This window comes from Pedobacter duraquae (genome assembly GCF_004362245.1).
GTDB classification, from domain to species: domain Bacteria; phylum Bacteroidota; class Bacteroidia; order Sphingobacteriales; family Sphingobacteriaceae; genus Pedobacter; species Pedobacter duraquae.
This window is the reverse complement of the sequence record NZ_SNWM01000002.1, coordinates 1-57,671: the sequence shown is the minus strand read 5'-3', so window position 1 is coordinate 57,671 and position 57,671 is coordinate 1. Positions and strand designations below refer to the sequence as shown.

44 protein-coding genes, 1 tRNA gene and 1 pseudogene (1 of these 46 running past the window's edge) are annotated in these 57,671 nt (G+C 41.1%); 24 read left to right on the top strand and 22 right to left on the bottom strand.

Annotation, left to right across the window (positions count from 1 at the left end):
• Together CLV32_RS06375 and CLV32_RS06370 are read right to left on the bottom strand one after the other, a co-directional pair.
• Positions 1 to 200: the 5' end (the start) of a SusC/RagA family TonB-linked outer membrane protein gene (locus tag CLV32_RS06375; RefSeq protein WP_133553650.1), read on the bottom strand. The gene continues 2,224 nt to the left of window position 1, outside the view; only the first 200 of its 2,424 coding nucleotides appear in the window; it begins with the start codon at positions 198 to 200; the stop codon falls past the left edge of the window.
• An 18-nt stretch (positions 201 to 218) separates the two neighbouring features.
• Positions 219 to 1,784, bottom strand: coding sequence for a vitamin K epoxide reductase family protein (locus CLV32_RS06370; protein WP_133553648.1), 1,566 nt, complete (start codon positions 1,782 to 1,784; stop codon positions 219 to 221).
• 1,044 nt (positions 1,785 to 2,828) lie between these two features.
• On the opposite strand from CLV32_RS06370, the gene CLV32_RS06365 reads away from it, so the two are divergent.
• The 3 genes from CLV32_RS06365 (at position 2,829) to CLV32_RS06355 (ending at position 7,937) form a co-directional block, all read left to right on the top strand.
• Positions 2,829 to 5,015, top strand: a complete 2,187-nt coding sequence (locus CLV32_RS06365; protein WP_133553646.1) for a peptidase domain-containing ABC transporter — start codon at positions 2,829 to 2,831, stop codon at positions 5,013 to 5,015.
• 25 nt (positions 5,016 to 5,040) lie between these two features.
• The gene (locus CLV32_RS06360; protein ID WP_133553644.1) at positions 5,041 to 6,351 is read left to right on the top strand and encodes a putative HlyD family type I secretion protein; all 1,311 of its coding nucleotides are present in this window, start codon (positions 5,041 to 5,043) and stop codon (positions 6,349 to 6,351) included.
• Positions 6,352 to 7,187: 836 nt separating this feature from the next.
• Complete coding sequence (locus CLV32_RS06355; RefSeq protein WP_133553642.1) at positions 7,188 to 7,937, top strand: LytR/AlgR family response regulator transcription factor; 750 nt, start codon at positions 7,188 to 7,190, stop codon at positions 7,935 to 7,937.
• A 19-nt stretch (positions 7,938 to 7,956) separates the two neighbouring features.
• On the opposite strand, the gene CLV32_RS23065 is transcribed toward CLV32_RS06355, so the two are convergent.
• The gene (locus CLV32_RS23065; RefSeq protein WP_166641899.1) at positions 7,957 to 8,094 is read right to left on the bottom strand and encodes a hypothetical protein; all 138 of its coding nucleotides are present in this window, start codon (positions 8,092 to 8,094) and stop codon (positions 7,957 to 7,959) included.
• Positions 8,095 to 8,188: 94 nt separating this feature from the next.
• Between CLV32_RS23065 and CLV32_RS06350 the strand changes: the two genes are divergently transcribed.
• Positions 8,189 to 9,268: a sensor histidine kinase gene (locus CLV32_RS06350; RefSeq protein WP_133553640.1), complete on the top strand. Its 1,080-nt coding sequence runs from the start codon at positions 8,189 to 8,191 to the stop codon at positions 9,266 to 9,268.
• A gap of 489 nt (positions 9,269 to 9,757) precedes the next feature.
• Here the strand turns inward: CLV32_RS06350 and CLV32_RS06345 are convergent, their stop codons facing one another.
• Positions 9,758 to 10,921 carry a TlpA disulfide reductase family protein gene (locus CLV32_RS06345; RefSeq protein WP_133553638.1) on the bottom strand — a complete coding sequence of 388 codons (1,164 nt, stop codon included), beginning with the start codon at positions 10,919 to 10,921 and terminating at the stop codon, positions 9,758 to 9,760.
• Between the two features lie 411 nt (positions 10,922 to 11,332).
• A complete protein-coding gene (locus CLV32_RS06340) occupies positions 11,333 to 12,931 on the bottom strand; it encodes a cysteine peptidase family C39 domain-containing protein (RefSeq protein WP_133553636.1) in 1,599 nt (532 codons plus the stop codon).
• A gap of 132 nt (positions 12,932 to 13,063) precedes the next feature.
• Between CLV32_RS06340 and CLV32_RS06335 the strand changes: the two genes are divergently transcribed.
• Complete coding sequence (locus CLV32_RS06335) at positions 13,064 to 13,807, top strand: LytR/AlgR family response regulator transcription factor (RefSeq protein ID WP_133553634.1); 744 nt, start codon at positions 13,064 to 13,066, stop codon at positions 13,805 to 13,807.
• A 59-nt stretch (positions 13,808 to 13,866) separates the two neighbouring features.
• Here the strand turns inward: CLV32_RS06335 and CLV32_RS23455 are convergent.
• The 7 genes and pseudogenes from CLV32_RS23455 to CLV32_RS06295 form a co-directional block, all read right to left on the bottom strand.
• A pseudogene (locus CLV32_RS23455) lies at positions 13,867 to 16,596 on the bottom strand (lantibiotic dehydratase); the annotation flags it as partial.
• Between the two features lie 286 nt (positions 16,597 to 16,882).
• Complete coding sequence (locus CLV32_RS06320; protein ID WP_133553628.1) at positions 16,883 to 17,824, bottom strand: site-specific integrase; 942 nt, start codon at positions 17,822 to 17,824, stop codon at positions 16,883 to 16,885.
• Between the two features lie 247 nt (positions 17,825 to 18,071).
• Positions 18,072 to 18,158: transfer RNA gene (locus tag CLV32_RS06315), tRNA-Ser, on the bottom strand.
• A 68-nt stretch (positions 18,159 to 18,226) separates the two neighbouring features.
• Complete coding sequence (locus CLV32_RS06310) at positions 18,227 to 20,230, bottom strand: HD family phosphohydrolase (RefSeq protein ID WP_133555506.1); 2,004 nt, start codon at positions 20,228 to 20,230, stop codon at positions 18,227 to 18,229.
• 205 nt (positions 20,231 to 20,435) lie between these two features.
• Positions 20,436 to 22,880: an outer membrane beta-barrel protein gene (locus tag CLV32_RS06305; RefSeq protein WP_133553626.1), complete on the bottom strand. Its 2,445-nt coding sequence runs from the start codon at positions 22,878 to 22,880 to the stop codon at positions 20,436 to 20,438.
• A 32-nt stretch (positions 22,881 to 22,912) separates the two neighbouring features.
• Complete coding sequence (locus tag CLV32_RS06300; RefSeq protein ID WP_133553624.1) at positions 22,913 to 24,592, bottom strand: M56 family metallopeptidase; 1,680 nt, start codon at positions 24,590 to 24,592, stop codon at positions 22,913 to 22,915.
• Between the two features lie 20 nt (positions 24,593 to 24,612).
• On the bottom strand, positions 24,613 to 24,984 hold the full coding sequence (locus CLV32_RS06295; RefSeq protein ID WP_133553622.1) for a BlaI/MecI/CopY family transcriptional regulator: 372 nt from the start codon (positions 24,982 to 24,984) through the stop codon (positions 24,613 to 24,615).
• Between the two features lie 153 nt (positions 24,985 to 25,137).
• Here CLV32_RS06295 and proB point away from each other — a divergent pair, with 153 nt between their 5' ends.
• From proB to CLV32_RS06255, 8 genes are all read left to right on the top strand, one after another.
• Positions 25,138 to 26,217, top strand: a complete 1,080-nt coding sequence (gene proB, locus CLV32_RS06290) for a glutamate 5-kinase (RefSeq protein ID WP_133553620.1) — start codon at positions 25,138 to 25,140, stop codon at positions 26,215 to 26,217.
• Position 26,218: 1 nt separating this feature from the next.
• Positions 26,219 to 27,463 (top strand): glutamate-5-semialdehyde dehydrogenase, encoded by a 1,245-nt coding sequence (locus CLV32_RS06285; protein WP_133553618.1) that lies wholly within the window; start codon positions 26,219 to 26,221, stop codon positions 27,461 to 27,463.
• A gap of 86 nt (positions 27,464 to 27,549) precedes the next feature.
• Entirely contained in the window at positions 27,550 to 29,631 is a 2,082-nt protein-coding gene (locus CLV32_RS06280; RefSeq protein WP_133553616.1) for a HEPN domain-containing protein, read from the top strand.
• A gap of 1 nt (position 29,632) precedes the next feature.
• A complete protein-coding gene (gene cobA, locus CLV32_RS06275) occupies positions 29,633 to 30,418 on the top strand; it encodes a uroporphyrinogen-III C-methyltransferase (RefSeq protein ID WP_133553614.1) in 786 nt (261 codons plus the stop codon).
• Positions 30,419 to 30,430: 12 nt separating this feature from the next.
• The gene (locus CLV32_RS06270) at positions 30,431 to 31,894 is read left to right on the top strand and encodes a TSUP family transporter (RefSeq protein WP_133553612.1); all 1,464 of its coding nucleotides are present in this window, start codon (positions 30,431 to 30,433) and stop codon (positions 31,892 to 31,894) included.
• 2 nt (positions 31,895 to 31,896) lie between these two features.
• Positions 31,897 to 32,607 carry a phosphoadenylyl-sulfate reductase gene (locus tag CLV32_RS06265; RefSeq protein ID WP_133553610.1) on the top strand — a complete coding sequence of 237 codons (711 nt, stop codon included), beginning with the start codon at positions 31,897 to 31,899 and terminating at the stop codon, positions 32,605 to 32,607.
• A 2-nt stretch (positions 32,608 to 32,609) separates the two neighbouring features.
• Positions 32,610 to 33,515, top strand: coding sequence for a sulfate adenylyltransferase subunit CysD (gene cysD, locus CLV32_RS06260; protein ID WP_133553608.1), 906 nt, complete (start codon positions 32,610 to 32,612; stop codon positions 33,513 to 33,515).
• Positions 33,515 to 34,765: a sulfate adenylyltransferase subunit 1 gene (locus CLV32_RS06255; RefSeq protein WP_133553607.1), complete on the top strand. Its 1,251-nt coding sequence runs from the start codon at positions 33,515 to 33,517 to the stop codon at positions 34,763 to 34,765. Before cysD ends, CLV32_RS06255 begins: the two co-directional genes overlap by 1 nt.
• Before the next feature lie 57 nt (positions 34,766 to 34,822).
• Here the strand turns inward: CLV32_RS06255 and CLV32_RS06250 are convergent, their stop codons facing one another.
• Positions 34,823 to 37,768, bottom strand: coding sequence for a TonB-dependent receptor (locus tag CLV32_RS06250; RefSeq protein ID WP_133553605.1), 2,946 nt, complete (start codon positions 37,766 to 37,768; stop codon positions 34,823 to 34,825).
• A 389-nt stretch (positions 37,769 to 38,157) separates the two neighbouring features.
• Here CLV32_RS06250 and CLV32_RS06245 point away from each other — a divergent pair, with 389 nt between their 5' ends.
• Positions 38,158 to 38,385, top strand: a complete 228-nt coding sequence (locus CLV32_RS06245; protein ID WP_133553603.1) for a hypothetical protein — start codon at positions 38,158 to 38,160, stop codon at positions 38,383 to 38,385.
• On the opposite strand, the gene CLV32_RS06240 is transcribed toward CLV32_RS06245, so the two are convergent.
• The gene (locus tag CLV32_RS06240) at positions 38,382 to 40,934 is read right to left on the bottom strand and encodes an ABC transporter permease (RefSeq protein ID WP_133553601.1); all 2,553 of its coding nucleotides are present in this window, start codon (positions 40,932 to 40,934) and stop codon (positions 38,382 to 38,384) included. The two genes, CLV32_RS06245 and CLV32_RS06240, sit on opposite strands and share 4 nt — an antisense overlap.
• Positions 40,924 to 41,619, bottom strand: a complete 696-nt coding sequence (locus CLV32_RS06235) for an ABC transporter ATP-binding protein (protein WP_133553599.1) — start codon at positions 41,617 to 41,619, stop codon at positions 40,924 to 40,926. The genes CLV32_RS06240 and CLV32_RS06235 overlap by 11 nt, the downstream gene beginning before the upstream one ends.
• Positions 41,620 to 41,724: 105 nt before the next feature.
• On the opposite strand from CLV32_RS06235, the gene CLV32_RS06230 reads away from it, so the two are divergent.
• From CLV32_RS06230 to uxuA, 4 genes are all read left to right on the top strand, one after another.
• Positions 41,725 to 42,378, top strand: coding sequence for an arylesterase (locus tag CLV32_RS06230; protein WP_208110964.1), 654 nt, complete (start codon positions 41,725 to 41,727; stop codon positions 42,376 to 42,378).
• Between the two features lie 164 nt (positions 42,379 to 42,542).
• The gene (locus tag CLV32_RS06225) at positions 42,543 to 44,480 is read left to right on the top strand and encodes a KUP/HAK/KT family potassium transporter (RefSeq protein WP_133553595.1); all 1,938 of its coding nucleotides are present in this window, start codon (positions 42,543 to 42,545) and stop codon (positions 44,478 to 44,480) included.
• 7 nt (positions 44,481 to 44,487) lie between these two features.
• Entirely contained in the window at positions 44,488 to 45,510 is a 1,023-nt protein-coding gene (locus CLV32_RS06220; RefSeq protein WP_133553593.1) for a S66 peptidase family protein, read from the top strand.
• 98 nt (positions 45,511 to 45,608) lie between these two features.
• Positions 45,609 to 46,784, top strand: coding sequence for a mannonate dehydratase (gene uxuA, locus CLV32_RS06215; RefSeq protein WP_133553591.1), 1,176 nt, complete (start codon positions 45,609 to 45,611; stop codon positions 46,782 to 46,784).
• A 50-nt stretch (positions 46,785 to 46,834) separates the two neighbouring features.
• Here the strand turns inward: uxuA and CLV32_RS06210 are convergent, their stop codons facing one another.
• Positions 46,835 to 47,017: a hypothetical protein gene (locus CLV32_RS06210; protein WP_133553589.1), complete on the bottom strand. Its 183-nt coding sequence runs from the start codon at positions 47,015 to 47,017 to the stop codon at positions 46,835 to 46,837.
• 174 nt (positions 47,018 to 47,191) lie between these two features.
• On the opposite strand from CLV32_RS06210, the gene CLV32_RS06205 reads away from it, so the two are divergent.
• Positions 47,192 to 47,371 carry a histone H1 gene (locus tag CLV32_RS06205; RefSeq protein WP_133553587.1) on the top strand — a complete coding sequence of 60 codons (180 nt, stop codon included), beginning with the start codon at positions 47,192 to 47,194 and terminating at the stop codon, positions 47,369 to 47,371.
• A 61-nt stretch (positions 47,372 to 47,432) separates the two neighbouring features.
• Here the strand turns inward: CLV32_RS06205 and CLV32_RS06200 are convergent, their stop codons facing one another.
• Positions 47,433 to 48,155, bottom strand: a complete 723-nt coding sequence (locus CLV32_RS06200) for a class I SAM-dependent methyltransferase (RefSeq protein ID WP_133553585.1) — start codon at positions 48,153 to 48,155, stop codon at positions 47,433 to 47,435.
• Positions 48,156 to 48,601: 446 nt separating this feature from the next.
• On the opposite strand from CLV32_RS06200, the gene CLV32_RS06195 reads away from it, so the two are divergent.
• Positions 48,602 to 49,333: a LuxR C-terminal-related transcriptional regulator gene (locus tag CLV32_RS06195; RefSeq protein ID WP_166641898.1), complete on the top strand. Its 732-nt coding sequence runs from the start codon at positions 48,602 to 48,604 to the stop codon at positions 49,331 to 49,333.
• A gap of 13 nt (positions 49,334 to 49,346) precedes the next feature.
• Here the strand turns inward: CLV32_RS06195 and CLV32_RS06190 are convergent, their stop codons facing one another.
• Positions 49,347 to 50,393 carry a P-loop NTPase family protein gene (locus tag CLV32_RS06190; RefSeq protein ID WP_133553583.1) on the bottom strand — a complete coding sequence of 349 codons (1,047 nt, stop codon included), beginning with the start codon at positions 50,391 to 50,393 and terminating at the stop codon, positions 49,347 to 49,349.
• A complete protein-coding gene (locus tag CLV32_RS06185) occupies positions 50,393 to 50,917 on the bottom strand; it encodes a TlpA family protein disulfide reductase (protein ID WP_133553581.1) in 525 nt (174 codons plus the stop codon). The genes CLV32_RS06190 and CLV32_RS06185 overlap by 1 nt, the downstream gene beginning before the upstream one ends.
• Before the next feature lie 88 nt (positions 50,918 to 51,005).
• Here CLV32_RS06185 and CLV32_RS06180 point away from each other — a divergent pair, with 88 nt between their 5' ends.
• From CLV32_RS06180 to CLV32_RS06165, 4 genes are all read left to right on the top strand, one after another.
• Positions 51,006 to 51,917 (top strand): bestrophin family protein, encoded by a 912-nt coding sequence (locus CLV32_RS06180; protein WP_133553579.1) that lies wholly within the window; start codon positions 51,006 to 51,008, stop codon positions 51,915 to 51,917.
• A 101-nt stretch (positions 51,918 to 52,018) separates the two neighbouring features.
• Positions 52,019 to 52,711, top strand: coding sequence for a ribose-5-phosphate isomerase RpiA (rpiA, locus tag CLV32_RS06175; protein ID WP_243732246.1), 693 nt, complete (start codon positions 52,019 to 52,021; stop codon positions 52,709 to 52,711).
• Positions 52,712 to 52,714: 3 nt separating this feature from the next.
• Entirely contained in the window at positions 52,715 to 53,734 is a 1,020-nt protein-coding gene (locus tag CLV32_RS06170; RefSeq protein ID WP_133553577.1) for a nucleoside hydrolase, read from the top strand.
• Positions 53,735 to 53,778: 44 nt separating this feature from the next.
• Positions 53,779 to 54,324, top strand: a complete 546-nt coding sequence (locus CLV32_RS06165) for a DUF2911 domain-containing protein (RefSeq protein ID WP_133553575.1) — start codon at positions 53,779 to 53,781, stop codon at positions 54,322 to 54,324.
• Between the two features lie 72 nt (positions 54,325 to 54,396).
• On the opposite strand, the gene CLV32_RS06160 is transcribed toward CLV32_RS06165, so the two are convergent.
• The 3 genes from CLV32_RS06160 to CLV32_RS06150 form a co-directional block, all read right to left on the bottom strand.
• Positions 54,397 to 55,665 (bottom strand): Hsp70 family protein, encoded by a 1,269-nt coding sequence (locus CLV32_RS06160; protein WP_133553573.1) that lies wholly within the window; start codon positions 55,663 to 55,665, stop codon positions 54,397 to 54,399.
• Between the two features lie 156 nt (positions 55,666 to 55,821).
• The gene (locus CLV32_RS06155) at positions 55,822 to 56,247 is read right to left on the bottom strand and encodes an SRPBCC family protein (RefSeq protein ID WP_133553571.1); all 426 of its coding nucleotides are present in this window, start codon (positions 56,245 to 56,247) and stop codon (positions 55,822 to 55,824) included.
• Positions 56,248 to 56,410: 163 nt separating this feature from the next.
• Positions 56,411 to 56,779 (bottom strand): YccF domain-containing protein, encoded by a 369-nt coding sequence (locus CLV32_RS06150; protein ID WP_133553569.1) that lies wholly within the window; start codon positions 56,777 to 56,779, stop codon positions 56,411 to 56,413.
• Positions 56,780 to 57,671 lie beyond the last annotated feature (892 nt).

Here is a 57,671-nt window from a genome sequence, read left to right as displayed (position 1 = left end):
TAAACTACATATCCTTTAAACCAAATTGTATCGCCGGTTGCGTAATACACATTGTCTGATTGCACATAGACTTTTTCTGGTGAAACTTGTTTATTGTAGAGTTCAATATCCTGTAAGATTGTATTTCCGGATGATGTTTGTGCTCCTAATTTTACGGAGAGCATGATCAAGGAAAATAGTATAAGAGCTTTTATCTTCATAACAAAGTTGGATTTTTATTACAGGAAATAGGTCAATTCTTCAACGTGGTAGGTGGTAGGCAATGGGCTGCCATTGATATAGAAGGCCGGAGTATGGGTAACATTGGCGATCTCAGACCAGTAATATTGAAGATTAACGTGCTCGTAATCTGATGTAGTTATTTCTGCGGGATAATTTTTACTCCACCGATTGTATCCCTTTTCGACATGTTTATACCAATTTCCCAAAGCATCAAGGATTTCTTCGTCAGAATACGAACGACACATTGACATTAAATGCGCAGCCAATTGAATCTTTAAATCATCTTTCTTACCAGCACCAAAAATAAATTGAATTTTAAAACTTTCTGACGATCGATAAACATCAATCAACTTTGTATAAGCATTAGCACATGGGGGGCAGGTCAAATTAGCAACCATAGTTACAGTGTGTTCAAGTTTGGGATCACCGATTATAAAAGATTTTTTATCGCTTAGAAGACCATATTTTGCTTGCTTGCTTATGAGATGCCAAAAGTAGTCGTCGTCATATTTCGACTGAATCATTTGCATTTTTATCGCTGGGAGTTCTGTTGATGCTATAAGAATGGGCTTGAAAACAATCCAGAAGGAGATTGGCAGAGAAAAGATCGCCATTGCGTATACCAAGCTAGATATATTTGGAGCAAATGGCTGAAATAGGTCGGTTGTGCACATTGCTACAAACTCTAACCAGAATATTAGTTGGATAGCGCAGCAGAACACACACCATTTCCTAGCAATCAGCGCTTGAAAATATATAGAATAGAACGTGTATGGCAGGCAAAATAGCGTGAGCCAAAAAAGTATTCGATTTATGTTCTCACCTTTTGGAAAAATCAAAAGGAGACATGAGCCCGCGAAATAAAAAAAACCGACTTCTGACCAACTTAAAAAATCAAAAACTCTTGATGCTTTTGATGTTAAAATTGTATCACAATCAATAACATCGTTTTGAGCACAAACTTTCTTTATCCATGGATTCTTGGAATCTATTTGATGGAGAAGTAAGATACAAGAGATGATTAATCCCATGCTTTTCAAAACAATCAATGCTAGATATGAGAAATGAACATCTCTATCACCACCAATCTGGAAAATTAAAAAACATATTATTGAGGATATAAAAAATGGTAATTTAAGTGTCTGAATTCTCTGTAATAGAACTTTTTTAGCAAATGCGGCTTCGCCAGAATATTCATCTGATTGCGCTAAAAGAATATTTCCCGAAAACATTTCGTCAAACTCCTGAATTGTAAATGAATGATGTACATATTGATCATTGCTTACCGCAATATGTTCAGAAGATACCGATTGTACTAAAACAAATTCTCCATTTCTGCTATAGAGTTGGGCAATGAATGGACAAGGGATTTCAGATAAGTCGGCTGTGTTGACCTTATAAGCTCCGTTTGGCATCTTCCATTTATCCAAGACATAACTGATCGTTGAGATACTTGGGAAATTAGGATGTCCATGTACTTCTGCCAGAATTGTGCTGGTCGTTACCTTAACCTTCAGAACATTTACAAGGTGTTGTAAAACATATGAAATATTACTTTTCATTTAAAACGGATTGAGAAATTATTTACGACTTGATAAATTGAGATGGGCATGTCGATCGATACAGGTTTTCTAGACCTTATTATGATAAATTATCATGCGCTCGACTGTACAAAAAAAAATGTGCGTAAAGAGGCCTTTGACGGTCCAAGAGAAGGGAGGAGGCGTTATCTTGTTCATACAGATTTGGTTAGAAGTAGCGAAATGCTTAGACTAATATAACGATATTTCTATAAATTAAAAATATTTCTTAACCGAACCGAAGTTTTTATTAAAATAATCAACTATATATAGCAATAGACCTGCTTTTAACCGTGTGTGATTTATTTGCACATTTTTAGCAACTTACAAAGTTTATTTTGTTTATATAGAAATACACTCTTGACTCCCTTACAACAAGATGCAGTTGAACTTGTTCTGGGCTCGATAACACGGAATGCCAGAAGATTAAATACCGCTGTGGATTCCGGAATATTCCGTAGTGATAATGTAACAGCATAATTTCTTCGAGCCGATTGCGAAAGCAAGCGAGTGCTAATTATATCAAGAACAGTTGAAAACAAAATGTAATCGCTACTCGATTTGTATAACTGAAAATTCCTTCACCGTCAGCTAAGAGTTAGATTCAAAATTAAACATGATAATATTGTCATCATATCTATTGCTTTGTTTCGAATGAAAAATATAAAAGCGAGCTAAAACATGTTTAAGAAAAATCTGCTTTAGTTATTTTTAAATGGAAGCGTGGTATCGCTAAATTGAATAAGGTGTTCTAGAAAAAGGTTCTCAAAATGCAAGTGCCGGATTTTATTAGATTGTTTGTTGAATTTAAGAGTTGATCACATTTCGGTGGATGAAAAAGCCTGATCTTAGCTATATCAAATAATAAATTTCTGACGCGAACATTAGGAAATGCAGCCCAGGAAGTTCTAATTAATCGTCGAGAACTATATCTTAGAGGTTAAATATGGTGATATGAAAAAACATTTTTATTACTGTTATTTTTATAATACATTAGAGATACAAGAAAATTAAATCTGCTCTTATTTGAAAACCTTTCCTTTTTATAAACAACCCGATCAGATGGACTGCGGTCCAACTTGTTTGAGAATAATTGCCAAATATTATGGTAGAACATTCAGTTTGCAACGACTGCGTGAACAATCAGGAATTTCAAGGGAAGGTGTTTCGCTCCTTGGTATCAGTGAGGCAGCAGAGAAAATTGGTTTTCGTACAACAGGCGTTCGCCTGACTCTGGAAACACTTTCAGATGTCGAACTCCCAGTAATTCTGCACTGGAATCAAAACCATTTCGTAGTGCTTTATAAAGTAAAGAATGGGAGTTATTATATCTCTGATCCAGCAAAGGGACTAATGTCTTATAAAGAGACGGAATTTCTTAAAGGATGGACAAATTCCAACAAAGGCGATGAATCTAATGGGATCTTATTAGGATTGGAACCCACGCCAAGCTTTTATTCCCAGGAAAACGACAAGGAAGCCGGAATAAAACTAACCTATCTTGCCGGCTATCTTTTCAAATATAGACAGCTTATACTTCAACTCTTTATTGGACTTGGTGTTGGTAGTTTATTGCAGCTTATTCTTCCGTTTCTCACACAAAGTCTTGTAGATACAGGTATTAATACAAGAAACCTGAGTTTTGTCTACATTATATTGATAGCACAAACAATGTTATTCCTGGGAAGATTAAGTGTGGAATTTATTAGATCATGGATTCTGTTGCACATCAGCACGCGACTTAATATATCTATACTGACGGATTTCATCATTAAATTGATGAAACTGCCGATGAGCTTCTTTGATACAAAAATGACTGGCGACATCATGCAGCGAATGAGTGATCAGGGAAGGATTCAAAGCTTCTTAACGGGCTCCACCCTAAGTGTTGTGTTTTCTATGTTCAACCTGATAACTTTTTCAGTAGTCCTGGCATGGTACAGTACTTCCATATTTTTGATTTTTCTAGGGAGTAGTTTGCTTTATACGTTGTGGATCATTGTATTTTTGAGACAACGGCGTGTTTTGGACTTTAAGCGTTTTGATATTTCAGCTAAAAATCAAAGCGCAATAATGCAGTTGATCGGTGGAATGCAGGAAATCAAGCTCAATAACTGTGAGCAACAAAAACGATGGGAGTGGGAGGGGATACAGGCGAATTTGTTTAAATATAGTGTGCGCAGTTTATCTTTAGGTCAGTTTCAACAAGCAGGGGCCTTTTTTATCAACGAAGGGAAAAATATCTTAATCACTTTTATAGTTGCCAAGTCGGTCATCGATGGCCAACTCACACTAGGAGGGATGATGGCTATTCAGTACATTATTGGGCAACTGAATAGCCCGATAGAGCAGATGCTTGCATTTCTTCAGCAACTCCAGGACGCTAAAATAAGTTTGGAGCGACTAAATGAGATACATGAGATGGAAGATGAGGAACCAAGTTCGCGAACTTTTTCGCATACGCTGCCGTTGAATACTTCGATCACTTTGTCAAACGTGACTTTCGGTTACCCAGGTGCCGGTAATGAGCCTATTTTAAAAGGGATTGATATAGTTATTGAGAATGGCAAAACCACAGCAATAGTTGGAATGAGTGGTAGCGGTAAGACGACAATATTAAAAATGCTTTTGAGATTCTATAAGCCCCAGAAGGGAGAAATAAGGATAGGTGCATCCACAATCGATGAAATTGGTTACAAGTACTGGCGTAGTCAGTGTGGGACAGTGATGCAGGATGGTTACATTTTCTCGGACACAATTGCGAAAAATATTGCTGTTGGCCAGGAAAATCCTGACATTCCCAAATTACTAAACGCTGTCCGTATGGCCAATATTATGGAATTTGTTCAAGGCCTGCCCTTAGGATTAAATACGAAAATTGGCCAGGAAGGTAATGGAATTAGCCAGGGTCAGCGGCAGAGGATCCTGATCGCCCGTGCTGTTTATAAAGATCCTGAATATATTTTCTTCGACGAGGCAACAAACGCGCTTGATGCCAACAATGAAACAATAATCATGGAAAACTTAGAAGACTTTTTTATCGGTAAAACAGTTGTGATCGTTGCTCATAGGCTCAGTACAGTTAAAAATGCTGATCAAATTATTGTCTTGAATAGAGGTGTTATATCAGAGCAGGGTACACACAAAGAGTTGACGAATCGTGGTGGTGAATATTATCAACTGGTAAAAAACCAGCTGGAACTAGGGAATTAGAACAATTACGTAAAAAATATTTGTGATGGAAGATTTAGAAAGTAGAAAAGTTCTAGAACACAGACCTAATAATTTTAATGAGACCATAAGTGAAGAAGTTCAGGAAATTATTACGGCTGTCCCATCCTGGATTGTACGTTGGGGTATAACCTTAGTATTTACAATCCTGGGGGCAATAGTCTTGTTATCGTCACTCATAAACTATCCCGACGTGGTATCCACGCCGCTTAAAGTTAACAGCCTGAACTCTCCAAAGACAGTTTTGGCTTATCAGTCAGGTAAGCTTACAACATTATTGGTTTCTGACGGTGACTCTGTAAAGCAGCACCAGATTTTAGCATATATGGAATCTACGGCTTTGCCGGCCGATGTGTTTCTTTTGGCTAAGGTTTTGCGCCGGCTCCAGGAGTCCCTAAACCAAAAGTCCCTGGAAATCGTAGACCTGCCAAGTAATTTGCAACTTGGTGAACTTCAGTCTGCTTATCAAACTTTTCACAATGAGTTCCAACTATATCAGGCTACCAGACAAAATGGCTATTATATAGCTAAGCAAGCTTATTTGAGGAAAGAGTTAACGACGATAAAAGTACTCAAGTCGAAAATACTTAATCAAAGGGCTTTACAAGAGCAGGAGTTCGTAAATCAACAAACCTCATATGAAGCCTACAAAAGCCTTTATTCCAAGAATGTGATATCCAAAGGTGAATTTCTTGAGCAAGAGAACAAATACCTTGCGGCTAAACATCCACTTCAGCAGACGGAAACCTCTGTAATTAGCAATGGAACTGAATATCTTGCCAAAGAAAAAGAGTTACTTGATTTAGAACACATTATAGTTGAGCAGCAAACAAAGTTTGTTCAGGTATTAAATCAATGTGTTAATGAAATTGATAAATGGACTTTACAGTTCGTTTTGAAAGCTCCATTGGCTGGGAAAGTAACTTTTGCGGGGATTATTCAACAGAATCAAAATGTCGGCATAAATCAAGAGATTTTTATCGTTAATCCAGGCAATACTAATTTTTATGGCGAAGTTCAAATTCCTCAATATAACATGGGAAAGATTCGCGAAGGTCAAAAAACTTTAATCAAACTTCGAAGTTTTCCATACGAACAATATGGTTTAGTAAGAGGCACTTTGACTCATGTTTCTGATGTTGCATTTAGAGATAGTATTTTTATTGCTAAGGTCCGCTTTGATTCCTTCGAAAACAAAGATCCGTTAAAAAAAATACAGTTAAAAACGGGGATGTTGGCAGATGCCGATATCATTACAGAAGAAAGTTCTTTGCTTCAGCGTTTTTTCAGAAACTTTACCAAAATTTTGAACAGGTAGTAAATATTTGCTACTAAGCGATGCGATTTATGTTAAAATAATGTGCCAATTGTGCACCAATGGACTATGGAATTGTAACAATAAAGTAGACACTCAATTAAGCTGCGATAATTTGGTTGTTTAAGTCTCTTCCAAATTCCTTTGTACACATACCCGAATGCAGAATGTAATCTTTCCTGGTTATAGGATGTGTCTATATATTCCTATACAAAACGGACTGCCTGCTCTTTGTCAGTGAGCATATGTTGGCACATGCATTCAGTCTGAATGTCTTAAAAAAGCTCTCAGCCCATGCGTTGTCTCAGCAATTTCCTTTTGAGCTAGAGATTGATAAGGCCGCAAGGCTTTCATGAAAAATATCCAGAACTAGGGCTACGCGAAGATATGGGAGTCCAGTTCATTTAAATAGCTAACTTCAAACTTTTATAACATACGTCTCTTATGGTTAGACGATATCTAGATTATTATCTTTTTTAGATTAGTTAACATACTTATTGAATAATAGGCAATTATTAGGCAGGTTGAAACCAAGTGGCCCTTTATTGAAGATATATGTCATCTTTTTGAAAATTGTAGCCTCCGGCCCTTAAAATTTTAGATAACTAGCCAAGTATTCCGGAAATTAAATCGATCCTCGTCAAAAATCTACTAATTCTCTAGTAACACTGCTGTTTGGTGGCCTGAATAGCTTATTCCTGGCCATTCTTACTACACAAATTTTCTAGCCGCCATTTCTTGACGAAACGGGTCATTTTCATGCTGAATGTTGGCAATTCCGGGTTGAGGAATGGAATTAATCTCACTTTTTATATATATCTATGTATAAAGGAATTTGAATGTATAATTGTGTTATTATAGACGACGAACCGCACGCCATAGCAGGCCTGAGCGCCTACATCGAAAGGTTGCCGGAATTTAATATTATAAAAACCTATCTGGAACCATTGGTCGCGCTTCGAGAAATAAGTACGCTTCCGCCGATCGACATTATTTTTATCGATGTAGATATGCCCTTAATGAGCGGTATTGAGCTGGCGAAGGAAATCAGGTCCAAGACACATTACCTTGTCTTTACCACGGCCCATACTGAATACGCTTTCGAAGCATTCGAAATACATGCTGATGGATATCTTTTAAAGCCATATACGCTGGCCAGGTTTTTTATCGAGATCAACAGACTTTTCCCTGCACAGCTCCCACAACTTTCTGATGACGAAGTTCCTGAATCGAAAACTAGGGATTATTTCTTTGTGAAGAATAAGGATGACAATCTGCGAATGGTCAAGGTCATCTATACGGATATTATCGCAGTCGAAAGTAAGCACAATTATGTGATGATCTACACCGTGAAAAAGAATGTGATGACCTATATGTCATTGACAGAGATTTTCAGAACGTTGGCTCAGATGTCTGATTTTATACAGCTCCATAGAAGTTTTGTGGTGAATAAGGAACATATTGAAACAATTCAAGGGAATACGGTCTGTTTAAGCGACGGGCTAAAATTTACGGTAGGGGATAATTTTAAGAAAGTATTTGCCGAATTTTTATCGTCTAGGATGATCAAAACGGGAAAGCGTTGGTGATCTCCCGTTTTGATTTTGACTAACAGGTAAGTGAGGTAGTGGTCATGACCGTATTGGTCATTGGGTCTGTCTCATTTTCTCTTTTTCCATTTTTGGTTTTTGGTGATTTGTAAACGAATAGTGTTTTGGCTACAATTTTTAAAGACTTGTTTTTCATGATTATTAATTTTTCATAGAACTTAAATAATGATGAAGTCAACTGAAAAATACGTTATCTTAAAAGGTCTATTTTCTATCTATAAAGCTTAATTATGAACAAATTTATTTTAGCCTGGGTTCGGGACAACAGGATTCATTTTTTTGCCTGGCTGTGCTTCTTTACTTATGAAACCATATTAATTGGACTCATGGGTGGGCTTTTTCCCAGTCCTTTAGTAGGCCCTTTACACTTTTTGGTCAACGCGGCCTTCTTTTACCTTCATGCAGGTGTAATACTTCCCATTAGATTTGCCGGAGGCCCTCACTATCTGCTCATACCGGCCATTGCATTGGAACTTGCCTGTTATGTGATAGTTCATTTTGGGCTCGATACCGCATTGATTGGGGCGGGCGTCATCCAGTTAAAAAGGGAATATGTACTTGACATGAATGTAATTGCCAGAAATCTATATAGGGGCATTTACTTTCTTGGGTTCTCAACGGGATATTATTTCCTGATCACTTATTTGGAACAGCGTAAAAAGACAGAGCAGCTGGAGCAGGAAAAATTGAAGGCAGTAATTCACAATCAGCACATAACGCAGCAACTTTCTGATGCACAAAACGCATTTCTAAGGGCCCAAATTAATCCTCATTTTCTTTTCAATACTTTGGATTTTATCTATTATAATGTAAACCAGCACTCGCCGGTTGCCGGGGAGGCGATAGCCCGTTTAGCGGAGATGATGCGTTTTTCGATTGCTGCGGGTGCCGGCGATACCGTAACGGCGATGGAAAGGGAGATTGAACAGGTCGAAAATTTGATTTACCTTAATCAGATCAGAAAAATTTCCCCGCCAGTCATTGATTTCAACTATGGTCCTGAGTGCCGTAAACTAAAGCTAATTCCGCTAGTGCTGCTTACCTTGGTTGAAAATATCTTCAAGCATGGTTATCTGGGTAGCACTGGCCTAGAGATTGCGACTATTCATGTTGGAATCATTGACGGCCGATTGCATATCCGTACGCGCAACGCCATTAACGAGGTCAACAGTCGTCCGGGAATGGGGACTGGCTTGAAGAATGTTTCTAACAGATTGCTTTTTGCATATGGAAAGAATGTCACGTATTCATATGCAAGGTTGGGAACCAACTTTCACGTGGAAGTCAGCGTTCCGATTTCACTGTTGTAGATCTATTTGACAGTGAAGCTGTTTGGTGACACGCTTATCATAAATTTAGCAAGAGCGGCGGTCGCCTGTCATTATAGTCTCCGAGGTAGGAAGATCGGATTTACTCGCTGTAACTATACAAGCTTAACACTCCTTAACAGATAAATGGATTGAGCGTATGGCCGTAGTTTTCCTTTCATAGCGTAACGATATCGATAATGTCGCTGGATATGGAAGCGCTCTGCTTATGATTACATTACCTTTTTTACGCATTACTGCGTCTAATCAAAATGAATTTACTCACAGGCTATACAGGGAGTTAATTCATTTTCTACACATTAACCATTTGAAAACTCACGGTCCGATACATAGGGGTACTCTAATTAGCCTCTAGAAGATATTTTTAAATGGATATGTTGCCCTTGCCAACCTTTTAGCTCAGGTTGGACTTTACATTGAAAAACGGATTGCCCTAAAAAGTGATTCATTCCAGATGAGGGGTTAATTGGGCTATTCAAATATCCTGCGAAGGTCTTTTTCAAGCTCCGCTGTCAGTCCATTATCATATCTCCCGATGATGACCCCTGTTTTATCTACCATTACTATCAATGGGATATTAGGTATTGAGTACTTCATCATCAGGCCTTCGTTTTGGAATGGAATAGGATCTAAGGCTTGGTGCCATACCATTTTTTCCATGTCAACTGCCTTTGTCCATGCCTTTTTATCTGTATCGACGGAAATGCTAACGATTTCAAGTCCAGTTGGATTATATTTTTGGTAAATTTCTTTTAAACGGGGTATCTCATCGCGACATGGTATGCACCAGCTAGCCCAGAAAACAACTAGAACATATTTTTTTCCTTTAAAGTCTTCAAGCTTCAGCTGCCCGCCATTGACATTTGTTAAAGTGAATCCAGGAGCTTTAGCGCCTACTATCGAGGCTTTACGCGAATTAATTTCCCTTTCCAGGGTCTGACCAAATGTGCTCTCCCGGTTTTCCTTTCCGAAACTATCAAAGAAAGTCTCTGTTGAATCTAGCGAAATTATTCGCTTTATAAAATAACTAGTTAGAAGTTGGGAGCTGAGGTAAGATTTTGGATTTTTTTGGATAAAAGCATAGTCTATTTTTTTATTTTTTTCGGCATTTGCGGAAAGTTCTGAACGTACCAACCTTATTTTTTCAGACGCACCTGTTAATGTATCGCCACTTTTGACACTTTTGTCCAAGTCCCTGAGCCTGCTGTTGAGTTCAGTTTTTTTCTGGTTGAGCGCTTTTTTTCTGTCCTCCAATGCATCTGCCTCGCTTTGTGTCTTTGATCCAATGATTTTTGCGTGCTTGAAATCATTTTGGGTTAGGTTGACCGTAATCTCATTATTTTCCAAAAATAGCGAAACGGAATTCGGGTCGCTTACCGATATGGTACTACGCATACCACGTAACCATGCATTATATGCACCTTTGACCGATCCGCTGAATCTAAAATCACCATTATCTAGACGAGCAGAGTCACGGATGTCCTTTCCATTTGCGTTCAAATACCTCAAGTAAATATACCCCGTGTCGCGGCCAGTGAGATGGCCTTTCAACTGAAAAGATTGTGGTGTGTTTTTCTGTTGCGCTGCAGCTATGCCAAAAGAGATAAAGAAAAATAAGAGTAGCACTTTTTTCATGAAGGATAAATAGATTTGGATAAGATACAAATAATATTACCCTGGGGCAAATTAGCCCACAGGGTAAGGGATGGATTAAGCTTAGCCTAAAGTCTCTGAACTACTAGTTGCGCACGTTGTACCCCAAGTCGGATTTACTTCAACGCATTTCGGACAATTGCCACCGCATTCGGAATCTTTAGTACATCCTCGGTCAAGACATCCGCCCTCATCCTGGCTACCGCCCATAATTTTTTTCATGTCGGACTTGCTTAATAAATTTAATGTTTTCATGTTACTTTTTTTAGGTTTTGATTGATTCTGTGCCTTCCTTCACGCTGGAATCCTTGAGCGTCATGTATTGGTAACTGCATGATCGTTGGGAATTCCGTTTGCAACCGGTATCCCTGTCTTTGTACAAAATTTTTATGGCTAATCTAATAGGTATTTGATATCCTCTATGCGGTACGGGACTGGTAGCTTATAGCCGTTTACCAGGACAGTTGGTGTAAAGCGAATATCGGCAAGTTCGCACCAAGCCATTTGTCTTTCCGTTACGGCCTTCTGCTCCTTTTCAATAGCTACAGGGTACTTCGCCGCCCATTGTTCATATTTCTTTTTATCCTGTTTATACCAATCGTTAAGTGCATTTTTTAGAATCTCGGCATCGTAGGCTAAACTTAGCGCAGACACGTGCCTGGATACCTTGGTTCTTGCCTCATTGTCATCATCCGCGCTTGTGAAAATGATTTTTACTTTGATATCGTCCCTGGTGCTAAGCCAGGTATCTAAGGTCTTATGTGCCTTCGCGCAGGGTTCGCAGAAAGGATTGCTTATCATAGTGATGATAGTCTGCGCTTGGGGATTTCCCAATACAATTGGCATGATCTCATCTGGGACTGCATATCTGGGCTGATTTACCAATGCTTGTTCAAAAAGGGTGCTATTGTACTTGAATTTATTCAGCTGCCCTTTAAGTGGCTTTAGCTCGGAGGTACCCACAAGAAATGGTTTTAAAAATATCCATAGAGCCACTGGTACTAGGAAGGCAATCGCAAACACACATAGCCCCCTTAAGTTCAAGTATGGTATAGCCTGTGTCAGCACCGTTCTTTCAAACAACAATGTTGTCACGAACTCTAGTCCCAAAAGTGCCTGTACACTGCAACATAGCAAGCACCAGTTTTTATGCCTGTATTGATAGGTTAAAGAATATACTATGTAGGGGAGCGCAAGGACGTTTAACCATATTATTTCCCAAATAGCGCTTGGGGTAATCAACAGTGCAAGTGCTGATCCTGCAAAGTAGAAAAAACCTACTTCACTCCAGCTTAGCCAACCGGTCAGTTTGGCCGCGTCCGAATTCAGAACCGCGTTGCAATCGTTTTTTCTTCCTAAACTGCAAAGGTTTTGTATCAGGGTGTTATTCGCATTGATTCCGTGTACCAGCAGTAGCACACAGACTGCTGTTCCGGCCAGTTTAATTCCAAGCAATAAAGCAAGTCCGCTATTGATTGCACCATAGTCAATGCTGAAGGCTATGGCCACTATCAGTACGCCCATTACCAAAGGAATTCTTATTTTTTCGAATAGGTCCTTCCGGCGATTTTCACTGAAGTTTTTTTCGCCGCTACTTTCCGATCTCGTCGCATGCAAGGCCACGCCACTCCATCTTTCCAAAAATTCGGATTCGGGAATCGCCAGGCCGGTACCATTTTCATCCGTATAGGTTACCGTTTTGGCTACAATATTTTGCACCAACATAAAATACCCTCCATTATGACTGCTATGGGCAATAAAAGGGTACTGCAGATCCTTAGGATTGTAGTCGTTTTTGTCGATTTGGTAGGACTGATTGGCAACAGACCAATCGGTTAGGCTGTCGCTGAGGGAGAAGAGACTCGGATAATATGGGTGTTCGGTCAGCGCTTTTAAAAGGGTACCGTCGCTTACCCTCACATCCAATACATTTAACAGTTGCTTTACAACTGCAAATGCGTTATTTTGTTTTGATCTAAGGAATTTGAACATTGCGTTAAGTTTGACTCAAGTTTAAAATATTCTTAGTCTTAAAGAAAATTGGATGTACCAATTGCACTGTAACGGGGATGAACTAATATCTAACTGTGTACATTCGCAGTTTAAGTAATTTATTTCTCTCATATGGAGCTTAAGTGTGTTATTATCGATGATGAACAGTATGCAATAGATGCGCTTTCAGAATACATCCACAGGATGCCGCAACTAACGTTCTGTAAGGGTTACACTGATCCGCTGATGGCGATGGCAGAGCTAAGTGGGTCCGATTGCATCGATTTTATTTTTACTGATATCGAAATGCCAGGTATTACTGGATTAACGCTTGCCCGCCAGCTTAGGTCCTGCTGCAGATTTTTGATTTTCACAACTGGCCATCCAAGTTATGCCCTGGATGCCTTTGACTTGAGGGCTGACCATTATCTGCTGAAGCCGATAACTTTTGTTAAATTTGTTTCTGTCATTGATAATCTTATTAAGAATATTGGTGCACCGGTGCAAGCGGCAGCTTTGTCGCCGAGCAAACTGCATTTTATCAAGGCCGACCACAAGAATGCATATCATTTTTTAGATGGGCAGACCATAGTTTCGGTTGAGGCTGACAGGAACTACGTCAGGATTTACACGACGATCCAAAAGGAACCTTTCGAAGTTCATTTGGGGCTAATACAAGTAGAAGAGGCACTTGGTAGTGTGGAATTTATCAGGATAAATAAGTCCACAGTTATTGCAAAACAGTACATCAAAATGATCCAGGGTAACCAGATCACATTGAAGGACGGAAAAAGCTATTCGCTGGGCAAGACGTTCAAGTCCGATTTCGAAGACTTTATCAACCAGCACATATTGAAGGCAAAAGGTGGCGCTTAACACAGACTGGACATCATGCTATGTTAGTGATTCAGTTCTAGAGTCGCTAAATGGAATCATAATCCGACTCGCCTTGCAAGCAGGAGTTTTCTCAAATATTGATAGATTATCAGCTCATGAATCCGCTGGTCGCTTGAAAAAAGTCGGTTAATATGCATGTGTACCAAGTCTGCAACCATCGGTTCTATGTCACCTGGATCACAGAGATCAAGAATTTTTACTAGAATGTGCTGTTGTCTCCGGCCCATATTGGCATACTTTGCTATTGTTAGATTGTCAAAGTTGTCTATCAGGGCCTGGTAGGAGCGGTTTATGTTCTTGAAGCCTGCTTTGGTAGTTTTACGCTCTTTTGAAAATTGGTCGCCAATCGTCTTTACGAAAGATATTCTTTCCTCAAGATTAGTGTAGCATATCCCAAGCAGTCCCTGAAGATACAACAGCGAGGTGACATAGAGTGTATCGGTGGCAACGGCCGTTCTCAGCAATCCCATACAGTATTTGCTGTCTTGGAAAAAATATTCTTCCACCAAAAGTATCCTTGTCGGCCCATAACGTTCGCTCTCCCGCACATAAGTCTTAAGTTCCAGGCTTTTTACAATACCTGATTTCACAACGCCGTTAAGCAGGTTGTCCATAGCGGTAACCAGTGACTGAAGGCCCTCCGGCCGTCTTAATTGGAAACGGAGCCGCAGATGGGCAGCGGGATCGTTATACCTAATAAAGAACCATTTTTTGACATGCCGTTTTTGTTGTCTGATAAACTCGGCTACATACTTTAGCAGTATTTCATTAGTACGGAACTCACTCAAATAAATTTCAAAGTAGAGCCACTCCCCGCCAGGTAGTTGATAATTTTCGATTTCATTTGGTTTTGACACCCGAAGTTTAGTTGGTTCGAATGGTCGATAAATGGTCTGACTATGGGAATAGTTTACTAGATACTCTGCATGATAGGGTGACCCCAACTCATCATGAACGCTGTTCTGCTTTCCAAGTAACGCTTCATTAAGGTAAATCACGTCTGACTTTTGCTGCTTGAGGTAAGCTAGGAAAGCTTGTAAATCATCGCCTTTCTGCGGATCGAATAAAAGCGTCTGATCGGCCATTCCGGTCCTGAATGGATAGGTAATATTTCTCTCATCCAACCATATCCTGAGCCCATTAATGTCATTTTTTGCTTCTGTCAAGTCCCCTTTGAAAGCGAGTAACACCATTTTCCACCTCGCCGGTGAAACAATGATGTTCTTGAAAAGAACCCGGGGATAATAATCCAGGTCTGGGAAGAAAGATTGTATGTCGAATGCGAGATTTGACTTTAAATTTTGATGTTGCAGGTCGGATAGAAACCTATACACTGACAGGTCAGACCGTGAATAATTATAGGCAGATGCAAGCCTTGGAACAAGACGTCTGTTGAGACGTTTTGATGTAAGGATGATTTCAGAGGCCTGGATGCAGACAAGCAGGTCATCTAAGTCCAGCGGCTTATCCAGGCAAGACCAAGTTAGAACAGGCAACTCTTCTGGATACAGGCTGTTCCTGCGGTTTACATTGTCTACTTTAGTTTCTGCCTGATAGGCAATGTCAAAAAAACTTATACCAGGATTCGCCTTTTCTTCAATTGAGATAAGTTTTTTATATGCTCGGTAACAGCATCGTTTCCGAGGGAAAAACGGCCCAGAAGGGCAACTGCTGTACAGCCACCAGCACTTGATACTACCGGTTGTCCTTCAAATAGATGATAAATGATGCTTAAAGTGTTAGGGAGTTTTATTTCGCCTGGTGTCCTCAACGGTTCAAATTCATCAAGTCGTACCGTATTTCCTTGGATGAGATTGGTCAATATAAACTGATGCAACTCAGTGTACGATATTTTGAACACAGCTTCGGGTGTTCCATCTGTTTTTAACAGCTCAATGAGGTCGCTGCTGTTTTCAGTTTGCTCCAATGATCCATAGCCAATTCCGGCCTCTGGATCCAATGCGATGCTTAAGGGAACCAGCTGCTGTCCGAATTTTTTCAGAAACATTTTTTTGAAAGAATGTAAATCAGGGTTTTCCCGATTGCCGGTATATTTAGCCATGAAATCTAAAAACCCAGGGAGGTTTTTTAGCGGATCCAAATCTAGGCTTCCGTGACTAACATGTCGTTCTGAAATGATATATGACTTATCTGCTGAATGTTTACCCACGCCGATCCTTGCAAAATAATCCTCCCCAGTAATGTTAGCCATTTGGTCTGTCCAAAGCATTTGGTTTTCGATCATGTCTTTTATAAGCTGTTCTAAGCGGCGACCACGTAGTGACACATGAAAAGCAACTTGAGTTTTCAATTGATCATAATCGATCTTAAATTTACAAAGGTCCAACACTGTAGACAGCTCTGGGAAATTTTGTAATGAACGTGTGCTAAATTGCCCTTGGCTTGCTGCCACATATCTGATTTCGTTTCCTAAATGGTAAAGTGTTGAGTTTACAACTAACATATCTGCTTTTTTTGCAGATTGTTTTGGCGCCCCTTCTTTTTCGCTCCAGTCTTTAAATACATGTTCGGTAGCCTCACGCTGAATTTCTATCCCGGTTTGCGATTGTGACATGCGTTCGCGCAGTAGGCTAAAGGTGGCTAGACCAGCAAACGGAGTTGCCCGGAATTTGGCACGGTTAAAATATTTCCAGACCGTGAACCTGATCTTTTCTGGCTGTAATTCCAGGTCCGTGTGGCTTATTTCTTTAATGAGATTATAAAAGTCAGGGGAGGCCGCTGCAATTTTGTTTTTCAGCGAATTCCAGGAATCTTCAAGCGAATCATTCAGGGAAAATGCGGGGTTGCGCATCATTCCCCATTTTTGAGGCGTTAATTTCATATGGCTATGATTAAGTGTTTAAATTAAATAAAATAACGCTCTTTATCCAGCGGATTTATCGTAGGCTGCGTATTGTGCATATTATTCTCATCATACGAGTAACATGCGCGTTCCAAAAATCACGGCTGCTACAGTTCATTAGTTGTTAAAATCGTTAACAATCACTATAGTACTTGTCAGGATTATAATACAGGTATGGGGAGATTTGTCGATCATTTTGGGTGATCCTTGTATTTCTTGATAAGTGCTAATGCGGGTTTAAGTAGTGGGACTTTGGTAGGAGTGGATGTTTTTTTTCTAAAGGTGTGGATCCACATTTCTCCGTCTATTCCCTTTAGAATATTTGTTCGATTTAACGCGGAAACATCTGCATATGCCAAACCGGTGTAACAACAAAACAAAAAAGCGTCCTTCACTGCCTCAAGACGCTCTACCTCAAAAGTTTTCTTTTGCATCGACGCGAGTTCTTCCTTTGTTAAGGCTGTACGATCCACAGCCTTTAATTTCGGTTTATAGTTCAAGAATGGATTGGTATTTATGAATCCACTTGCAATAGCCAAAAGAATGATCTTTTTAAAGTTTTTAAGGTATTTGATAGTCGTATTATTATTGCACATACGTGTGCTTCTCAAATAGAAATCAAACTCATATATAAACTCATGATTTACTCTTGTGATGGCTAGATCGTCGACCTTATATTTCATTTTAATGAAGTCAGCGGTATGTTTATAAGTAGTTTTATATCTTTCCAATGTGCCTTCCGCGAAATGCTCACCTACCAAAGCTTGAACTTTATTGTTGTGTTCCTGAAATATGTCAAGAAGCATGATACGCTGAATTTTCTTTCCGGTGACTAAGTTTTTTATGTCTTGTGCCGTGATCAATCTGGTTGGATCTACCTCCAATAAGTATCTGTAATTGTCTTTCGCCTTTAACTCTAATTTGTCTAAGATGTCATTTAACTGCTGAGAGGTCATATCTGAAAGTTTTAATCGTCCCTTCCGCGCAATCCATTTTGACGGTAAACTGTTTACACCAGTGGAAATTTCCGCAAGTTGATCGTCGACTGTAATTCGGAGGTAGACGGGCATTTCACCACCTAAATAATTTTTTTGTTTCTTCAAATAAAATGAAGTCTTTAATGTACTCACCATGATAACTGTTTTAAGTGTAATAAAATTAACCTAACAGTCAGGTTTTTACAAGATGTTCAAATACTGAACTTGTTGATGAACAGTATTTTAAATCACTTTCAGTGAGTAGCTCAGTTTTTTTACCCTACTCACTGGATTACTCACTGGAGAGATGGTTTTAGATGAACAATTTGACACATCTTAAAAACAAAAAAGCCTGTTAATGATACATTAACAGGCTTTTTATACTTTTTGGTAGTGTTACCAGCGGAGAGAGAGGGATTCGAACCCTCGGTACCGTTGCCAGTACGACAGTTTAGCAAACTGTTCCTTTCGGCCACTCAGGCATCTCTCCGTTTTTCGCCCAAAACTGCCGTTTTGAGGTTGCAAATATAGTAATTCAAACAGCTTTGCAAAAAAAAATTACATTGTTTTTGGATAATCTATACGCACGTGATAGATGCTCATAAGCATTGTCTTGAATATCAGCTTTATAGTTTCAAGATCTTTTAACGTTAAATCACAATTGTCTAATTGATTTTGTGCTAATTTGTAGTCAATGATGCGTTCAACGAGGTCATTGATGTTTTGAGCATCCGGATTTTTGAGACTTCTTGAGGCAGCTTCCACCGAATCTGCCAGCATTAAAACACCCGTTTCTTTAGAAAAAGGAATAGGACCAGGGTATCTGAAAATATTTTCGTCGACGAATTTTTCCGGGGAGTTTTTTAAGTACGACTGATAGAAATAATCCACCCTGGTGTTACCATGATGCGTTCTAATGAAATCAATCACACTTTCCGGGATTTGGTGCTTGCGTGTAATTTCAATGCCTTTAAGCACGTGTTTAATGATAATCTGGGCACTTTGTTCATAAGGAAGCTTGTCATGCGGACTCTTTCCGGTATTGTTCTCAATGAAATACTGTGGATTTTCAATTTTACCAATATCATGGTATAAGGCTCCTGCACGTACCAATAGAGAATTTCCGCCAATCTTGAAGATTGCGGCCTCAGCCAGATTAGCTACCTGTAGGGAATGTTGAAAGGTTCCCGGGGCTTTAAAAGCAAGTTCTCTCAAGAGCTTGTTATTGGTGTTTGTAAGTTCTATCAGTGCGATATCTGAAGTGATTCCAAATACACGTTCAAAGGCATAAATTAAGGGATAGGCTAGCAGGGAAAGCAATACACTCACGCTGAAAGGCACAAAATTAACCCATTCAATTTCCTGGAAAGATCCCTCGCGCAATAGCGCAACACCTACAAAACAGATGAAATAGGAGGTTAGGATAAACAAGGCAGAAAGTAACAATTGCTCCCTTTTGATCAGGTTTCTGATACTATAAATGGCAACCATCCCCGCGGTAGTTTCATAAAAAACGAATTCAAAACTATTCGGTACAAAGAACCCTGCAATCAGAATCACCAGCAAGTGTAGATATAATGCAAGTCGGGTATCAAACAGAATCCTGATGATAATGGGAACGATACAAAAAGGAATGTAATACAGACTAGGCAGATTCATTTTAATAGCCCAGGTCAATGCTAAAAGCATAGAAGTGATCACCAGGAGGATCAGAGACAACTGCCTGTTATCGGCAAAAATATCCTTTCTGAAAAGATATAAAAACACCATCAACAGGCTTAGAATAAAGCCAACGAGCATAACCTGACCCAGGTAAACTAAATTACGATCACCGATAGTCTTCGTTTGCGCTTCATAAGTAGCTTTGAAAGACTGGAGTTTCTGGTAGGCGTCATCATCGATCACATTCCCTTTTGCAATAATCAGCTCGCCTTTTTGCACCATACCACGTGTGGTCGACAAACTGCTTACGGTGTTATTCTGGACAATGGAAGTCATCTTTTCATCAAACAGAATGTTTGGTTGTAAATGATCTTCGACCAGATTGATTACAAGATCTTTGATTCTGAGATCGGTAGCCTTAAATGTACTACTGAAAAAGTCGAGCGCAGTTTGTACAGTAAAAAGGTCCTGGCTACTTACTTTCTTGGAAATATTATTATTTAACAAGGATAGATCATAGTATTTAGCACCTTTCTGATGTTTAGGATTAGTAGCGATAATTCCCTTCTCATAAATAGACTTGAGCAGATTTAGAGAAGCAGTTTTGTAATAGGTTTTTTCAGCATCAGAAAAAGCTGCAGAGCGCCATTTTACATCAAACTCATTTAAGTAGGCCTCTTCAACACTGTTCAGTATGTCCGAATTGTAAGTGTATATCGGCAGTACATTATCCAGCGCATCTTGTTTATCCGTAACAACCTGTGGTGTGGTTTTTAAAATAGCGAAACTGAAAGGAGATACCAGGTCTTTGTTAAGCCACACTTTACCTTTTTCGAATTCGTACCTGAACCTTGGTTGCTTGGGCAGGAAAAACGTGATCAGTAAGACCGTAACTACCATCATAATATATTTAATATTTGATGAGTATTTGCGGTACAGTACTTTATGAGAGTTCTTATTGATCTTGGCCAAAATGATTATTATTGATGTCTTCCAAAATTAAGATAAATTCATCAATAAATGATTGTAAACATATAGCGCCGAATTTGCGATATGTTTACAATCATATAATTCTATTCAATAATTTAATAGTCAGTGTTTTATGCTAGTTTTTCACCCGGTTCTGCTCATCCTGAGCGCCTGCAGCATCATGTTTGCGCTGGTCTGCGATACTCTTGCCGAAGCGGTAGTTGAGCGAAAGTGTGGCAAATCTTGAATCACTTAGGTTTCTGTAACTGGCATCGGTAAGCGCCAGGTTATTAATTACTCCTGAATTTACCCGGGTATAAAAGATGTCGTTTACGTTCAATTTGATAGAGGTGCTGGCCGATAGCTTTTTCATTACGGCTATACGTACCTGTTTAACTGCTCCGGCAATAAACTGGGCGTTAACAACCTTACTTTGATAAGAACCTGCAAGTTCCGCGCTCCAGTCTGAAGGAAGCTTAAACTGGAATGTTGGGCCGATATAATAGAAAATACCCTTAGTGTCCAATGGTCCGGTATAAAAGTCGCTCACTGAGTGCGTCTGCGCTACTTGAACAAAAATATGGGCATTGAGCCATTTGGTAAGATCGCCGTTTCCATCCACACTGATACTTTTTAATGTGCTCTTACCGATGTTGCCTGGTCTGCTAAAATAAGTGCCGTTTACGATTTCGATGGTTTCATTTACCTCATCCTTAGTGCTACTGTAGCTGAGCGTGGTTGTCAGAAAATTTTTATAGGTATGGCTCAATTCAACACTATTCGTGTATGCCGGTCTTAAAAATGGATTACCTACGTAGAACGTGAATTTATCAAGTGGCGAGAGGAAGGGGTTAAGATCCTGATAATAGGGTCTGTCAATCCTGCGGCCGTAGTTGAGCCCAATCTGGTTGTTGGACATGGAATCAAGTTTGTAAGAAAGATACGCCGTTGGAAATAATCCGGTATAGGTTCTGCGGAACGCAGAATCAGGTTTTACTGCATTGCCATATTGATGCCCATCTGACACAGTATTTTCTAATCTAAGACCTAATTGCATGGATAATCTTTTTCCTTCGCGACTTAAGTTTAGATAGCCGGCATTGATATTTTCCTTATAAATAAAATGGTTGCTTTTCTCGTAGTCGGGCTTAGTAATTGCATTTACGGTATTGAAGTAGTTAACCGTATTGTCTGTTTTGATAAAACTTGATTTTAATCCAGACTCGAATTTCCAACCAGACGCCATAGGTTTAGTGTAATCCGTTTTGAGGGAATAAATATCCACACCGGCAGGTAAAGAGCCTGTTAATCTATCTTGTGTTTTTAGTTTACCATCAGGAAGATAACTGAAGTTGTCGTACACCTGGTCTGTTTGGTTTTTGTAATTCAGATAGTCGCCATCAATAGTCAGTTCTTGACCACTTTTATCAAACTGATGCCTGAAATTCAAGTTCACACCACCATTCTTAAAATCGATTATGTCCGAATTTTTTGCCACTATCATTGAATCCAGTTTGTTGAAAGCATTGAGTAGATTACTGGTATTATCATTGGTTTGTTTTGAGTTGCGCGTCATTCCTGTAAGCACAATACCCCAGGTTGTTTTTTCAGTTGCATAGTAATCAGCTCCGATTTTTCCATTCAGTGTATTACCGTGTCTTTTAAAATAGCTACGCTGATCAAAGATCGATTTGGTGCTCTCATCGGCATTTTTATAGCGTCGCATAATCGTGAGGTCACTAAAGCTATTATTCAGGTTATCACTCACAGTTCCGAATAAATTTAATTTATTGTCTCTGTAATTGAAGTTTAGGCTATTATTAGATCTCGTCATTTTTCCCTGGCTGAGTCCGAGGTTCACAGCACCATTGAACCCCTTTACCTTACCTTTCTTTGTTTTGATATTGATTACACCCGCGTTGCCTGCGGCATCATATTTTGCCGGGGGATTTGTCATGATCTCCACCTGCTCCAACGCTGAAGCGGGGAGTGATTGGAGATAACTTTGAAGGTCTCCTCCAGAGAGATAGGTTGGCTTGTCATCAATGAAAATCACAGCACCCTGCTTTCCTTTCAGACTGATAGTTCCGTTTTGATCAACGGTTATGCCTGGCGACTTTTCGAGTACATCGAGTGCGGTACTCCCTGCATTAGAAATCAGTGCATCAACGTTAACTACGGTGCGGTCGATCTTCCGCTCAACAAAAGCTTTCTTGGAAACAATATCGACCTGCTTCAGGTTGTTTGAACCTGCAACAAGTAAAATTGAAGGTAGCTTAATCGTTTCGTTACCAGGAAGTGTAATCTCTGCCGACTGAAACCTGTCAAAGCCCATGGCACTCACAGTGATCCGGTAACTCCCAGGAGCAACATTTTCAAAACTAAACCGACCGTCTTTTTCTGTAAACGTAGTTTTAACCAATGCAGAATCCTTGAATTTAAATAAGGTGACGGTAGCGTAGTCAAATGGTTTGTTAACAGATTCATTTACAGTTCCCTGAATGCTTCCCGGAGTTTGTCCCTGAGCAAAAGTTGAGGCAATACTCATCCAGATGGCCAAAATGGCCATTAATTTTTTCATAATAAGGTTTTAAGTGTTAAGTGATCCGGTTATCAGTTCGATTTAGAGCTAATCTCAAAATTGTAGAGAATAGAGCGATCTGGTTTCTTAAGATATCTGGTTTTTAATATTTTGTGCAACTCGTCGTTCTGTTTTACGCCATTGACGATGAGTTCTGTCGGACTTATTTTGTAAGAAAGTGCTTTCGTTTGTTTGATAATTCCACTATTCAGCAGGTCGTCAATGATGTTTTTCATGACATGATCGTTAAATTCATCTTTTTCCACGTGGTCTCCATCTACGGTAATGGATCTGGTTGTTGTTGTCGTAACGTTGGTGTTTTTGGATTCGTTAACTCTGGAATTAGGATTGTTGTCATACGTGTTTACCGGAGTTATAGGGGTTACCGGGGTTGGCGGTATTGCAGCGGGAGCGGAGCTAGCAACAACTGCCTTAGCTGCTACGCTGGCGATAACCGGGATAGGGTTGGTAGCACCGTTTGTTTGAACATCATTTATATTCGTGTTGATATTGCTGTTTAAAGGAGGTTCAGGGACTTCTGGGTGTGTCAATTTTTCTATTTCTGACTGAAGCTCGAGTATCTTTTGTTGCTTCTCTGCAATAATAGATGCTCTTTTAGTTATCGAATCGGTATTGGTGATTGTTTGCTTTGGCAAACCGCTAGCTAATTTGCTGGCAGCAACGTGTTGCTGAGCTGATGTATTGCTCGCCTTGAAAGCACTGGCAAGAAAAATTCCAGTGCCTAGCAACGCAACCAATACTAGTTTCTCCATGCGGTTTAATGAGGTGCTCTTATTAAATACAATCCTCGAAACACGATCCATCAGATTGTTGCGTTTCCGCCCAAATGCCATGGCATAGCCGAGTTTGCTACTGTCAAACTCTTCACAAGAAATCAATGCATGAATATACTCATTTTTGTTGCTGGTGATGGCTAATGCCAGGTCGTCGCAGCAATTTTCACGTTCCTCACGGATGAGTTTTGAGATCCAAAGTACTGCAGGATTGAAGAAGAATAGAATCTCAGCGAAACTTTGTAAGAGGTTAACAAGATAATCCTGGCGCTTAACATGGGCAAGCTCGTGACAAAGGATTGCTTCGATTTCTTTTCCTGACAGACCGTTTAACATACCCAAAGGAATTAATATTACCGGTTTAAGGTGACCAACGATAACAGGTACTTTAGCTATTCCTGATTGTAATAATGTTACGCTGCGTGTTATTTCCAGACGTTCCGATAGTGCCTGAAGTTGATCTTCCCAATATTTTCCCGCAGGATACACCTTGTTTTTCCGTACGTAACTGATGCTCTGAAGCCCGATTACCAGTTGAATGCTTTTAGCACAGATGATCAGGAACCAGATCATTACGATCTGTGCGGCATAATTGTTGAATAACTGAAATAAGCTACCGCCTTTTTGTAAGAGGTCTGAATCAGCATAGGTAGCGCCTAAACCGCCTGATGGTGCAACAACCGTTTGTTGATGGATGGGCTTGTTTAATTGAATAGCTATATGATTTGCCGCACTTAGTTCTCTAAAAAACAAGCCAATTATCCCAAGCAAAAAAAGCCCCAGGAACGCAACCAGCAAATTATATCGTAACGCTGCAGTTGATTTACGGGTGAAGATGATCACCATACCTGTACAAAAAGACAAGAGGATACCTAGCCAAAGTGAGTGAAGGAGTGTAGCAAAGAGTGCATGTTCCATAGCGGTAATTTTTTTGGTTGTTATTGTTCTGTTTTATTCAATAGATCTTTGATTGCCTGTAATTCTTCTTTAGAGGTTTTACTATTACCCATCAACTGCATCATCAGCTTGCTTGCAGATCCGTTATACATCGTATCAATAAATTTCTCTAACAGGAAATCTTTAGTGGTAGATTCCTTTTCCGCAACATGGTAAATATGTTTCATCTGACTCTCGTCGCGTTTCAAGATCCCTTTTTCGGTCATAATCTGCATCAGCTTCAGCGTAGAGGTATAGTTTACTTCGCGTTGCTCATTTAATTTATCATTAACAAGGCGTACTGTAGATGGACCAAAGTTCCATAAAACCTGGAGGATCTCTAATTCTGCTTTAGTAGGTTCAATATTTTTCATGCTATGCGTAATGTAATACAAACCAAAGGTAGGAAATATTTCGTACGAACAATAGGGTGGCTTTTATTTTGATTAGATTTATTTGTAATTGATTGATATATAGAATTATAAAATTAATTTATATTGCGAGCATAATTTTTTGCATTTTGCAAAATGAAGCTTTCGTATCAAAATGTTGTTGTAAAAATAGGTTCCAACGTACTAACCCAGTCAGATGGGCTACCAGATCTTGAGCGTATGAAGCATTTGGTCGGAGAATTAACAGCATTGAAGAAAGCAGGGGTAAATGTGATTCTGGTTTCCTCAGGTGCTGTGGCTTTTGGACGTAGCCTGATCGGCATTTCAGAAAAGAAAGATGTTGTTGCAGCACGCCAGCTACTGGCTTCTGTTGGTCAGGTGAAGTTGATCAATACCTATGCGCAGTTGTTTGCTGAACAAGAAATTACCTGCGCGCAGGTACTGGTAACGAAAGAAGACTTTCGCGATCGGGTACATTATTTAAATATTAAGAACTGTCTGCAAATCTTGCTTGGTAACAACGTGATTCCTATTGTGAATGAGAATGATGTGGTGTCTGTTACTGAACTCATGTTCACAGATAACGACGAGCTTGCCGGTTTAATTTCTGCCATGTGGAATGCAGATGCTTTGATTATTTTATCCAACGTTGCGGGTATCTATACCGGTCATCCCGAACATCCTGAATCGCTGTTGCTCGAAAAGATCTCAGGTGATCAGCTCGGCAAAATAGATTTTGTAGCTAGCGCCAAATCGCAGTTTGGAAGAGGGGGAATGGTGACTAAATCTGCAATGGCACAAAAAACTGCCAGATTGGGTATTCCGGTACATATTGCTAATGGTATGACAGCCAATGTACTCAAACGTCTCTTTGACGGGGAACTTGCACATACTCAGTTTATGCCACGGAAGGGCGCCTCGAATATCAAGAAATGGATAGCCAGTTCAGAGAGTGTGGTAACTGGTGAGGTAGAAATTAACATTGGGGCAAAAGAGGCCATTACTGCTGATAAAGCCGCAAGCCTGCTTTTGGTTGGCGTAGTCAGGATCATCAGCCCATTTAAAAAAGGAGATATCATCAGGCTTGTTGATCCCCGGGGACATAAGGTTGGCTATGGGCTGGCGGAGTATCCCTCCGAGAAGGCTATAGAGCTGCTCGGACAGAAAAAAATAAAACCACTGGTACATTACGATTACTTTTATCAAACTTCCTGATATGGACTACCAAAAATACTTTCAAAATGCACTCGCGGCAACACGTTCCATCATTCACCTTGATCAGGAAACTATAGACCTTATCTTGAAGGAGCTTGCTGTTGAGCTATTGGGCCAAACAGAATTTATCCTGCAGCAAAATCAGCTGGATTTGGATCGTATGGATACCAGCGATCCTAAATATGACAGGCTACAACTCAGTGCGGAAAGAATCCAGGGAATGGCCGCTGATTTAATGAGCGTTTCAGAGCTACCCCATCCATTAGGGAATTTGCTCGTGGAGCGGACTTTACCTAATGGTTTACAATTGTCGAAAATAAGGGTGCCAATTGGCGTGATTGGTGTAATCTATGAATCCCGACCGAATGTAACACTCGACGTGTTTGCACTCTGCTTTAAAACAGGTAACGTCGTGTTGCTTAAAGGTAGTTCTGATGCCGAATACTCCAACCTGGCATTAATCAAAGTCATTCATCAGGTGTTGCAAGCTTACGGTGTTAGTACTTCGGCGGCAGCGCTGCTTCCTGCAGAACGGGAAGCTACAGCAGCTTTGCTGCAGGCTACAGGATTTGTTGATGTGATCATCCCAAGAGGAAGTCAACAGTTGATCAGCTATGTTCGCGAGCACAGTAAAATACCAGTAATAGAGACTGGAGCTGGGATCGTTCATACCTATTTTGACAAGTCTGCTGATCTGGTTAAAGGCAAAGCCATTATCTGCAATGCCAAGACGAGGCGTGTAAGTGTCTGTAATTCTTTGGATTGTGTCCTGATACAAGAAGACAGGCTTTCAGACCTCCCCGAGCTTTTTAATCCTTTGAAAGCACAAGGGGTGACTGTATATGCTGATGAGCAGAGCTACGCTGCTTTGAACGCGTATTATCCTGCTGAATTATTGTTTAAAGCGGAACCCGAACATTTCGGTACGGAATTCTTGTCCTTAAAATTAGCTGTTAAAACGGTAAAGGATATTCATCATGCCCTGGACCATATCGCTCAGTTTAGTTCCAAGCATAGCGAAGCCATCATTTCGGAAGATCAAAGATCTGTAGACCTTTTTCTGAGAGCGGTGGATGCTGCCGCAGTTTATGCCAATGCCTCTACTGCTTTTACTGATGGAGGGCAGTTTGGCTTAGGTGCAGAAATAGGCATCAGCACGCAGAAATTGCATGCCCGGGGGCCAATGGGACTCGAAGAACTCACCAGCTACAAGTGGTTAATCAGAGGAGACGGGCAGGTGCGGTAGTCTTTTTTTGCTTAAAAAGACTACTAAAACCATGTACTTTGTATATATTTGACCAGAACCACAGTAAACAATCAATTTCTTAGATTATGCAAAGCTTTAGAACTGAACTGGAAAATCCTGTTGTAGAAAGAGATATTATAGATCTTGAACAAAAAATACGTGCCTTTAGGGCGGGAGAGATTCATGAGGAGAAATTCAGAAGCCTGCGTTTGGCAAGAGGTGTTTACGGTCAGCGGCAGCCCGGTGTACAGATGGTACGTATCAAACTGCCTTTCGGAAAAGTGACTTTTAAACAGTTGCTGCGCATTGCAGATGTAGCTGATGAATATGGGAGCGGTAACTTACATCTCACAACAAGGCAGGATATCCAGATCCACTATGTTAGCCTCGATAGAACGCCAGAGCTTTGGGATGAGCTTGAGCGGGATGATATCACTTTAAGGGAGGCCTGCGGTAATACGGTTAGGAATGTAACTTCTTCTCCCGACGCCGGGATAAATCCCGATGAGCCTTTTGATGTATCGCCGTATGCCCATGCAGTGTTTAAATATTTTCTCCGCAATCCAATTTGTCAGGAGATGGGGCGTAAGATTAAAATTTCTTTCTCAGCAACAGAACGTGATACCGCTTATAGTTATATCCATGACCTTGGTTTTATTCCTAAAATAAATGATGCGGGGGAGCGTGGCTTTAAGGTTATGCTGGGCGGCGGACTCGGCGCACAGCCTTTTCTAGCCAGTGCCGTTCAGGAGTTTCTACCCGAAGATCAGGTAATTCCCTATACTGAATCCGTATTGCGTGTGTTTGACCGCTATGGTGAAAGGAATAACCGTAATAAAGCACGACTAAAGTACCTCGTTCAAAAGTTGGGACTTGATGAAGTTCTTGCACTGGTAGCTCAGGAACGGGTAGCCAATAAGTCAAAATCATTTGTGATAGACAGACTGGCTGTAGCGGAACCAGAACCGCCACTTGTAATTGCCTTTGAAGAATCGGAACTGCTGCCAGGTTATGATCTATGGCGCGAAACGAATGTTTTTGAACAGAAGCAACCTGGGTTTTTTGGTGTGTATATTAAAGTAACCATAGGTGATATCCGCACTTTTCAGGCCCGTGAGCTGGTAGAAGCAATTCATGAACTTGTAGCTGATGAAATCAGAATTACCCAAAATCAGGGCTTGTTACTCAAATATGTGAGAAAAGAAGCGCTACCTACATTATATGCCCGGTTAAAGGCTTTGAATCTCGCCGATCCCGGGTTCGACAGCGTTGCTGATATTACCACGTGCCCTGGAACGGATACCTGCAACCTGGGTATTTCTAATAGCATGTCGTTGTCAGCAGTACTGGAGCAGGTGATTTACAATGAATATCCTGACTTCATACACGACAGGGAGATCAAAATAAAGATTAGTGGCTGCATGAATTCCTGCGGGCAGCATGGACTTGCACATATCGGTTTTCATGGAAGTTCTGTAAAAGCGAATGGTAAAGTAGTGCCGGCAGTTCAGGTGATGCTTGGCGGTGGCACAGTTGGTAACGGCGAAGGCCGCGTGGCAGAACGGGTAGTTAAGGTGCCTACAAAAAGGGCTGATGGCGTATTGCGCAGCTTGTTGAACGATTTTCAACGGGTGTCAGTTTCAGGAGAATCCTTTCATCAGTATTACGACAGACAAGGAAAGGATTATTTCTATCAGTTATTGAAGCCTTTGGGCGATTTAACAGCATTGAAAGATGAGGAATATGTTGATTGGGGCCATGAAGAGACTTTCGAGACAGCGATAGGAGTGGGCGAATGTGCCGGTGTGGTGATCGATCTGGTTGCTACGCTGCTTCTGGAAGGGAAAGAAAAGCTGGATTGGGCAACAGCAGCATTGGTTGCAGGCGCCTGGTCTGACGCGATTTACCATGCCTACGCTGTACAAGTCAATACGGCAAAAGCTTTACTGTTGGATAAAGGCGTGAACTGCAGTACACAATCAGGGGTAATTAAAGAATTTGATGCCAATTTTGTGGCCACGGGAGAGGTGGAGCTTGGTGATACCTTCGCGGAACTTGTTTTGGCGATCAACAAAAATGAACCCTCGGAAACCTTTGCAATCACCTACCTGGACCAGGCAACAAAATTTTATAAACTTATGAAGTCGAGAAGGGAGGCGCAGTTTTAATATGAAAAACACAAATACGCATGTGGAACCACGCATCACGCTTGTTGGTGCCGGGCCGGGAGATCCGGATTTAATAACGATGAAAGGCGTGAAAGCTATTCGCGCTGCCAACGTGATCCTCTACGATGCACTTGTAAATGTTGAAATACTGGATTATGCAAATCCCGACGCCCTCAAAATTTGTGTTGGTAAGAGATCAGGGCAACACTCACACACGCAGGAAGAAATCAATCAGCTGATGGTGAGTTCGGCATTAACATATGGACACGTTGTGCGTTTAAAGGGAGGTGATCCCTTTGTATTTGGCAGAGGCTATGAAGAGCTCAATTACGCTGCGGATTATAGCATACCCGCGGTAGCGATCCCTGGATTGTCGAGCTCCATTTCCGTCCCGGGATTGCAGCAAATTCCGGTAACACACCGGGGTTTAAGCGAGAGTTTTTGGGTTGTTACCGGAACAACAGCTTCAGGTGATATTTCCAACGATTTATATGAGGCGGTCCGTTCTAAGGCAACGGTTGTTGTATTGATGGGCTTGCACAAGCTTAAGCGTATTGTGAAGCTTTATCAAAATGAAGGGAAGCGGAAATTGCCTGTTGCTGTAATCCAAAGTGGCTCTACAGATGCCGAAAAAATTGTAGTGGGCATTGTAGATACGATCGAAGAACTTGTTTTGGAGCATGACATTGCGGCCCCTGCGGTATTGGTATTTGGCGAGGTGGTAAGCCTGCATCCTTCATTCCAGCCAATCAGAGAATTCTATAAAATAATTGCAGAAGAAATTTAGCACAACAACCCTTTGGAAAGCAATACTCTTTTTCCCGTATTTTTAAAACTTGAGGAGCTGCATACTGTGCTGATCGGAGCGGGCGCTGTTGGGCATGAAAAACTTTGTGCCCTGCTTTTGAATAGCCCTGCCTCCCGGATAACCATTGTTTCGGTGCAGATCTCGGAAGAAGTTACACAACTGGCAGCGCAATACCCTGCTGTTACTTTGCTCCAAAAACAATATGAAGCAGCCGATTTGGCTGCAGCTGATATTGTGATCGCCTCTACAAATGATGCATCCCTGAATGGGCAGATTCGCAACGATGCGCATCAACTGAAGCTATTGGTCAACGTGGCTGATCAACCCGCGCTGTGTGATTTTTATCTCGGATCGATAGTACAGAAAGGTCAGCTTAAAATTGCAATATCAACAAACGGACAATCACCAACAATGGCAAAAAGGCTTAAAGAAGTTCTTCAGGGATATTTGCCTGATGAACTGGAAACAAGTCTGGAGCAACTTAATGCATTAAGGAATAGTCTTGAAGGTGATTTTAAAAACAAAGTAGCTAAATTGAATGCAGCAACGGCGGTTTTGGTAGAGTCGGTACCTGAAAAAGATAATAAGCCGAATTTCAAATGGCTGGTATGGCTCAGCATTGTTTTTTCACTCGGCATCCTCCTCACTGTTTTTTGGTTTAAAGAACCTGAGTTCAGGGTTTACATCACAGAGGTTGACCCTGTTTTTTACTGGTTCCTGATCGGGGGCTTTATCTTCGCTATGGTTGATGGATCTATAGGGATGTCTTATGGTGTTACGTCTACAGCATTTTCTTTATCTATGGGTATCGGTCCTGCGGCTGCAAGTATGGCGGTGCATCTTTCGGAAATCTTAAGCAACGGCATTGCCGGATGGATGCATTACCGGATGGGTAATATCAACTGGAAGCTCTTCAGGCTGCTGATCGTTCCAGGTATTTTGGGCGCCGTATTTGGTGCCTACCTATTGTCTTCTCTGGAGCATTACAATGCATACACCAAGGTGCTGGTTTCAATCTATACGCTGATCCTCGGTTGGGTTATCCTTTCCAAAGCTTTTAAAACCCGCAAAATGAAATCCAGGGAAAAGATTAAAAAGATCAGACTGTTGGGGCTGTTCGGCGGCTTCATTGATGCTGTAGGTGGCGGTGGATGGGGCTCTATAGTTTTGTCGAGCCTAATTGCCGGAGGCAGGAGTCCGAGGTTTTCGCTGGGAACAGTAAAGATCACCAGGTTTTTTATTGCCATGATGAGTTCGCTAACCTTTGTCACCATGCTCAACTGGACAAATTGGGAGGCCGTGCTTGGCCTGGTAATCGGCAGTGCACTCGCTGCGCCAATCGCCGCCCGGGTATCAAATAAAATAAGTGTAAAAACGATCATGGTTGCTGTAGGCGCAATTGTAATTCTTGTTAGCCTCCGCAGTATTATCCTGATCATTATGAAACAGTTTTAAGTATGAATGAAAACCTGACGAAAATAGCTGCAGAAATAGGTGCGATGGATCCCGTAGCGGCTCTACGGTATTTATCCGGCCGCTTCGCGGGGAAGATTACCTTTTCGACCAGCTTCGGACTGGAAGATCAGGTAATAACCGATTTTATTTTTGCCAATCACTTGCCAATACCCATCTTCACCTTGGAAACAGGCAGGCTGTTTCCAGAAACATACTATGTGTGGAACAGGACGCTTGAACGATATCAGCAACCTATAGCAGCCTATTTCCCGAATGCTGATAAGCTTGGTGCAATGGTAAACACCAAGGGGCCCAGTAGTTTTTATGCTTCCGTGGAAAACAGGAAGGAATGTTGTCAAATCAGGAAAATAGAACCTCTAAAGCGAGCGCTTAACGGCATGCAATGTTGGATTACAGGTATCAGGGCAGATCAATCTTTAAACAGGAATGAGATGACAAATCTGGAATGGGATGAGGGAAATCAACTCATCAAATTTCATCCGTTGTTCAACTGGACGCTGGAAGATGTGAAGGCTTATGTCAAAACTGAAAATCTGGTATACAATCCATTGCACGACAAAGGTTTTCCAAGTGTAGGCTGTGCGCCCTGTACCCGCGCAGTTAAAGAAGGGGAAGATTTTAGGGCCGGACGCTGGTGGTGGGAAGACCAATCAAAAAAGGAATGTGGTTTACACACAACAAATGAAAAATGAACATGAGTGCATATCAATTAGATTATTTAGATGAACTGGAATCTGAAGCGATTCATATCCTGAGGGAGGTAGCAGGACAGTTTGAGAAACCTGCTTTACTGTTTTCAGGTGGTAAGGACTCAATTACATTAGTAAGACTTGCCGAGAAGGCATTTAGACCGGGGAAGTTTCCTTTTCCCTTAGTACATATCGATACGGGACATAACTTCGAGGAGACAATTCAGTACCGAGATGACATGGTGAAACGCCTCGGTGAGCAATTGATAGTCGGCTATGTACAGGATGACATAGATCAGGGTAAAGTTAGGGAGCAAACTGGAAAGAATGCCAGCAGAAATGCGCTGCAAACCGTTACATTACTGGACACGATTCAGAAACATGGATTTGATGCATGTATCGGCGGAGCCCGTCGTGATGAGGAAAAAGCAAGAGCAAAGGAACGGATATTTTCCGTGCGCGACGAATTCGGGCAATGGGATCCAAAACGCCAGCGCCCTGAGCTCTGGAATGTTTACAATGGCAAGATTGATAAGGGTGAGAATGTCCGGGTTTTCCCAATAAGCAACTGGACGGAGCTTGATGTATGGAATTATATCCGCAGGGAAAAAATGGAGCTTCCGTCAATATATTTTGCACACGAGAGGGATTGTATTACACGGAATGGACAGCTGATGGCTGCGTCGCCATTTCTAAATATGGATGACGATGATCCTATTACCCGCCGCAAGGTAAGGTTCCGTACCGTTGGCGATATGAGTTGTACAGCAGCGGTGGCGTCTGAGGCGGATCAGATAGATGATATTATTGAAGAGATCAGCAACTCAAAAATCAGTGAGCGCGGAGCTAGGTTAGATGATAAAGTGTCTGAAGCAGCGATGGAAGACCGTAAGAAAGGAGGGTATTTCTAATGCATATGTTGAAGTTTTTTACCGCAGGAAGTGTGGATGATGGGAAAAGTACATTAATAGGTCGACTCCTTTATGATACGGGATCAATCCTTGCCGACCAACTCGAGGCCCTGCAGCAGTCGAACAGAAAAAATGATGATGGAAGCATTGACCTCGCCATCCTTACTGATGGGCTCCGTGCTGAGCGCGAACAGGGTATCACCATTGATGTTGCCTATAAATATTTCCAGACATCGAAACGGAAATTCATTATCGCCGATACGCCGGGTCATATTCAATATACACGAAATATGGTTACTGGTGCATCCACAGCGAACCTCGCCATCATATTGATCGATGCGAGAAATGGGATTGTTGAACAAACCATCAGGCATTCCTATCTGGTGTCAATGCTGGGGGTCAAAAACGTTGTTATCTGTGTCAATAAAATGGATATGATCGGTTTTAGCGAGACAGCTTTTAACGAGATTAAAAGCGCATATCAGGTTTTGGCCTCAAGCCTGCTCTTGCATGATGTTACCTTTATCCCTGTTAGTGCTTTGAAGGGAGACAATATTGTTCAACGATCGGCTGCGATGAATTGGTATGCGGGGCCAACACTGATTGATTTTTTGGAAACAGTTGCTGTTGAAGATACTGCACATTCTAAATATGCGAGAATGCCAGTACAATGGGTAATCAGGCCACAGACGGAGGAGTTACACGATTACCGGGGTTATGCAGGTAGAATTCTCAGTGGCAGTTTCGCAATTAACGATCCCGTTACGGTACTGCCATCTGGATTTACCTCAACCATCGAACGTATAGAAATATTTGACAGGCAGCCTCAAACCGCCCACGCTGGAATGTCGGTAACACTTCACCTAAAAGATAATATTGATATCAGCAGGGGAGATGTCTTGGTGAATTCGAATGCGCTGCCACAAAATTCTCAATTGGTAGAAGCAGATCTTTGCTGGATGGACAACCGATCTATGGATGATGCTACAACTTATCTGCTGCAGCACAATAGTAAGGTTACCAAGTGTCGCATCAGGGAAATACTATATAAGGTTGATATCAATACGCTTGAGAAAAAGACTGAGCAGGAGTTTAAGCTCAATGATATTGGCCGCGTAGTCATAAAGACCGCTGAAGCATTGGCATACGACCTCTTTAATGAAAATAAAACAAATGGATCGGCCATATTGATCGATCCAAGAACGCATCTAACCGTGGCAGCGCTGATGTTCCGCGCGGTTGTTGAATAATAGATTACGAGCAATAGTAAAGCCCGTTCAAGTAAAGCTGAACGGGCTTTTTTAGTGTTATTTGGAGAGAAGTCCTTCAAATGTCACTGCTGCATAAACAAGCGCACCTAAGGTAGGACCACCTGCATATTGGATGTAGTTCTTGTTGAAGATATTTGTACCACCAATCTTAATTGTCGCATTTGATTTTGGCACGAGGTAAGATACCTGAGCATCAAAAGTGTGGATCGCAGTTACCGTTCCTGTTACCAATGGGCTCTCCCATAAGAAAGTATCCTGCCACTTGTAAACGATGCTGAAACCAAGGTTCTTTACTACCTCCCTGTTGCCAATAGATAGGTTTGTAGACCAGTCTGGCGTGTTGAACCCCGTAACAAAAACATCATCTTGATTGTTGCTGCGGATTTTATTGTAACTCGCATTTCCTGCAAGGATGAACTTTTTGTAAAAGTTATAGCTCAACCCCATGGCTGCCCCATAATTTCTGTATTTGTTTTTTGCATTGGTATAAACCCTGTACCTGTCTTGCCCAGCATCTCTGTTGGCATCAAGCATGGCTAATACAGCAGCGTCTGAGCCAACAAGCGCAGCTTTGGGAACGTCAACTTGCACCTGACCTAAAAAACCGGTATAAGTGTTCGTGTAGGCATCAAGATCTAAAGTCACCTTCTGGTCAAACAGAATGCTTTTATAGCCGAATTCTAAAGAATTGATTTTCTCCGGACTTGCTTTTGGCAAATCTGCCTTTACAAGCAGATTTCTATTGGCTAAAGCGGCATCATTGCGTTGCGCACCTGCTGCAACGGCTGCGTTGACAGCTGCGTTGAATATCACGCCAGAGCTTCTGGTATAACTATTATCAAGGTACCCCAGTCCTTCGTTGATATACGGTAAGCTTCCTACACGCTTAACCCGGCCGTTATTGACATATGATAAAGCTTCAAACAGCCCAGGAAAACGATATCCCTGCTGATAAGTGATTCTGAAGTTATGCTCCTTGACAGGCGAAAATACTGCTGCAATTCTTGGCGTCAGCTTAGGCTCGAACTCGGGATTGTAGTCGTAGCGCAAGGAACCAAAAAGCTTTAACTTTTCTTCAAAAAGCGTTTTTGTAGCCTGCACAAATCCGCCGAACTTTTTATAATAGATGTTCTTTCCAAAGCTGCTATCAGCAAGTGGTTTTCCACGGTCGGCGATTGATCGGCCAAAATCTACGAAGCTATTTCCATCAGGGATGATTTCATACACACGCGCATCGCCACCAATAAGCAAATCAAAATAGGTAACCTTTTTGGAAAGGTCCCACTGGCCCTCAATATGATACAAATGACTCTTCTGTACCAATGCGGCACCGCCGGTAGTTGTAGCGTCGGGAATGGTGGAAGATCTGATATCCCAGTTGTTAATACCGATAATAGTTTTTTTAAGATCCTGAAAAGCTTGTGTGCCAGGCTCAACACGGCCGGCATCTGCCTGCTGTCTGGCATATGCTGTTGCTGCGGCAAGATTGGCGCTGTTGAGGGCTCCACCATTTGATGCCGCAAAAGCGGTCAACGCGCTTTTATACTTGGTACCCCAGGCTGTTCCACTGCCGCCACTGGCGAGATCAAGGTTGTCGGCCAACGGTTTTACATTGTAAGAATCCCCGGAATCTTCCAGTGATACATAGGTGCGTACCAAGAAGTTACTCCCCTTCAGCTCGAGTTTGTGATTTTGAATGATGACATTATCAAGCTGAATTTTATTTCCCCGTTGGAAAACCCCATCCATTTTGCCGATTCTGTAATCATAGGACAGTTCTGCAAAATTGCCGAAACGATAGTTTAAGCCGATGTCAAATTTAAGATTATCTACATTTGGGTTTACAAGATCTTTCTCCCAATACCCGGTGCGCGCAACATTTAGCGTCTGGTTTGGCTGTCCGTTGATTGTTAATCCCGAAACAGAAACGGTGTTGCTCCCGGCAAGGACATCATCGCCGTACTTGTTCCAACCATCAAATGCGATATTGCTTGAGCCATTTAAAGAAGGAAAGTTTGGGTTTGCTGTTTTCAGGTTGTTTGGGTTTTGATCTGTCCGGGTGTCGGAAAGCCAATCTGTTCCCCGCAGGTAGCTAAGGTTAACTTTAAATGCAAACCGGTTGTTAAATGCTTTCGCGTAACGTACTGCGGTTTCTGTAAGGTTACTCAGCTCTCGCCCGGTTCCACCAAGATGGTTCAGGCCTGTTCGCTGGTAAAAGCTCAGTCCTTCATAGAGAAATGGGCTTTTTGTAATCAGATTGCTCATTCCATTAATGGCATTCATCCCATATAAGGCTGATGCTGCACCGGGCGTAATTTCAATGCTGGCGATATCAAGCTCGGTGGGGCCGATGGCATTACCCAGTGGTACGCCTAATGTTGCTGCCTGCATATCTATGCCATCTACCAACTGCATAAACCGGTAATTGCTTGGGATATTAAAGCCACGGGTGTTTGGGATCTTAAATGTCAAGCTTGACGTGGTCATCTGCACACCTTTAACATTCTCCAGGGCATCATAAAAGCTTGGTGCCGGCGAATTCTTAATTGCCCGGATATCCAATTTCTCTATTGCTACAGGAGATTTTAAGATGCTTTCTGGAACCCTTGATGCGGTGATCACCACTTCATTGCCCAGTACAGTCTGGGTAAGCAATTCAATATGTAGTTGTGACCCTGTTTCTTTGACTTCAAACTCCTGGGTTTTAAATCCTACACTGCTGAAAGTAAGCAGGAAAGGGAAGCGAAGCTTGGAGCGGATCTTGAATTTTCCATTCTGATCTGTGGATGTTCCTGAAATAGTACCCTTGATAAAAACGCTTACACCAGGGATGGGTATTTTTGTTTCCTGGTCTACTACTGTGCCAGAAACTTCAATAAGTTGGTTGTCTTGTGCGCTGGTGTGGAGCGTTGCCGCGAGTAAAACGGCAACGGATAGAAATTTAAATAGATTGGGCAATAAGCCATTTTTTGCTGATATCATGTGCTGGAAATTTAGATGAGGTTTGAAAAAGAGCGGAATTAAAAACGACAACAACAGCAGCAGGAATGGGAAAAATAGTTAATTACGAATTGACGATAGCATCTTGTGGGTAGGGTTTTTTGCATAGTATATAAATTCTACTGATTTAGTAGACTAATGTAGCGCTAGCAAATCACACCACCAAATTTTTTTACAAAAAAGATATATAATCGGCTGAACTCTAGTATGTAGTTGGTTATACTGGAATAAATTTATAACTTGCAACACCTTTGTTACCCGTTGCAATTGGTGTGAAATAAATTATTTTACACTTAAGATAACAGAAGAACAAGGCTGTCATTTAACTTATTTTAACAAACCAGATTATAAAAAACGCCGTTTCTATCTAAATGGATCACACGCCTCACTCGTTAATTACTGGTTTTATCTATAATAATTTTGAACCCACACTTTCTGTAGGAGACCGGGTTTTTTACGACCTGAGTAAGGACAGCGTATACCTCATAGTTGCCCTGATTGATCACCTGGACTTATATTATAACTTTATTAGTATTCCAGATAACAACGGTCTGTTATCTTTTGAAATTACTGAATTAAAGCATAATTCGCGCGACTAACTATTTTTCCTCAGGATTTCCAGCGGAGGTTTACTCAATACAGTTCTGCTATTCAGAATCCCAATCAACATCGTAAGGCCAGAAATACTTAGAAATATCAGTGCAACTGCAAGCCAGTTGGGCTGAAAAGGAATCTCGAAGCTAAATCTTGCCAACGCCCAATTCCCAGCCAGTGCAATTACAATACCTGTTAAAGAGGCTATAGCTCCCAAAAAGAAATATTCTAATGCTGTAATAGCGAAAACTTGTCCTCTGCTAGCTCCCAGCGTGCGTAACAATACACTTTCCTGTATGCGCTGGTATTTGCTGATCATCACTGAAGAGATGAGTACGATTAACCCTGTAATAATGCTGAATCCGGCCATGAACCGAATCACAAAGCCAATTTTATCAAGGATTCCATCTACTACGCTCAAAATCAACGCCAGGTCAATAATCGACACATTTGGGAAGCCACTAACTATTTTCTGCTGAAAGGCCGCTGATGCATTGGCATCAGGAACTCTTGTTACCAAAACATGAAACTGTGGTGCGTCATCAATCACCCCTAATGGAAACACAAGTCTGAAGTTGGTTTGCACCCTGTTCCAATCTACCTTGCGGATGCTTCCAACGATTGTAGGGATGAGCATGCCCTGCACGTTAAACAATAGTTTGTCGCCCAAGCCGGCATGGATCTGCCTCGCATAACTCTCTTCCAAGGAAATCCTCGCGGTGTCCCGGGCTTGATTTATGCGTGTTTGAAATTTACCCGATATTAACTGTTCGGCAGCAGTAAGGCTATCACGAAACGTTACTCTTAGTTCGGCGTTAAAAGCTCGTGGTGAGTACTTAGAGCTGCTATCTTTGCGCACATCGGCAGCGCTAAAACCATTGATTTCCTGCAGGCGCATGGTAACGATAGGAACATCCTGCAAAATCGGAAAACCATTGCTTTTGGTTAGTTTAGTAATTGCGTCTTTTTGAGTAGATTGGATGTCAAATAAGATCATGTTTGGCTGAGTCGGATCTGTAGAACGTGTGATCCTTGACGTCAACATCGATTGCACAAAAAATAGGGTACAGATAAAGGCTGTGCCCAGACCCACCGAAAGCACTAATATGGTAGTCTGGTTATTTGGCCGATATAAATTGGAAAGTCCCTGGCGCCAGGTATATTTCCATGAATATGGAAAATAAATCCTGATCAACTTGATTACTAATGCAGATATACCATACAGAAAGGCAAAGCTGATTACTATTGCGGCCGAAAAGACGAATGTTTGTAGCCAGTTTGACAACTGCAACCTAGCAAAGCAGGTGATGAAAGCCAGGATTAATAAGTACACAAACCAGGTTAACGGATCTTTTGCCTGACTGCCTTCTGGTGTAACGGCACGTAGTGTATTTAGTGGTGATACTTTTCTGATTGAAATAAGAGACGATAAAGAAAATAGAAAAGCGATACAGATACCTAGGATCAATCCCTGGCCTATGGCTCTCCAGGAGATCAGTGTGCTCATCTTAATCGGGAGGAGATCCTGAAATAATACAGGTAATAGCTGCTGGATGAGTGTACCCAGAACAGCGCCCGCTACCGCACCAAGAAAGCCGATACACACAATCTGGATCAGGTAAATGAGAAATGCCTGCTTAGAACTCAGACCGAGGCATCTCAGAATGGCGATACTTTTTACTTTTTCTTTTACATAGATATGTACCGCACTGGCAACACCAATACACCCTAATAGTAAGGCAATAAAGCCTACTAACGATAGAAATTTGGTCACATCAGCGAAAGATTTTCCTGTGCTCTCTTTTTTAGAACTGATCGTTTCCGCGTCCAGATCCCGCTTATCCAGGCGTGTTTCTAATCGTTTCACAAGTTCGTCAGTATTAAATCCCGAATTGAATTTGTAATAGTAGTGGTAGTTTATTCTGCTTCCTTTCTGCGACAAGCCACTTTTTGCGATCGCATCCAGCGGCATAAAAACTGCAGGGGCAATAGTGCTAGCAAATCCCGATTGGCCAGGTGCCTGATTTAAAATCCCCGCGATAGCAAACTTTAAGGTTCCAAGCTGAACGGTATCGCCAACCGATGCCTTAAACTGAAGCATTAGTGTCTGGTCTACAAGGACTCCTTTACCAGTATAGAAGTCTGCTGCAGCGCTGGCCGGACTGGTTTCCATAACTCCATAAAAAGGGTATGCTCCGCGTAACGCACGCAATTGTACCAACCTGGTGCCTCCGGTTTTTGTGAACAGGATCATCGATGCGAAACGCTGCTCTTCGGAAACAGCTGAAGCTTCTTTTTTAAGGGAATCTATAATGAATTTGGCGGCAGGCGTACTTTCTCTATTACTGCTCAAATCCAGATCCGCGCCAATCAATGTCGCTGCCTGACTGTCTATGTCGCGGTTCAAGTTATCACCCAACGCAAAAATAGCCACCAACGCAGCTATGCCCAGGATCATGCTGGATATAAAAAGGAATAATCTTGAACGGTTCTTGCGACTATCTCGCCAGGCCATTTTCAATAGCCATCCCAACTGTAAACGCTTATTGCCCATGTTGCAGTGCTATAGGTTCATCACTCCATACTTCACCGCTTTTAAGTCTGATAATGCGCTCTGTTTTTGAAGCGAGTTCCAGATCGTGGGTAACCAAAATCAAGGTTGTTCCTGCATCTTTGTTCAGGTCGAATAACAGCTGTTCAACTTTTTCTCCGGTTTCAGTGTCCAGGTTTCCTGTGGGCTCATCGGCAAACAGGATTTGTGGGCTGTTAGAGAAAGCTCTGGCGAGTGATACACGCTGCTGCTCGCCACCAGAAAGTTGCGTAGGGTAGTGGTTGGCGCGTTCGGCAAGTCCTACTTTATCCAGTAAAGCTAAAGAACGGGCTTTTATATTTGTTTCACCACGTAATTCCAGGGGTACCATCACATTTTCCAGTGCAGTAAGTGTAGGTAGCAATTGAAAATTTTGAAAGATAAATCCAACATATTGGTTTCTTACCTTAGCACGCTCGTCTTCACCAAGGTTGTTGAAGTCGACCCCATTGAGTACTACATTACCTGTTGTGGAGCGATCCAAACCTGCACACAGGCCGAGGAGTGTTGTTTTTCCGCTTCCAGACGGGCCAACAATGGCGACAGATGATCCTGCAGTGATATCAAAATTTACACCTTTTAATACGGTTAATGGATGTCCTGCCGATGGGTAAGATTTTCCTAAATTAGCTACTGTTAATATGCCCAAAGTAATAGAATTGAAATAAACTGAAACAAATAAAACCTAATTTGGCGTTTTATGTTTTCAAAACACAATCAATTGACAATGATGACAAAAATAAGATGCAAATGCATGCTTTTATCGTTGGCAGTATTGCTCGCTGCCTGTTCTAACGGAAATCAAACCAAGAATGAATCAAAAACGAATACTGAAGTAAAACAGCCGAAGAAACAGATGAAGACGATTTTGTTTTTTGGTGATAGCCTCACCGCAGGTTATGGGCTGGAGGATCCAGAAACTGCTTTTCCAGCGAGAATAGCCGAAAAAATTGACTCTTTAGGATTGCAGTATACAGTTGTCAATGCAGGACTGAGCGGAGAGACAACTGCCGGTGGTCGGTCCAGGATTGACTGGCTCCTTAAACAGAAAATGGACGTTTTTGTGCTTGAATTGGGAGCCAACGACGGACTTCGGGGACTTAATGTGGAAGAAACAGCTAAAAACCTTCAGTTTATCGTAGATCAGGTTAAAGCCAAATATCCTGACTGCAAGATTCTCCTTACAGGGATGATGGTGCCTCCAAGTATGGGTGCTAAATATTCGGACGCCTTTAAAGCGGTATTCATAGATCTTGCAGCAAAGAATAACCTTAAATTTGTGCCATTTCTTTTGGAAAATGTTGGTGGAATTACCCGTTTAAATCAGGCGGATGGAATCCATCCTACAGCAGAAGGTCATGCGATTTTGGCAGAAAATGTATGGTCTATTCTAAAAGGCATGCTGTAATAGTGTGGTTTGTACACTTATCTTCAAATGTAATAGTGCTTAAAACGAACAAAAACTGCCTTTATAAGCTTATAACAGAGTTTTTTACCGTCCTGAATTTTATTAAAACAAAAAGTTGAAATTGTACATTTTGTATTTACATTTGCCCACCTCAAAAAATAAAAATGTCAAATCATAAAGATGTCAATAAACTATCTGCGGCCGGTTTATTAATTAGTCTTGGAATTATCTATGGTGATATTGGTACTTCACCACTATATGTATTCAAAGCCATCATCGGAGAAAGGTTAATCACAGCCGATCTCATACTGGGAGGACTTTCGTGTATCTTCTGGACTTTAACTTTACAAACAACCATTAAATACGTAATTATCACGCTTCAAGCGGATAATAAAGGAGAGGGTGGGATTTTTTCACTGTACTCTCTCGTTAAAAGAAGAGCAAAATGGCTGATCATTCCCGCCATGATTGGTGGCGCAGCGCTCCTCGCAGATGGAATCATGACTCCTGCTGTAACTGTTTCCTCAGCTATTGAAGGACTGGGAATTATCTATGCTGACTTGCCTACTGTGCCGATTGTTATAGCCATAATTGCTGTACTCTTTATTCTCCAACAATTTGGTACTTCACTTGTCGGTAAGGCATTTGGCCCAATTATGTGGGTATGGTTCACCATGATTGCCGTGTTGGGTTTTGTCTATGTGCTTCAGTTTCCAGAAATTCTGAAATCAATCAATCCCTATTACGCTTACCATATCCTGTCTACAAATCCTGAGGCCTTCCTGATTATTGGCGCGGTGTTTTTATGTACTACGGGAGCGGAAGCACTTTACTCTGATCTTGGCCATTGTGGAAGGTCAAATATTCGTATCAGCTGGATCTATGTAAAGACCTGTCTGGTATTGAATTATATGGGGCAAGGGGTATGGTTGTGGAAATTACAGGGTACTAAACTCGGTGAAATCAATCCTTTTTATCACCTGATGCCAGATTGGTTCCTGATTACAGGTATTTCTATTGCAACGGTAGCGGCAACAATTGCTAGTCAGGCGCTGATCTCAGGATCATTTACCCTCATTGCAGAAGCTGTACGTTTAAACCTGTGGCCGAAAGTTAAAATCAACTATCCAAGTAACCAAAAAGGACAGTTATATGTACCTTCAATGAACTGGGTACTCTGCGTTGGTTGTATAATCGTGGTGCTGATATTTAGAAAATCTACCAACATGGAGGCTGCCTATGGACTCTCCATTACTGTAGCTATGCTCATGACCACAATACTTGTATCGGTGTTTTTAATGCGTAAGCGGGTGCCTACCTATCTTATTGTTATCTTCCTGACCATTTATGGTGTTATCGAGCTGACATTCCTAATTGGAAATGCAGCTAAAATTCTCCATGGAGGTTGGTTTACAGTGCTATTGGGTGCGTCGCTTTTCTCTATCATGTGGGCTTGGTTTAACGGTCGCAGGATCAGAAACAGATACATGAAATTCATTGATATCGAGAAATATTACCCGATCATCGAGAAGATTTCCATCGATGAGACTATACCCAAATATGCATCACAACTGGTATATTTAACCAGCGCCAACTTCAATTCTGAAATTGAATCGTCAATCATGTACTCTATGATTCAGAAATTGCCGAAACGTGCAGACGTTTATTGGTTATTGCACGTAGATGTGACCGATGAGCCGCATACTATGGAATACAAGGTTGTGCCTTTGATAGATGGCAAGTTGATTCGTGTGGATTTCCGACTAGGTTTCAGGGTTGAACAACGTATCAACGTCCTGTTCAGGAAAGTTGTAGAAGAAATGGTGAAAAATCAGGAGATCGACATCACGAGCAGATATGCGTCGTTAAACGAACATAAAATAGCGGGGGATTTCAGGTTTGTTGTGGTAGAAAAGGTATTGTCGACGTCTTACAGTTTGCAGTTTATTGAGCGCTGTACCATGATCTATTATCGTATTCTTAAAAATTTCAGCGTTCCTGAGGAAAAAGGTTTCGGATTGGATCTTAGTTTTGTTACGGTAGAGAAAGTTCCTTTGATCGTGGATCTGCCTACAGATTTCGAACTGAAAAGAATTAATTAATCGCTCTATGGATCGGAAAAGGTTTATTTCTTCCGTACTTACCGCTGGAGCTGCAATGACAGCGAGTAGTGCTTATGCAGCAGAATTGGCAGAATCAGGTAAAAATAATAAAATCCCTCCATATCTGAGCAACGGAGACCTGATTGGCATCACCTGTCCTGCGGGATTTATAACATTGGAGGATATTCAGCCGGCGGTAAAAACAATGCAGCAATGGGGCTTTCAGGTATTTATTGGCAAGACGGTTGGAGCTCGGGATTTTACTTATGGCGGTACTGATGAAGAGCGCAGAACTGATTTGCAAATGATGCTTGATAATCCTGATATTAAGGCAATCATGTGTGCGAGGGGTGGGTATGGAGTTGTCAGGATTCTTGATCAACTAAATTTTGATAGGTTTAAGAATCATCCCAAATGGCTGATTGGATTTAGCGACATCACGGCATTGCATTGTCATCTGGAACGAAATTTTGGAATCGCGTCCATCCATTCAAAAATGTGCAATAGCTTTCCATCTGAGGCTGTTCTGGCTGAGCCTATACAATTTGAAACAATATTGTCCATTAAAACAGCGCTAACAGGAGCTGTTTTATCTTATTCTGCGCCATTTAATTCATTCAATAGAGCTGGAATTGCGAAGGGCAATCTTGTTGGTGGCAATCTCAGTTTGATCGAAACATTAGCTGGTTCATCGTCAGACTTAAAGACAGATGGAAAAATACTTTTTGTGGAAGATACAGGTGAATATTTATACAGCATTGACCGTATGTTCTGGAACCTCAAGCGAAGTGGTAAGCTTGAAAACCTTGCTGGCTTGATCATTGGCGGTTTTAAAGTCAAGCCCGATGAAGTTGGTGAGGAGTTTGGAAATACAATCTACGATATCGTGATGGAGAAGGTGAGTGGCTTTAAATATCCTGTATGTTTTGACTTCCCGGTAGGACATCAGAGAAATAACGTGGCTCTTCGCTGTGGCATGCCGTACACTTTGGAAGTCTCTGCCCTTGGTAGTACGCTGCAGTCCTTATAATAAATTGAGTTAATCACGAAAACGTTTCCGTTAAATTATTCTTCAAGTCCGCTCAGTGCTTCTCAAAAATTAAGTATCATTGATTTTGAATTGAAATCATGACTGATAAAAAGAATAAATTAGTACAAACCTGGCGCTGGTATGGCCCATCAGATCCTGTTAGCTTGCAGGATGTTAAACAGGCCGGTGCTGTTGGGATAGTAACAGCCTTACATCATATTCCGCATGGAGAAGTTTGGCCTGTCGCAGATATTCTTGAAAGAAAAGCGATTATTGAAGCCTCAGGCTTACATTGGGCGGTTGTAGAAAGTGTACCTGTACATGAGGCAATAAAGACCCGCCGTGCTGATGCCGGTAGATACATAGAAAATTATAAGACATCGATTAGAAATCTCGCATCATGTGGGATCAAAACTATCTGTTATAACTTTATGCCGGTGCTCGACTGGACCAGAACACAGTTGGATTTAACGATGACTGATGGATCTAAAGCATTGTACTTTAACTGGATTGACCTGATAATTTTCGACATTCATATTCTTCAACGTGAGGGTGCCGCCGCGGATTATAGTCAGGAGCTGCTGGAAAAAGCAAAGCAAAGACATGCGGGAATGAGTCAGGCTGATCTTGACGACCTGCGTATCAACGTGCTCATGGGTATTCCCAACGAAAAGGAGATAGAGTTGGAAGCATTAAGAAATAGTATCGGTGAGTATAAAGAAATCGGCGCTGAGGGTTTGAGAAGTAACCTAACCTGGTTTTTAAATGAAATCGCTGATGCTTGCGAATCTTCTGGCGTGGTCATGACTATCCATCCCGATGATCCGCCTTACCCTATTTTGGGGCTGCCAAGGGTTGCGAGCACCAAATCTGATCTGGAACATATTCTGAAGAGTGTAGATAAACCTTTTAATGGTATTTGCTTCTGCACGGGTTCTCTAGGTGCTAGCGTTAGCAATGTACTGACTGAGATTTTTGAAGCAGTAAAAAAGCGCGTGTATTTCTTGCACCTTCGAAATGTGACGAAAGACGAAGAGGGAAATTTCTATGAGGCAGATCACCTCGGAGGAGATGTAAATATGTATGAAATTATGAAGCTGGTTGTGGCAGAAAATGAGCGTCGGACTATGCCAATTCCATTTCGTCCCGATCACGGGCACCAGATGTTGGACGACTTGCAAAAAGTCACCAATCCGGGCTACTCGGCGATAGGGCGGTTGCGCGGATTGGCAGAACTTCGTGGACTAGAGCTCGGCGTGTCTGGAAACTACTAAGGTTTGATGAGTTTTTCGTCGTCCTTTTCGTCGGGATCACGTTGACCGGCTCACAAATCAGTTTTGTGAGAAGTGCCAAAAAGTGATTCATCGTTTTTTGGTATTTTCTTATCTGCGGAGTCCTGATTAAGATTCTCAATACCTGGCAGTTGTTCGGTAGGCCGATGATCTGTAGTACTATTGAAATCAGGTTTTGTAGCATTTTCCGGGTGGTTTGGATCTTTGTTTTCCATAGGTTTGCATGTCGGTGTTTCAAAATAAGCGACGTATGCTAAACAAATTGTCCTGAAAATGGTTTAAAATACCGTGAATGCACAAAAAATAGCGTTTTTATGTAAATTTCATTTGCAAGAAATTCTATAATTATTATCTTTAAACCCATAATCAAATATTAATTTAAAAAGAACATGGAAAAATTTTCAAAATTAAAAGAGCTGGTTGCCGCTGTGGAGACCGATGCAGACAAATTTTACAACTCAGGAAACGGTGCAGCTGGAACTAGAGTACGTAAAGCAATGCAAGACTTAAAAACTTTAGCACAAGATATCCGTACTGAAGTAACTGAGAAAAAAAATTCAGGTAAATAAGCACGCTCTAAAGCATAAAAAAAGTCTGTATTTATACAGACTTTTTTTATGCTTTCTAAATTTATTTGATTGCACCGAAAGCCGCGAAATTACCGTTCTTGTGCAAAATCTCTATCGCTGTAAATCCCACCTTTTTTAAGAGGTTGATCTGGAAAGTAACCGATCTGGGGGTATCCTCATAGGCGATATAGTCAAATACTTTTTGCTTGTATTCCGCGCCGCCCAGGGTTTCGAGATAACTGCCATATCTATCCTGAAATAATCGTTGCATCGCTGCAGTATCCTGAGCGATCAAGTCTGAAATCCAGATACTTCCTCCAGGTCTTAACAACTTGTACATTTTCTGAAATACGTTTTCCCAGTCGCTATCATCACGCAGGTGATGAAATACTGCTGCTGCAAGAATGATGTCGTAACCCTGCTCAGGAAGGTCCAAATTACGCATGTCTCCCTGAACTTTCGTTACGGAAGAGCAGCCTGCAGTGAGTAGCCGTTGTTCAGCACGATCCAGCATGGGCATGCTCAGGTCACTTATAGTGCAATGAAGGCTGGTGATTTTACTGAGCATTTTTAAGCTGTAGTTCCCTGCTCCACAACCAATATCAAGTAATTGAGTGGCATTCGGTGTGCTATAATGCGCAGCGGTAGTGCAAAGCTCCATCGTCAGTGCTGCATCAATAGTTGTTAGCTGCCCGGTATCAAGATTGGAAAAACGCTCCACATCTTTGTCGAAGCGTTTTCTGATCTCATCAATGCTTGCCCGGTTAGTTTTATCGAAATCCATAATGTCATTTTTTTCAAATGACGCTATAAATCATCAAATCATGAAACCTTTTTCAAGATTAACAGCATGTAGGTAATTCTCTCTTTAATAATAGTGTAGTATTTCGTCATATCTTCTCAGTGCTTGTTTAGGTAAACGCAGGATCGGTAGATAACGCTACAACAAGTGATCAATGCCACCAGACTGGATGAAGGCCTGGTATAAGCAAAGGATCAAAAGTGTAAGAGCGATAATTCTGAGGAGAGGTATAACATAACGGGGTGAGTTTAAATTTCTAAGGCTGGAAGGGAGCATAATTTTGATTTTTTTTTAATGGTGCTGGGATTATCTCTCAATTAAATGTCGCATTCATCAATATTTTATTTAAACTTGTTGTAAAGATACTGCCGCATGTTTGCCTTGTCAACTGCGTAAATACGTAGTTTTAGTTTGAAAATGCCCGAGGGATGAATATGGAATTAGGAGATTACTCAAAGAATTTTATTACCGATACACCAGCCGATCCTGAAACAGAACGCTACCAGTATTTTCTAAAATCAATCCCAAGGTTTCCGGAAGAAGCGGTTTACATTTATTCTTTTAAAGAGGGAAAGATGATTTTCGCCGCTGGCTGGGAGGAGGTAGTAGGGTACAAAGATGAAGAGATCAATATGTTGGCTATTGTAAACATGTCGGCACCTGACTTCGCACCCTTTTCACATGATTTGAATGATAAAGCACTACGGTTTATTCACAACAAGACCGAGAACCTTGAGCAATATAGCTTCACAATAGAACTAAAGAAAATCCATAAAGACGGACATCTGGTACCCATTTTAGCGCGTGTTGGTGTCTATAGCTCTGAAGAAGGAAAGATTACAGCGATCATCGGACGCTTCCAGATAAACAGGAGTTTGATCTTTGGAAAGATAATGCGTTATGCCGCATATGGGCCTGAAAAAGAAACTTTTGAGGAAGAGTTGAATAAAATGTTATTCGCCCATCTCGCCATCTCAGATAAAGAAAAAGAAGCATTGTCACTTGTTGCTAAAGGATACTCTTTTAAAGAGATTGCACGCGAGCTTAAGGTTTCACATTCTGCTATCGATAAAAGGATAATCCCTTTATATAAGCGATTTGATGTGAAGAGCCTAACGCATCTGGTGAGTTTCGCATATGATAATAATATCTTACCTTAATCGTTCCCCAGAATTAATGGTTATCCAAATTTATCGTAGTTATATTTTCTTTACTGATTCCTATGCGTTGCAATAAGGTCTGCCAGTTTTCTTCCAACTGAACTGCCGGATCTTCTGTACCCATTACCCACACGATATTTTTTTCCCGGATATGTTTGATGTTATCTGGCCCGAAAACGGGATTGTCAAGGATATCATAAAAAATTGCAGTGCTTAAAATATCTCCCTTAATGGGATTTCCGGGATTAATGTCATCAATCACCAGCAAGGAAGATTTGCGCCAGTTCCACAACATATTAAAGGTTACGTCTGGATGTTCATCACGCTCGTAAAATAAACTCAGTAATTTGACGGCTGTAATATAGCTACAGCAGCCCCTGTTTATAGAGATTTCGGTAGACAGGCCTACAGCCAGCGTTGTTTTTCCACTTCCCTTGGAACCAAAAAGTAACAAGTGCTTGCCGTTTTCTTCGTTCTTGATGTAATTCAGAACTGCCTTTTTATTAGTTTCAGAGATTGGTTGTTTCCACTGACTGAGTCTGAGTTGAAATGGATATTCTGCGTATTGGATATACATTTTAGTGGTATACCAGTAATAAGCCGGCCAGGTAACCAATACAATCATCCCTATGATGATCTGTGAAACACTAGCAGAATAGCAACATACGATGCTTGCTGTCAATGCACCGATCCCGAAGTAAAAAAGATCTGTAACGGTATCAAATGCTACGTTAGCCCAGGCAGGGGGGAAGCTATAATCCGGATTATTCAATTCCTTTTTCCCAGATGGCAACCTAACCAATGGACCCAGAAAATTATACAATTCAAATAAGATCCAGACTGCCCACACACCAAGCGCTGCCCATAATTCCGGATAATGAATTCCGGGTTTTTCTCTGATCAGATTGTATACCACAATAGCGGGGATGAATCCCAATGCGAAATGACCGAATTGATTGGCCAGCCATGCGTAAGTAAGTGTCACTCCCCGATAGGAATCTTTCCCGATGAGGTCGTTCTTTAATTGCGTAAATACTGCTTTAGCGTTAATCAAACTCATTATTTCGCCTTTGCAAGCTTAGCCAAATGGTTATCAATGAGTTCTGTAAGTTGTTTAAATTCCTCGGTCGAGTAGCCTATCGATTGGTAAATAATTTTGCCTTGCTCGTCGATCAGAATATTTCTTGGGATAGAGATGCTCGCAAATTTTTTGAAAATGCTTCGGTTCAGATCCGGTAAAATTGGAAAGGTAAATCCTTTTTTAGCTTTATATGGAATTAATTTATCCCAGCCTTCTTCACGACCAAAAACGAAAAATGCAAAGTTTGCATCGCTCTTATGTTTATCCCAGATCTGTGTTTGTGCAAGTGGCAGCTCAATATTACATGGTGGGCACCAGGTGGCAAAAAGATTTATTAAAATCAGTTTTCCTTTGTAGTCGGCAATATTTACTGATTTCCCTTTTGCAGTCTCAAAAGAAAATGCAGGAACGGCGTCACCGATTTTAGTAAATGTTCCATCATCCTGCGCTTTGGCAGTAAAACCAATCAGGAGAAGTAATAAAGATAGCCTGTAAAATTTCATAATCGCGTTGTTTAGACTTAAAAATACATAATTTACGGTGGTCAAACAAAATTCTGTATTTATTTGTAATGGTAACTCAATTTATAATATGCTCATAGTACAAAATATCCGGTTGAGCCGGATTCTTAGAAATACCTGGCAGGTCGATATCATCATGATTATTTCCTGTACTGCCGCTTATCTGTTACGTACTTTCTTATTTAAACATCATTTTGAAGTACCAGCAATTATCCCCACTGTTTTAGGTACAGCCATTGCTTTTTTTGTTGGATTTAATAACAACCAATCATACGACCGATGGTGGGAGGCCAGAAAAATTTGGGGTGGTTTAGTGAACGACTCCAGGTCCTGGGCGCGTAGCGTTACCAGTTACCTTACACAAAATGACATGAGCGACGAAGAATTTGATGCACTTAAAAGACGGATGGTGAACCGTCATATCGCTTTTCTGTATGCCTTGAAGGCAAATCTAAGAAGTGCGACCGATGAAACATATCATTTATATCTTGATCAACACGAAGATATTGAAACGAACTTACATACCAATGTACCAAACGCAATCTTGAACTTACAGTCGTGGGAACTAGAGCAACTTTCGAGAAAGGGCATGATTGATGGCTTCCGGTTTATGGAAATGAATCAACTTATCGTAAAATTCTGTGATGGAATGGGAATGTCTGAACGAATTAAGAATACCATATTTCCGACAACATATAATTATTTTACGAAAATATTTATATGGTTATTTGTGGTCTCATTAACCCTGGTGATCAGCCAATATGCTGGTCCGGCTTCGATATTTTTGGGCTGGCTGGTAGGATTTGTATACGTATCTACTCAAATCAATGGAATGAGCCTGGTCAATCCATTTGAAAATAATTCAAGCGCTATCCCGCTTAATCAGATCACAAGGGGCATAGAAATTAATTTGCTGGAAATGATTGGTGCTAAAGATATCCCTGATCCGGTGAAACCGATCAACGGAGAATATGTTTTGTAATTAAATCCGAAAATCCATGCCTTTCAATTGATTAAAATCAATTAATTTCGTTTGTCAAACACTTAAAAAACCGGATCAACGATCCATTAGACGAAACGATTTTGGAAGCACAACTTAGCCCTACAGAACTAGAAAAGAAAATGGCCGCATTGGAGGCCGTTAAATTTGTTAAAGATAATGATATTATAGGTTTGGGGACAGGCTCCACGGCATATTATGCAATTATGGAGATAGGCAATCTAGTGGCTAAAGGCCTGAAAGTTCAGTGTGTGCCAACTTCGGTTCATACTGAAAACCTAGCAAAGTCTCTTAATATCCCATTGCTGGAATTGCAGGATGTTAATGCCATAGATGTGACTATTGATGGTGCCGATGAATTTACGACAGGTTTGCAGTTGATTAAAGGTGGGGGCGGAGCGTTGTTCAGGGAGAAAATTGTTGCCTCACTTACTAAAATGGAGATTATTATTGCCGACGGCGCAAAAAAAGTTGAATTGCTTGGTAAGTTTAAAGTACCCGTGGAAGTTGTTCCACTTGCCCTTACTTATGCCATTCAGCAGATTGAAGCTTTAGGAGGTACTGCTGAATTGCGGAAGAAAAGTGGGGAAGTTTTTGTTACCGACAACCGGAATTATATTCTAGATGCTGATTTTGGACTAATTCAAGATCCTGCACTTTTAGCAGAACAACTAAACCAGATCGAGGGTGTGCTGGCTCATGGATTATTTATCGGCCTTACTTCGATGATCATTGTTGGGCATGGAGAAAACACTACGGTATACCATAGAAATTAATAGATGATTAGAAAGATAACTTATACTACGATCTTGCTGTTCGTATTGGGGGCCACTTCTGGCTTTGCGCAGCAAGATACTATATTGATCAAACCAAGAATACGTGTGATGATTGATAACGATTTCTCTGGTGACCCCGATGGGCTGTTCCAGCTTGTTCACCACTTACTTTCTCCTTCGGTGAAGATTACAGGTGTAATTGGCTCTCACCTTAAAAAGAATGATCCTTTTGACCCGTCTACAGTAACGGCAGACCACGCCGTTGAAAAGGCAACAGAGGTGATCCGATTATTGGGAATGGAACGGTCGGTTCCAGTTTATGCAGGTTCAAATACTGGTCTTGATAATTCTCAAGTTCCTAAAGTATCTGCAGCGGCTCAGGCTATTGTGAGGGAGGCGATGCGCACAGATACAAAGCTGCCTTTATATATTGTTTGTGGCGCCGGACTTACAGATGTGGCCAGCGCTTATCTGATAGAGCCAAAAATTGCCGAAAAAATCACGCTGGTTTGGATTGGTGGACCGGAATATGAAGGTCTGGCGTTTCTGCCTCCGGGTTCTAAAGGACCGGAATACAACCTGGCAATTGATATCAAAGCAGTGCAGACAGTTTTCAATAGCTCGAAAATTCCTGTTTGGCAAGTACCAAGAAATGCATACAGACAAACGCTTTTGTCCTATTCTGAGTTAAGTGCACGCATTAAACCTCAGGGAAAGGTTGGACTCTATTTATATCAGTCTATTGAAAAATTGATGGGAAGACTCGCAAAGGTTAATTATTCCATTGGTGAAACGTATATCATCGGCGATAGTCCCTTGGTTTTACTAACTGCTTTACAATCTTCTTTTGAAGCTGATCCGTCATCCAGTGATTACGTTTTGCGTAAATCGCCGAAAATTAATGACGAGGGATTTTATGAAGCTAACGCTGCCGGAAGGACCATACGCGTATATACAAGACTAGATACCCGGCTAATGTTTGATGACCTTTTTGCGAAATTAAGCCTGATCAAAAATAACTAACCAGTAAATCCTTAAATTTATAACCAATCCTAAAAATCAATATTATGAAAACCTTTAAAAAATCTTGCCTGACGGTGATGTTGTTTGTATCGACCGCTGCAACAGTTTTTGCACAGGAGGCTGCTAAACCCGCCCCAAAAGAAAAAGCGAGTCCGGCGCAAGTTGTAGATGGTACCATCAATGGCGCTACGGTCCAAATTAAATACAGCAGTCCTGCTGTAAAAGGAAGAAAAATCTGGGGAGAACTGGTACCTACCGATAGTGTATGGAGAGCCGGTGCCAACGAGGCAACAACTTTCGAAACAGACAAACCGTTGAAAATACAGGGTAAAACATTGCCAGCAGGGAAATACAGTCTATATGCCCAAACAGGAGCTGCAGAGTGGAAAATCATTTTTAATGCTGAAGTTGGACAATGGGGGATCAAACGTGGGGGCCTAACAACCCGTGTACCAGAGAAAGATGTTGTTGTTGTAACGGCAAAACCAACTAAATCCAAAACGTTTAACGAACGTCTGGTATATACAATAACAGGTAAAGGTTTTGACCTGAGTTGGGAAAACCTCACAGTGCCGGTAACGTTTAAATAAGCTCCCGCACAATCTTTATAAAAGAAATGCCCTTAAATTTAAGGGCATTTCTTTTTTGCAATCAATAAGTGTTTAATCTTGAAATAAGTATCCGCTGTATGCCAGTCCTTTAGCAACACTGGTGAAGTTGTCGCCGGAATTTACCGGAATGTGGGGGAATTTTGTTTTAAACAAATGCTGTATGCCACCAACAAGTGAGGTGCCGCCAGTAAGGAACAGACTGTCGATGTCTTCGGCTTGGATGTTGTTCTTCAACATAAACTCTTCCAAGTAATTGGCGATTTTTTTTATGTCTTTATTGATAACAGCATTATATTGTTCCAACGAAATCTCTTCATCGATCTCGATGTCCATATTGGAGTATACAAATCGTGCCTCCTCGTGTTTAGATAATCGGATTTTAGTCTTCTCGATAGATTGAAATATGGAGTATCCAAGGTTATTGTCGACCAGCGTAATCAGGTTTTTAAACTTTCTGTCTTTTTTTGAGTAATGGTAATAATCCTGTAGATCCTTCTGAATCCTCAATCCGTTGAAGAAATTCATCTTATCCCAGGTACATATGTTCGCAAACAAGGAGATTGGAACAGATAATATTTTACCCGGCGTAGCCTCGTATAAGGTATTTTTACCAAAATAAGGTGTTCCTTTATCCCACATAAATGCTGAGTCAAAACTATCGCCGCCTACGTAAACTCCACCGGAAGCGATCATATCATTTTTCCTGTCTGTATTTCCGACTTTAGCGGGGTCGAGCATGAGATATGTGAAATCTGTTGTTCCTCCACCCAAATCCGCTACCAGTACCTTTTCTTTCTTGCTGATTGTTTTTTCGTAGGCGAAGGCTGCACCAATAGGTTCAAATTGAAAACGTACTTCTGTAAATCCAGCCAATTGTGCAGCTTTGGTCAGACGTGTCTGTGCGAGCGTATCCTTGGCTGCGCTATCGTCATCGAAAAACACAGGTCTGCCGATAATAGCCTTCTGGCAATCGTAGCCGATAATCTGGTCGGCCTGCGCCTTTAAGTCTTTGAGAATTAAAGCGACAAGGTCTGATGCCGTATATCTTTTGTTGTGAATCCGTGTTTCAATGAAACTACTTCTTGACAAGATCTGTTTGATAGATTTGATGAAACGCCCTTTCATGCCATCGCTAAGGTATGCTGTAATTGCCTGGTCACCAACAACGTATTTCATAGCTTCTCCACCAGTTTGTTCGTGCTGGAAATAAAGAAGGGAGGGGACTGTGATCGTGCTGACGATCTCTTGCTTTTCTTCGTCAAAAATAGAAAGGGCGGAATTGGTAGTACCAAAGTCAATTCCGTACAAAAATTTGTTCATGTGCAGGGGAAATAGATTTGTGTCCGCCATAGGGTTCTGCCAGGCTAATCAGCCTCTGGCTCCAAAGCGGGCACAAATCTAGAAAAAAAAGACAGAGATGTCCGGGCTAAAAAACATTTAATCCCGATTGACTTATAGGTACTGATTATAATTCTATTAGCTGATAGCTTCAGCGTGTTTTTTGAAATTATTAAGGATAGCCTGCCATCCTTCTTGTTGCATGCTCACTGGATTTTGACTTTCGGGATCAAAAATTTCAGTGATTTCTGTGCCTTCAAAGTCCTTTACAAATGAAATTTTAACTGTTCTCCCGTCATCAAGCGTATATTCGATCGCGGTGTAGGGATCTACGCGGGTATACGTACCTCCAAAATCGAAGCTGAAGCTGCCATCTTTAGCCGCCATTGTGGTTTTGAATTTGCCGCCTGCCTGTAAATCATTATCTGCGTAGGGTGAGTGCCAGTCTTCCGAAGCATGTGTCCATTGCATAATGTGTTTAGGATTTGTCCAGGCTTCCCATACTTTTTCTACAGGAGCATTTACGGTAGCGCTTACTGTTACGACGTTCTTTTCGGTTTCCATTGAGCTATATTATATTTGGTTAACAGCTAAGTTAATAGAACCTTATTTAAAGTAGGAGGGGCAAACAGGACATTTTTTTGCTTTCTACAAATTATTTAATAGCAGTTGTGCTCGATTGTGCCCAGAATTGGCTGCTTTATTTTTGCTTCGATAATTAGGTTCGTTAGCTAATGGACTTTCCGAATGGAGTAAAAGCAAGATTCATGAGTTTGAAATGCTGGCGGCCAAATGGAATTCCGACGATAGTAAGGCAAAGAAAAATCCCGAAAAACAAATGGGTGAGTACTACCCAAAATCCGCCAAAAACAAACCAGATGATATTCATGATGGTAGATAAGCAACCTGTGTTGTAAGAGGTATCTGTAATCCGAACGCCAAAGGGGGCCAGCCCAACTATAGCAATTTTGAAACATTGAATTCCGAAAGGAATACCAATAATTGTTGCACAAAGAATTAACCCACCAATCAGATATTCAAAAAAAATGAAGATTCCACCACAGATAATCCAGATCAGGTTGCCTAATAAATTCATGTTTTGTTTTTGTATTAAGATGCCTCAGACAAGAAATAGTTACAATCTAGAAAAGGTTACTATACCTAGGTGTGTTTTTGCGTGCTTATTGTCCTTTCCAACTGATCTTGATTACGAAATCGGTATGGGTAACCCCTGAAGATATTTCAAATTAAGTTTTTTGGTCTATATAGTATATATAGTGCGTCTTCTAATCCATTGCATAGCTAATTCAAATAGGTGCAGGTCGAATCGCAGATGCACGAAAGTTCTACTGAGTCCACTATGAGTCCACACTGATAGCACAACAATTGCACGGATTCGCATAAAACGGTAGTGACAGTGTTGAGTTAATGAGTAGTGGAGATGCACCCATTTAGACTGTGTCTGTATTGATGAGATTTAGTTTTGCTTGACTCGTGAATTCTAGAAGTGCATAAGGGAAGAGAAAAATTGGCCGGCAACCTGCCTGTTTTTTACGTTTTCGAATATTAAAATAGTTTTAGAAAAAGATATTGTTAATTAAAATTTCCTTTTTTTAATCTTTTGCGGGTTCCTCATGCCGTTTTCAGCGCTTTTCTTTTTGCGGTTGTTTAATCTTAGGTGTGCCTGGAATATTCGGTAATATGCGTTTTTCGAACGTGTACCTCTGTATTGCGTGTATTGTTTAAAATAATTCAAATTTCTTTTGTTTGAGAGACAGGGCATTAGGGTTGTGTGTTAGTTAAAGGTTAACAATAAGTTTGGTAGGAGGGAATATTTTCCTACTTTTGCATCCCGCTTGGGAGCAAGGGGAGTGCGGTTTGATAAGCGAGGTTGATTTGAAATAAGGGTAGAAAAAGTTGATGCTGGGTGTTTTAAACACTGAAAATAAAAATCAAAAAAGATTTGCAGAAACAAAAAAGATTCCTAC

Bases quoted from the DNA above. Each gene is read 5' to 3' on its own strand.
- CLV32_RS06320 (WP_133553628.1), bottom strand. From the start codon at position 17,824: ATGGTGAGTACATTAAAGACTTCATTTTATTTGAAGAAACAAAAAAAT.
- CLV32_RS06310 (WP_133555506.1), bottom strand. From the start codon at position 20,230: ATGGTAGTTACGGTCTTACTGATCACGTTTTTCCTGCCCAAGCAACCA.
- uxuA (WP_133553591.1), top strand. From the start codon at position 45,609: ATGACTGATAAAAAGAATAAATTAGTACAAACCTGGCGCTGGTATGGC.
- CLV32_RS06355 (WP_133553642.1), top strand. From the start codon at position 7,188: ATGTATAATTGTGTTATTATAGACGACGAACCGCACGCCATAGCAGGC.
- CLV32_RS06200 (WP_133553585.1), bottom strand. From the start codon at position 48,155: ATGGATTTCGATAAAACTAACCGGGCAAGCATTGATGAGATCAGAAAA.
- CLV32_RS06165 (WP_133553575.1), top strand. From the start codon at position 53,779: ATGAAAACCTTTAAAAAATCTTGCCTGACGGTGATGTTGTTTGTATCG.
- CLV32_RS06350 (WP_133553640.1), top strand. From the start codon at position 8,189: ATGAACAAATTTATTTTAGCCTGGGTTCGGGACAACAGGATTCATTTT.
- CLV32_RS06340 (WP_133553636.1), bottom strand. From the start codon at position 12,931: ATGTTCAAATTCCTTAGATCAAAACAAAATAACGCATTTGCAGTTGTA.
- CLV32_RS06220 (WP_133553593.1), top strand. From the start codon at position 44,488: ATGGATCGGAAAAGGTTTATTTCTTCCGTACTTACCGCTGGAGCTGCA.
- CLV32_RS06225 (WP_133553595.1), top strand. From the start codon at position 42,543: ATGTCAAATCATAAAGATGTCAATAAACTATCTGCGGCCGGTTTATTA.
- CLV32_RS06335 (WP_133553634.1), top strand. From the start codon at position 13,064: ATGGAGCTTAAGTGTGTTATTATCGATGATGAACAGTATGCAATAGAT.
- CLV32_RS06265 (WP_133553610.1), top strand. From the start codon at position 31,897: ATGAATGAAAACCTGACGAAAATAGCTGCAGAAATAGGTGCGATGGAT.
- cysD (WP_133553608.1), top strand. From the start codon at position 32,610: ATGAGTGCATATCAATTAGATTATTTAGATGAACTGGAATCTGAAGCG.
- CLV32_RS06195 (WP_166641898.1), top strand. From the start codon at position 48,602: ATGAATATGGAATTAGGAGATTACTCAAAGAATTTTATTACCGATACA.
- CLV32_RS06150 (WP_133553569.1), bottom strand. From the start codon at position 56,779: ATGAATTTATTAGGCAACCTGATCTGGATTATCTGTGGTGGAATCTTC.
- CLV32_RS06180 (WP_133553579.1), top strand. From the start codon at position 51,006: ATGCTCATAGTACAAAATATCCGGTTGAGCCGGATTCTTAGAAATACC.
- CLV32_RS06300 (WP_133553624.1), bottom strand. From the start codon at position 24,592: ATGGAACATGCACTCTTTGCTACACTCCTTCACTCACTTTGGCTAGGT.
- CLV32_RS06205 (WP_133553587.1), top strand. From the start codon at position 47,192: ATGGAAAAATTTTCAAAATTAAAAGAGCTGGTTGCCGCTGTGGAGACC.
- CLV32_RS06295 (WP_133553622.1), bottom strand. From the start codon at position 24,984: ATGAAAAATATTGAACCTACTAAAGCAGAATTAGAGATCCTCCAGGTT.
- CLV32_RS06210 (WP_133553589.1), bottom strand. From the start codon at position 47,017: ATGGAAAACAAAGATCCAAACCACCCGGAAAATGCTACAAAACCTGAT.
- cobA (WP_133553614.1), top strand. From the start codon at position 29,633: ATGAAAAACACAAATACGCATGTGGAACCACGCATCACGCTTGTTGGT.
- proB (WP_133553620.1), top strand. From the start codon at position 25,138: ATGAAGCTTTCGTATCAAAATGTTGTTGTAAAAATAGGTTCCAACGTA.
- CLV32_RS06360 (WP_133553644.1), top strand. From the start codon at position 5,041: ATGGAAGATTTAGAAAGTAGAAAAGTTCTAGAACACAGACCTAATAAT.
- CLV32_RS06185 (WP_133553581.1), bottom strand. From the start codon at position 50,917: ATGAAATTTTACAGGCTATCTTTATTACTTCTCCTGATTGGTTTTACT.
- CLV32_RS06170 (WP_133553577.1), top strand. From the start codon at position 52,715: ATGATTAGAAAGATAACTTATACTACGATCTTGCTGTTCGTATTGGGG.
- CLV32_RS06160 (WP_133553573.1), bottom strand. From the start codon at position 55,665: ATGAACAAATTTTTGTACGGAATTGACTTTGGTACTACCAATTCCGCC.
- CLV32_RS06190 (WP_133553583.1), bottom strand. From the start codon at position 50,393: ATGAGTTTGATTAACGCTAAAGCAGTATTTACGCAATTAAAGAACGAC.
- CLV32_RS06155 (WP_133553571.1), bottom strand. From the start codon at position 56,247: ATGGAAACCGAAAAGAACGTCGTAACAGTAAGCGCTACCGTAAATGCT.
- CLV32_RS06285 (WP_133553618.1), top strand. From the start codon at position 26,219: ATGGACTACCAAAAATACTTTCAAAATGCACTCGCGGCAACACGTTCC.
- CLV32_RS06280 (WP_133553616.1), top strand. From the start codon at position 27,550: ATGCAAAGCTTTAGAACTGAACTGGAAAATCCTGTTGTAGAAAGAGAT.
- CLV32_RS06370 (WP_133553648.1), bottom strand. From the start codon at position 1,784: ATGAAAAGTAATATTTCATATGTTTTACAACACCTTGTAAATGTTCTG.
- CLV32_RS06230 (WP_208110964.1), top strand. From the start codon at position 41,725: ATGCTTTTATCGTTGGCAGTATTGCTCGCTGCCTGTTCTAACGGAAAT.
- CLV32_RS06345 (WP_133553638.1), bottom strand. From the start codon at position 10,921: ATGAAAAAAGTGCTACTCTTATTTTTCTTTATCTCTTTTGGCATAGCT.
- CLV32_RS06250 (WP_133553605.1), bottom strand. From the start codon at position 37,768: ATGATATCAGCAAAAAATGGCTTATTGCCCAATCTATTTAAATTTCTA.
- CLV32_RS06305 (WP_133553626.1), bottom strand. From the start codon at position 22,880: ATGAAAAAATTAATGGCCATTTTGGCCATCTGGATGAGTATTGCCTCA.
- CLV32_RS06240 (WP_133553601.1), bottom strand. From the start codon at position 40,934: ATGGGCAATAAGCGTTTACAGTTGGGATGGCTATTGAAAATGGCCTGG.
- CLV32_RS06255 (WP_133553607.1), top strand. From the start codon at position 33,515: ATGCATATGTTGAAGTTTTTTACCGCAGGAAGTGTGGATGATGGGAAA.
- CLV32_RS06245 (WP_133553603.1), top strand. From the start codon at position 38,158: ATGGATCACACGCCTCACTCGTTAATTACTGGTTTTATCTATAATAAT.
- CLV32_RS23065 (WP_166641899.1), bottom strand. From the start codon at position 8,094: ATGAAAAACAAGTCTTTAAAAATTGTAGCCAAAACACTATTCGTTTAC.